The 57671-nt window shown below is 29.9% G+C and carries 53 protein-coding genes and 3 tRNA genes (2 of these 56 running past the window's edge); 21 read left to right on the top strand and 35 right to left on the bottom strand.

What is annotated here, in order from left to right:
• The 13 genes from hisC to AABJ49_RS05320 form a co-directional block, all read right to left on the bottom strand.
• Positions 1-420 carry the 5' end (the start) of a histidinol-phosphate transaminase gene (gene hisC / locus AABJ49_RS05380; RefSeq protein WP_338376728.1) on the bottom strand. 630 nt of this gene lie to the left of the window's left edge, so 420 of the gene's 1050 nt are visible here — the first part of the coding sequence; it begins with the start codon at positions 418-420; its stop codon lies off the left edge, out of view.
• Positions 413-1702, bottom strand: a complete 1290-nt coding sequence (gene hisD / locus AABJ49_RS05375) for a histidinol dehydrogenase (protein WP_338376726.1) — start codon at positions 1700-1702, stop codon at positions 413-415. Before hisD ends, hisC begins: the two co-directional genes overlap by 8 nt.
• A 36-nt stretch (positions 1703-1738) precedes the next feature.
• The gene (hisG, locus tag AABJ49_RS05370; RefSeq protein ID WP_338376724.1) at positions 1739-2596 is read right to left on the bottom strand and encodes an ATP phosphoribosyltransferase; all 858 of its coding nucleotides are present in this window, start codon (positions 2594-2596) and stop codon (positions 1739-1741) included.
• A gap of 253 nt (positions 2597-2849) precedes the next feature.
• Entirely contained in the window at positions 2850-3557 is a 708-nt protein-coding gene (locus AABJ49_RS05365; RefSeq protein ID WP_338376722.1) for a VIT family protein, read from the bottom strand.
• Between the two features lie 3 nt (positions 3558-3560).
• Positions 3561-4676 (bottom strand): efflux RND transporter periplasmic adaptor subunit, encoded by a 1116-nt coding sequence (locus AABJ49_RS05360; protein ID WP_338376721.1) that lies wholly within the window; start codon positions 4674-4676, stop codon positions 3561-3563.
• A 1-nt stretch (position 4677) separates the two neighbouring features.
• Positions 4678-9015 (bottom strand): CusA/CzcA family heavy metal efflux RND transporter, encoded by a 4338-nt coding sequence (locus tag AABJ49_RS05355; protein ID WP_338376719.1) that lies wholly within the window; start codon positions 9013-9015, stop codon positions 4678-4680.
• A gap of 100 nt (positions 9016-9115) precedes the next feature.
• Positions 9116-9493, bottom strand: coding sequence for a hypothetical protein (locus AABJ49_RS05350; protein ID WP_338376717.1), 378 nt, complete (start codon positions 9491-9493; stop codon positions 9116-9118).
• 85 nt (positions 9494-9578) lie between these two features.
• Positions 9579-10976 carry a HAMP domain-containing sensor histidine kinase gene (locus AABJ49_RS05345; RefSeq protein ID WP_338376715.1) on the bottom strand — a complete coding sequence of 466 codons (1398 nt, stop codon included), beginning with the start codon at positions 10974-10976 and terminating at the stop codon, positions 9579-9581.
• Between the two features lie 6 nt (positions 10977-10982).
• Positions 10983-11651 carry a response regulator transcription factor gene (locus AABJ49_RS05340; protein WP_338376711.1) on the bottom strand — a complete coding sequence of 223 codons (669 nt, stop codon included), beginning with the start codon at positions 11649-11651 and terminating at the stop codon, positions 10983-10985.
• A gap of 80 nt (positions 11652-11731) precedes the next feature.
• Positions 11732-13075 (bottom strand): DUF3570 domain-containing protein, encoded by a 1344-nt coding sequence (locus tag AABJ49_RS05335; protein ID WP_338376708.1) that lies wholly within the window; start codon positions 13073-13075, stop codon positions 11732-11734.
• Between the two features lie 6 nt (positions 13076-13081).
• On the bottom strand, positions 13082-13291 hold the full coding sequence (locus AABJ49_RS05330) for a DUF4266 domain-containing protein (RefSeq protein WP_338376707.1): 210 nt from the start codon (positions 13289-13291) through the stop codon (positions 13082-13084).
• On the bottom strand, positions 13292-14275 hold the full coding sequence (locus AABJ49_RS05325) for an FAD:protein FMN transferase (RefSeq protein WP_338376705.1): 984 nt from the start codon (positions 14273-14275) through the stop codon (positions 13292-13294). It lies immediately after the preceding gene.
• Positions 14275-14709, bottom strand: a complete 435-nt coding sequence (locus tag AABJ49_RS05320) for a thioredoxin family protein (protein ID WP_338376703.1) — start codon at positions 14707-14709, stop codon at positions 14275-14277. Before AABJ49_RS05320 ends, AABJ49_RS05325 begins: the two co-directional genes overlap by 1 nt.
• Positions 14710-14935: 226 nt before the next feature.
• On the opposite strand from AABJ49_RS05320, the gene AABJ49_RS05315 reads away from it, so the two are divergent.
• Positions 14936-15196: a hypothetical protein gene (locus AABJ49_RS05315; protein WP_338376701.1), complete on the top strand. Its 261-nt coding sequence runs from the start codon at positions 14936-14938 to the stop codon at positions 15194-15196.
• Between the two features lie 142 nt (positions 15197-15338).
• Here AABJ49_RS05315 and AABJ49_RS05310 read toward each other — a convergent pair whose 3' ends face one another.
• From AABJ49_RS05310 to AABJ49_RS05255, 12 genes are all read right to left on the bottom strand, one after another.
• Entirely contained in the window at positions 15339-17366 is a 2028-nt protein-coding gene (locus tag AABJ49_RS05310) for a hypothetical protein (RefSeq protein ID WP_338376699.1), read from the bottom strand.
• Positions 17367-17414: 48 nt separating this feature from the next.
• Positions 17415-17783: a four helix bundle protein gene (locus AABJ49_RS05305; protein WP_338376697.1), complete on the bottom strand. Its 369-nt coding sequence runs from the start codon at positions 17781-17783 to the stop codon at positions 17415-17417.
• A gap of 65 nt (positions 17784-17848) precedes the next feature.
• Positions 17849-18595, bottom strand: coding sequence for a 3-oxoacyl-[acyl-carrier-protein] reductase (fabG, locus tag AABJ49_RS05300; RefSeq protein WP_338376695.1), 747 nt, complete (start codon positions 18593-18595; stop codon positions 17849-17851).
• A 162-nt stretch (positions 18596-18757) separates the two neighbouring features.
• Entirely contained in the window at positions 18758-19630 is an 873-nt protein-coding gene (sucD, locus tag AABJ49_RS05295) for a succinate--CoA ligase subunit alpha (protein ID WP_338376693.1), read from the bottom strand.
• A 126-nt stretch (positions 19631-19756) separates the two neighbouring features.
• Positions 19757-20119, bottom strand: a complete 363-nt coding sequence (locus AABJ49_RS05290) for a nuclear transport factor 2 family protein (RefSeq protein WP_338376691.1) — start codon at positions 20117-20119, stop codon at positions 19757-19759.
• Positions 20112-21047: a UDP-3-O-(3-hydroxymyristoyl)glucosamine N-acyltransferase gene (locus tag AABJ49_RS05285; RefSeq protein WP_338376689.1), complete on the bottom strand. Its 936-nt coding sequence runs from the start codon at positions 21045-21047 to the stop codon at positions 20112-20114. Before AABJ49_RS05285 ends, AABJ49_RS05290 begins: the two co-directional genes overlap by 8 nt.
• A gap of 12 nt (positions 21048-21059) precedes the next feature.
• Complete coding sequence (gene efp, locus AABJ49_RS05280) at positions 21060-21626, bottom strand: elongation factor P (RefSeq protein WP_338376687.1); 567 nt, start codon at positions 21624-21626, stop codon at positions 21060-21062.
• A gap of 18 nt (positions 21627-21644) precedes the next feature.
• Positions 21645-22805 (bottom strand): toxin-antitoxin system YwqK family antitoxin, encoded by a 1161-nt coding sequence (locus AABJ49_RS05275; RefSeq protein ID WP_338376685.1) that lies wholly within the window; start codon positions 22803-22805, stop codon positions 21645-21647.
• 10 nt (positions 22806-22815) lie between these two features.
• A complete protein-coding gene (gene lpxA, locus AABJ49_RS05270; RefSeq protein WP_338376683.1) occupies positions 22816-23598 on the bottom strand; it encodes an acyl-ACP--UDP-N-acetylglucosamine O-acyltransferase in 783 nt (260 codons plus the stop codon).
• Position 23599: 1 nt separating this feature from the next.
• Positions 23600-24988: a bifunctional UDP-3-O-[3-hydroxymyristoyl] N-acetylglucosamine deacetylase/3-hydroxyacyl-ACP dehydratase gene (locus AABJ49_RS05265; RefSeq protein ID WP_338376681.1), complete on the bottom strand. Its 1389-nt coding sequence runs from the start codon at positions 24986-24988 to the stop codon at positions 23600-23602.
• Positions 24989-25009: 21 nt separating this feature from the next.
• The gene (gene lpxD / locus AABJ49_RS05260; protein WP_338376678.1) at positions 25010-26023 is read right to left on the bottom strand and encodes a UDP-3-O-(3-hydroxymyristoyl)glucosamine N-acyltransferase; all 1014 of its coding nucleotides are present in this window, start codon (positions 26021-26023) and stop codon (positions 25010-25012) included.
• A gap of 112 nt (positions 26024-26135) precedes the next feature.
• Complete coding sequence (locus AABJ49_RS05255) at positions 26136-27371, bottom strand: HD domain-containing protein (protein WP_338376676.1); 1236 nt, start codon at positions 27369-27371, stop codon at positions 26136-26138.
• A gap of 172 nt (positions 27372-27543) precedes the next feature.
• Here AABJ49_RS05255 and AABJ49_RS05250 point away from each other — a divergent pair, with 172 nt between their 5' ends.
• From AABJ49_RS05250 to AABJ49_RS05240, 3 genes are all read left to right on the top strand, one after another.
• Positions 27544-29100, top strand: a complete 1557-nt coding sequence (locus tag AABJ49_RS05250) for a bifunctional response regulator/alkaline phosphatase family protein (RefSeq protein ID WP_338376674.1) — start codon at positions 27544-27546, stop codon at positions 29098-29100.
• 29 nt (positions 29101-29129) lie between these two features.
• The gene (gene tsaE / locus AABJ49_RS05245) at positions 29130-29543 is read left to right on the top strand and encodes a tRNA (adenosine(37)-N6)-threonylcarbamoyltransferase complex ATPase subunit type 1 TsaE (protein WP_338376672.1); all 414 of its coding nucleotides are present in this window, start codon (positions 29130-29132) and stop codon (positions 29541-29543) included.
• Between the two features lie 77 nt (positions 29544-29620).
• The gene (locus tag AABJ49_RS05240; RefSeq protein WP_338376670.1) at positions 29621-30817 is read left to right on the top strand and encodes an alanine dehydrogenase; all 1197 of its coding nucleotides are present in this window, start codon (positions 29621-29623) and stop codon (positions 30815-30817) included.
• A gap of 101 nt (positions 30818-30918) precedes the next feature.
• Here AABJ49_RS05240 and AABJ49_RS05235 read toward each other — a convergent pair.
• The 3 genes from AABJ49_RS05235 to AABJ49_RS05225 form a co-directional block, all read right to left on the bottom strand.
• A tRNA-Arg gene (locus AABJ49_RS05235) sits at positions 30919-30992 on the bottom strand.
• A gap of 14 nt (positions 30993-31006) precedes the next feature.
• Positions 31007-31081 (bottom strand) — tRNA-Pro (locus AABJ49_RS05230).
• A gap of 13 nt (positions 31082-31094) precedes the next feature.
• Positions 31095-31181, bottom strand: a tRNA-Ser gene (locus tag AABJ49_RS05225).
• Between the two features lie 257 nt (positions 31182-31438).
• On the opposite strand from AABJ49_RS05225, the gene AABJ49_RS05220 reads away from it, so the two are divergent.
• Together AABJ49_RS05220 and AABJ49_RS05215 are read left to right on the top strand one after the other, a co-directional pair.
• Positions 31439-32617, top strand: coding sequence for an acetyl-CoA C-acyltransferase (locus AABJ49_RS05220; protein WP_338376668.1), 1179 nt, complete (start codon positions 31439-31441; stop codon positions 32615-32617).
• 73 nt (positions 32618-32690) lie between these two features.
• Positions 32691-33452 carry a C40 family peptidase gene (locus AABJ49_RS05215; protein ID WP_338376666.1) on the top strand — a complete coding sequence of 254 codons (762 nt, stop codon included), beginning with the start codon at positions 32691-32693 and terminating at the stop codon, positions 33450-33452.
• Positions 33453-33484: 32 nt separating this feature from the next.
• On the opposite strand, the gene AABJ49_RS05210 is transcribed toward AABJ49_RS05215, so the two are convergent.
• Both AABJ49_RS05210 and gyrA read right to left on the bottom strand, forming a co-directional pair.
• Positions 33485-34681: a hypothetical protein gene (locus AABJ49_RS05210; protein ID WP_338376664.1), complete on the bottom strand. Its 1197-nt coding sequence runs from the start codon at positions 34679-34681 to the stop codon at positions 33485-33487.
• Between the two features lie 46 nt (positions 34682-34727).
• The gene (gene gyrA / locus AABJ49_RS05205) at positions 34728-37295 is read right to left on the bottom strand and encodes a DNA gyrase subunit A (RefSeq protein ID WP_338376662.1); all 2568 of its coding nucleotides are present in this window, start codon (positions 37293-37295) and stop codon (positions 34728-34730) included.
• A gap of 247 nt (positions 37296-37542) precedes the next feature.
• On the opposite strand from gyrA, the gene AABJ49_RS05200 reads away from it, so the two are divergent.
• The 5 genes from AABJ49_RS05200 to AABJ49_RS05180 all read left to right on the top strand — a co-directional run bounded on the left by AABJ49_RS05200 (position 37543) and on the right by AABJ49_RS05180 (position 42707).
• The gene (locus tag AABJ49_RS05200) at positions 37543-40095 is read left to right on the top strand and encodes an ATP-dependent Clp protease ATP-binding subunit (RefSeq protein WP_338376661.1); all 2553 of its coding nucleotides are present in this window, start codon (positions 37543-37545) and stop codon (positions 40093-40095) included.
• 65 nt (positions 40096-40160) lie between these two features.
• Complete coding sequence (gene rimK / locus AABJ49_RS05195; protein WP_338376659.1) at positions 40161-41528, top strand: 30S ribosomal protein S6--L-glutamate ligase; 1368 nt, start codon at positions 40161-40163, stop codon at positions 41526-41528.
• A 55-nt stretch (positions 41529-41583) separates the two neighbouring features.
• Complete coding sequence (locus AABJ49_RS05190) at positions 41584-41760, top strand: hypothetical protein (protein ID WP_338376657.1); 177 nt, start codon at positions 41584-41586, stop codon at positions 41758-41760.
• Entirely contained in the window at positions 41761-42351 is a 591-nt protein-coding gene (locus tag AABJ49_RS05185) for a TMEM175 family protein (protein WP_338376655.1), read from the top strand. It begins immediately after the preceding gene.
• Positions 42348-42707: a DUF1304 domain-containing protein gene (locus tag AABJ49_RS05180; RefSeq protein ID WP_338376653.1), complete on the top strand. Its 360-nt coding sequence runs from the start codon at positions 42348-42350 to the stop codon at positions 42705-42707. Before AABJ49_RS05185 ends, AABJ49_RS05180 begins: the two co-directional genes overlap by 4 nt.
• 1 nt (position 42708) lies before the next feature.
• Here the strand turns inward: AABJ49_RS05180 and hutH are convergent, their stop codons facing one another.
• A complete protein-coding gene (gene hutH / locus AABJ49_RS05175) occupies positions 42709-44211 on the bottom strand; it encodes a histidine ammonia-lyase (RefSeq protein ID WP_338376652.1) in 1503 nt (500 codons plus the stop codon).
• Positions 44212-44597: 386 nt separating this feature from the next.
• Between hutH and thrA the strand changes: the two genes are divergently transcribed.
• From thrA to AABJ49_RS05140, 7 genes are all read left to right on the top strand, one after another.
• Positions 44598-47045: a bifunctional aspartate kinase/homoserine dehydrogenase I gene (gene thrA / locus AABJ49_RS05170; RefSeq protein ID WP_338376650.1), complete on the top strand. Its 2448-nt coding sequence runs from the start codon at positions 44598-44600 to the stop codon at positions 47043-47045.
• A gap of 57 nt (positions 47046-47102) precedes the next feature.
• A complete protein-coding gene (locus AABJ49_RS05165; RefSeq protein WP_338376648.1) occupies positions 47103-48023 on the top strand; it encodes a homoserine kinase in 921 nt (306 codons plus the stop codon).
• Between the two features lie 97 nt (positions 48024-48120).
• A complete protein-coding gene (gene thrC, locus AABJ49_RS05160; RefSeq protein WP_338376647.1) occupies positions 48121-49410 on the top strand; it encodes a threonine synthase in 1290 nt (429 codons plus the stop codon).
• A gap of 285 nt (positions 49411-49695) precedes the next feature.
• Positions 49696-50778 carry a glycine cleavage system aminomethyltransferase GcvT gene (gene gcvT, locus AABJ49_RS05155; RefSeq protein ID WP_338376645.1) on the top strand — a complete coding sequence of 361 codons (1083 nt, stop codon included), beginning with the start codon at positions 49696-49698 and terminating at the stop codon, positions 50776-50778.
• Positions 50779-50839: 61 nt separating this feature from the next.
• A complete protein-coding gene (locus tag AABJ49_RS05150; RefSeq protein WP_338376643.1) occupies positions 50840-51112 on the top strand; it encodes a TRL-like family protein in 273 nt (90 codons plus the stop codon).
• A gap of 67 nt (positions 51113-51179) precedes the next feature.
• The gene (locus AABJ49_RS05145) at positions 51180-51668 is read left to right on the top strand and encodes a hypothetical protein (protein ID WP_338376641.1); all 489 of its coding nucleotides are present in this window, start codon (positions 51180-51182) and stop codon (positions 51666-51668) included.
• Positions 51634-52179, top strand: a complete 546-nt coding sequence (locus AABJ49_RS05140; protein WP_338376639.1) for a hypothetical protein — start codon at positions 51634-51636, stop codon at positions 52177-52179. Before AABJ49_RS05145 ends, AABJ49_RS05140 begins: the two co-directional genes overlap by 35 nt.
• A gap of 45 nt (positions 52180-52224) precedes the next feature.
• Here the strand turns inward: AABJ49_RS05140 and AABJ49_RS05135 are convergent, their stop codons facing one another.
• Positions 52225-52614 carry a response regulator gene (locus tag AABJ49_RS05135; protein ID WP_338376637.1) on the bottom strand — a complete coding sequence of 130 codons (390 nt, stop codon included), beginning with the start codon at positions 52612-52614 and terminating at the stop codon, positions 52225-52227.
• Positions 52611-54818 (bottom strand): PAS domain S-box protein, encoded by a 2208-nt coding sequence (locus tag AABJ49_RS05130; RefSeq protein WP_338376633.1) that lies wholly within the window; start codon positions 54816-54818, stop codon positions 52611-52613. The genes AABJ49_RS05135 and AABJ49_RS05130 overlap by 4 nt, the downstream gene beginning before the upstream one ends.
• Before the next feature lie 357 nt (positions 54819-55175).
• Between AABJ49_RS05130 and AABJ49_RS05125 the strand changes: the two genes are divergently transcribed.
• Positions 55176-55886, top strand: coding sequence for a YebC/PmpR family DNA-binding transcriptional regulator (locus AABJ49_RS05125; RefSeq protein WP_338376631.1), 711 nt, complete (start codon positions 55176-55178; stop codon positions 55884-55886).
• A gap of 92 nt (positions 55887-55978) precedes the next feature.
• Here the strand turns inward: AABJ49_RS05125 and AABJ49_RS05120 are convergent, their stop codons facing one another.
• Complete coding sequence (locus AABJ49_RS05120; protein ID WP_338376629.1) at positions 55979-56320, bottom strand: tRNA-binding protein; 342 nt, start codon at positions 56318-56320, stop codon at positions 55979-55981.
• 134 nt (positions 56321-56454) lie between these two features.
• On the opposite strand from AABJ49_RS05120, the gene AABJ49_RS05115 reads away from it, so the two are divergent.
• Both AABJ49_RS05115 and AABJ49_RS05110 read left to right on the top strand, forming a co-directional pair.
• Positions 56455-57009, top strand: coding sequence for a thioredoxin family protein (locus AABJ49_RS05115; RefSeq protein ID WP_338376626.1), 555 nt, complete (start codon positions 56455-56457; stop codon positions 57007-57009).
• Between the two features lie 29 nt (positions 57010-57038).
• A complete protein-coding gene (locus AABJ49_RS05110; protein WP_338376624.1) occupies positions 57039-57506 on the top strand; it encodes a hypothetical protein in 468 nt (155 codons plus the stop codon).
• A 15-nt stretch (positions 57507-57521) separates the two neighbouring features.
• Here the strand turns inward: AABJ49_RS05110 and AABJ49_RS05105 are convergent, their stop codons facing one another.
• Positions 57522-57671, bottom strand: the end of a protein-coding gene (locus AABJ49_RS05105; protein ID WP_338376623.1) for a hypothetical protein. The gene runs 348 nt beyond the window's last position; 150 of the gene's 498 nt are visible here — the last part of the coding sequence; the start codon falls outside the window, past its right edge; its stop codon occupies positions 57522-57524.

Here is a 57671-nt window from a genome sequence, read left to right as displayed (position 1 = left end):
CGTTTTACTTAAAATAGCTTCGGCATTGGGTTGAAAATCATCTGTTAAAAAAACAGCTCTATTTTCAACAGCATTTATATTAGCCAAAACATCATACATTCCATAAGTTGGAGGCAACGTGATTACATTGTCTTTATAAGGTTCACAAAAAGCTCTGTATAATAAGTCTAATACTTCATCGCTACCATTTCCTAATAAGATATTTTCTACTTTAACATCTCTTTTTTCGGCAAGAAGTTCTTTTAGCTCTAATTGCTGTGGATCGGGATAGCGATTTACGCTATTTTCAAATGGATTTTCGTTAGCATCTAAATAAATCATTTCGTGCTTGAAATCTTTAAATTCATCTCGAGCTGATGAATAAGGTTTCATGTTCAAAACATTTGTTCTTGTCAGTTTGTTGATATCGAAATTAGTCATTTTTTAAAGTATTTAATCTTAGTGAAACGGCATTTTTGTGAGCTTGTAATCCTTCGGCTTCAGCCATAAGTTCTATAGCTTTACCGATGTTTTGAATTCCCTTTTGTGATATTTTTTGAAAAGTCATAGCTTTTAGAAAACTATCTAAATTCACACCACTATAACTTTTTGAATAACCATTTGTTGGTAACGTATGATTGGTTCCTGATGCATAATCACCAGCACTTTCTGGAGTGAAATTTCCGATGAAAACGGAACCTGCGTTTTCAATATTCTCAAGAAAATAAACTTCATTTTTTGAACATACAATAAAGTGTTCTGGACCATATTCATTAATTAATTTCAAAGCTTTTGCATCTGAATCCATTAAAATTAATTTGGAATTATTTATGGCAACTCGAGCAATTTCTTTTCTTGGCAAATCTTCTAATTGCTTGTAAATTTCTTCTTCAACGTCATTTAACATGTTTTTTGAAGTCGTTACTAAAATAACTTGACTGTCTTTGCCGTGTTCTGCTTGACTCAATAAATCTGAAGCTACGAACGAAGGAACAGCTGATTCATCAGCAAAGACTAACAATTCACTTGGTCCAGCAGGCATATCAATAGCTACTCCGTTTTGAGAAGCAAATTGTTTTGCAATCGTTACAAATTGGTTTCCTGGTCCAAAAATTTTATAAACTTTATCAATTGATTTTGTTCCAAAAGTCATTGCTGCGATTGCTTGAATTCCACCAACTTTATATATTTTAGTCACACCGCAAAGTGAAGCTGCAAACAAGATAGCTGGATTGATATTTCCTTTTTTATCTGGTGGTGTACATAATATAATTTCCTTGCAACCAGCAATTGTAGCTGGAACAGCCAACATTAAAACTGTTGAAAACAAAGGAGCAGAACCACCTGGAATATACAAACCAACTTTTTGAATCGGTCTTTTTTCTTGCCAACATTGAACTCCTTCTGTGGTTTCAATACTTATTTTCTCAGTTTTTTGAGCATTGTGAAAGTTATAAATATTCGATTTAGCTAATTGAATTGCATCTTTTAAATCTTGAGAAATTTCACTTTCTGCTTTTTGAATTTCGTCAGTAGTAACAAGAATTGATTCTAATGCTACACCATCAAAATAAGAAGTATATTTTGCTAAAGCTTTATCTCCTTTTCTCTTAACTTCTTTAAAGATTTGTTTTACTGTTTCTTCAACATCATCATAAGTTTGAGTAGGTCTTTTTAAAATTTCTTCCCAAGTTGACGGTTGTGGATTATATATTTTGTTCATTTTTTAGTCTTTTCTCTTTGTTCTTTTTTCTATTCTTTATAAAACCATTTTTTCGATTGGACAAACCAAAATTCCTTCTGCTCCAGCTTCTTTTAATTGGTCAATAACATCCCAAAAAGTATCTTCTTCAATTACAGAGTGTACACTACTCCAACCTTCTTCCGCTAAAGGCATTACAGTTGGACTTTTTAAAACGGGAAGAATTGAACTGATAATTTCTATTTTGTCATTAGGAACATTCATTAAAATATATTTAGATTTTCTAGAACGTAAAACCGATTGCATTCTGAATTGAAGTTTGCTTAATATAGCTTTTGATTCTTCAGAAATTTGAGGAGAAACAGCTAAAACAGCTTCACTTTTTAAAATGACTTCTACTTCTTTTAATCCGTTTTTGAATAATGTACTTCCACTAGAAACGATATCTACAATGGCATCTGACAAACCAATATTTGGAGCAATTTCAACTGATCCTGAAATTTGGTGAATGTCAACTGAAACTCCTTTTGAAGAAAAATAATCAGTGACCGTTTTTGGATAAGAAGTCGCAACTCTTAAACCATTTAAATCATTTATAGAATTGTATTTAAATGCTTTGGGAACAGCTAAAGAAACTTTACATTTTGAAAATCCTAATTTTTCAGCTACTTGAATATTTTTTCCTTTTTCGACTAAAAGGTTATCACCAACAATGGCAATATCCACTACTCCATCAATCAAATATTGAGGAATATCTGAATTTCTTAAGAAATAAACTTCAAGAGGAAAATTGGAAGCTGTTACTTTTAGTTGATCATTTCCATTGTAAACAGAAATACCTGAATCTTTTAAGAGTTGAATACTTTCGTCGTACAAACGACCTGATTTTTGGATAGCAATTTTTAATATTTTCATTTTAATTTTGAGAAATGTTTGAATATATCAATTGCTATTTCTTGGAAAGAAAAAACCCGTTTGATATACTCAAACGGGTTTATAAATTATTTTAGTGTATTACATAAAACATCATTACCTAGCTTGAGCGTGGTTTAAATGATGATGATGATGTAATTTATTTGTAAACATAATTAGTTGTTGTTTTTTAACACTGCAAATATAAAGGCATAATTTCCGAATAAACAAATTTTTATGAAAATTTATAGTTTGTTTAAGCTAATTGTACTCCAAAAAAGTGTCCAACTAAAGCAGTTAAAACCATAGCTATTGTACCCCAAAAAGTGACTCTTATCACTGCTTTTGATATACTTGAACCACCTGTTTTTGCTGCTAAAGCTCCTAATAAAGCTAAAAATAAAATAGCTGTACCATACAACCAAAATTCCATTGATTTAATAGGTAAAAATAATGTTACTAAAAAAGGCAAAGCTCCACCAATAGTAAATGCAGCTCCTGAAGCTAGTGCTGCTTGCAACGGATTTGCTTGACTTATTTCATTAATTCCTAATTCATCTCTTACATGAGCTGCTAATACATCGTGTTCGGTTAATTCTATAGCAACTTGCATTGCAGTTTCTTTTTTTAAACCTCTTTCTTCGTAGATTTCTGCTAAACGTTGTAATTCGAGTTCAGGCATTTCTTCCAATTCTATTTTTTCACGTTCTATATCGGATTTTTCAACATCCGTTTGAGAACTTACTGAAACGTACTCACCTGCAGCCATTGATAAAGCTCCAGCTACTAATCCAGCTAAAGTTGCTAATATAACTGGTTCACGAAATTCACTTGCTGCTGCAACACCAATAGCAATACTTGAGGTTGAAAGTATTCCGTCATTAGCACCTAAAACAGCTGCTCGTAACCAATTGCTTTTGTGAATGTAATGATTGTCTAAATAGTCATCTGCTTGATTTTCCATAGTTTAAATGCTATCAAATACACCTTTTGTAAGTATTTTTGAATTTTTGTTTACTTTATTACTTTCAATAATTTCTATAGAATCGGTTGACTTCTCTCCTACTTTGACCTCTGTTTTTTCAAAGATATAATCAACTTTTGAATTATTTTTAACTAAAAGTACATAATTTTTATCATTTTCAGTTATTAAGGCATCAATTGGAATAGCTAAACCTTTCTTTGAATCTGTCAAAATTGTTGCTTCTACGAACATTCCAGTTAATAATCGTTGTTTAATAGCATCATCTAAGTGTCCGTGAATCATGATTGTTCTGTCGTTTCCTTCAATAGATTTTCCTACCAAAACTACTTTAGCCTTGAATTCTTCTTTTGAAGCTTGTGGAACCGTAAAAACAATATTTTGATTTTCTTTAACTTGAAGAATGTCTTTTTCAAAAACAGCTAATTCAACATGTAAATGATCTGTATCTACAATTTCTAAAATAATATCTGAAGGAGCCATAAACATCCCCACATTTGCATTCATAACCGTTACATCACCAGCAATTTGTGCATAAATCGTAATAGTTGAAGTCAAATTTCCTTTCTGAACTTGAGCTGGAGAAATGTTTAATACTTGTAGTTTCTTTTTTAAACTTTGGTACATTCCATTAGCTCTTTTATAATCACTTTCTGCTTTTAAATAGTTTTTTTGGGAAGTGATTTTTTCATTATATAAGGTTTTTTGTCTTTCATATTCAGATTTTAAATAACTGATTTGCTCAGCCACTTCTAAATAATCTTTCTGAATGTCAATGAATTCAGTGTTTTCAAGAGTGACTAAAGCTTGTCCTTTTTTAATTTTATCACCAATTAATAAATGGGTTGATTTGATATAACCACCTAAAAATGAAGTGATTTTAACCCTGTTTTCTGGTGGAACATCAATTTTTCCTGTAGCTTTTACACCAACATTAAAGTCTTGTTCAGTTGGAGAACCAATTTCCATTTTCATGGTTTGAAATTGTGCTGCCGAAATTGAAATTTCGTCTTCATTTTTTGCAACAGTTTCTTCTGTGATTTCTTGTTTACAAGCCGTTAAGAGTAATCCTGATAGAAATATATATAGTAGCTTTTTCATTTTAATTTAAGGTTATGTATTGTAAATTTAATTGTGTTAAGTTGTATTGTAAAAGAGTTTCTAAATAATCCATTTGAATGGAAGTTGCATTTTCTAAACTCATTATGTATTGAAAAAAGTCAATTTCTCCATGTTTGTAGCTCATGTCAGCCACTTTTATGATTTCTTCGGATAATTTCTTTCCATATTGATTATAGTAATTGATTCCTTCTTGAAATTTTTCTAAAGTTTGTTTCTGTTGGCTTAAATGTGTTTCGATTTTAAACATTTCATTTTCTTTTTGAGCTTCCCAACTTTGTAATTCAATTTTAGCCACTTTGTTTTTAGCCACATTTCCATTATAGAATAAGGGAATAGAAACTCCTACTTGAAATCCATATAAAGAAGAAGATAAACCTGTGTTTTTTCCTTGAAAATATTCAAAATGCAAATCGGGTAATGCTTGTTGTTTTTGAAAGGATATTTGTTTTTTATAAATATCTGTAACATCCTCATAATATAAACTGTATAGCTCTTTATTATTAGTATTACTTAAATAATATTCTTCTTTTAATTCTGTTGAAGAAATTACTAATTTTTCATCTGTTTGCACCAAAGATTTAAGCTTGTCATAAAACCCAATTTTATCTTTTTTAATTTGATTTAATTTGGTTTTAATTTGACGAAATTTAGCTTGAGCTGTGATTTTTTCCAAGTAATTACTTTCTCCTAATTCGAATCTTCGATCACTTGCTTTTGAAAAATTTTGATATAAACTATCTAAATAATTGTATAATTTTTCTTGATGTTGTACAAAAACGATTTGATTATAAACTGTAGAAATTTCAAGAGTCAATTGACTTTTCTGTAAATTCAAATTTGAGTTTTCTTTCTCATATTCTGCTTGTAATACTTTCTTGTGCGCTCCATAAACCGTTGGAAAAGCAAAACTTTGTTGCACTCCAAAAACCTTTAACGGAATATTGTTTGCAGGTAAATTGTTCTGATCATAACTATAATAAATATTAGTTTTGTCAATAGAATATGCTGTTTTTATGGATGCTTTTGCTTTATCTACTTGTAATTGCATTGCTTTGATATTGTTATTATTCGCAATTCCTTTTGCTACTAAACTATCTAATTCAGGATTATTATTTTGAGCAAATCCGAAACCTGTAAACATGAAAAATAGAATTATATAAGTTCCTGATGTATGTTTTTTGAATTTTGGCTTTTTAAATTCTTTGGTATCCATAATTTTATATAAAACAGGTAAAACTAACATCGTTAATAAAGTAGCTGTGAATAAACCACCAATTACAACCGTTGCTAAAGGTCTTTGTACTTCTGCACCCGCTGATGACGAAATTGCCATTGGTAAAAATCCTAATGCAGCAGCAGCAGCTGTTAATAAAACAGGTCTTAATCTATCTGTTGTACCTTTTAGAATTAATTCATCAATGTTTTTCATGCCTTCATGTTTTAATTCTTTGAAATGTTCTATTAATACAATTCCGTTTAAAACGGCTATTCCGAAAAGGGCGATAAATCCAACTCCAGCTGAAATACTGAAAGGTAAATCGCGAATCCACAAGAAAAGAACTCCACCAACTGCAGATAAAGGAATAGCAGAATACACCATTAAAGCCTCTTTTACAGAACCAAAAGCAAAATATAATAAGATAAATATCAAAAATAAAGCTATTGGAACAGCAATTAATAGACGAGCTTTGGCACTTTGAAGGTTTTCAAATTGTCCACCATAAGTGACTCTGTAACCTGTAGGTAATTTGATTTTAGTATCTACAATATTCTGAATATCATCAACAACACTTTGTAAATCTCGGTTTCTAACGTTAATTCCAACGACAATTCTTCTGTTGGTATTATCTCTTGAAATTTTGGCTGGACCAGTTGTGTATTCAATATTTGCTAATTCTTGCAACGGAATTTGTTGTCCATTTGGAGCCGAAACGTATAAATTTTGAATATCTTGAATTCCAGAACGATTTTCTTTATCTAGACGAATCACCATGTCGAAACGTTTTTCACCTTCAAACACATTTCCAACTGTTTTTCCTGCGAAAGCTAAAGATAAAACATCATTTAAATCTGCTATATTCATCCCAAATTGAGCGATTTTCATTCTATTATACGTTACAGCCATTTGCGGTAAACCTTCTGTTTTTTCGATAATAATATCCGAAGCACCTTCTACATTTTTGATTGCTTTGGCAATTTCGTCTGCTTTTCGGGCTAAGATTTCTAAATCGTCACCAAAAACCTTCACAGCAACATCTGAACGTGTTCCTGAAATTAATTCGTTAAAACGCATTTCTATTGGTTGCGTGAATTCGATTTCCATATTTGGAATCTTCTTTTCGATGGCTTCTTTTATTTTATCAGCTAATTCGTCTTTTGTATCAGCTGAAACCCATTCTGATTTTGGTTTTAATTTGACAATCACATCACTTTCTTCCATACTCATTGGATCTGTTGGAACTTCTGCAGCTCCTATCCTACTGACTACTTGATCAACTTCTGGAAAGTTTTTTAAGATGATTTGTTCGATTTTTGTTGTTGTCTCAATAGTTTTAGTTAAAGAAGTTCCAGTTTTTAAAACCGGTTGAATTACGAAATCACCTTCATCTAAAGTTGGAATAAATTCACCACCCATCGTCATAAATAAAGTTATAGCTAAAGCTAACAAACCTAAAGCACCATATAACACCTTTTTTGTATTGGCTATTGCCCAAGTTATGGAAGGTAAATACCAAGAATTCAATTTATTGATTAATTTATTGGAAAGTGAATTTGGATTTTCTGCAGTTGGTTTTAAGAATAATGATGAAACTACTGGAACATAAGTAAAACAGAATAACATAGCACCAACTAAAGCAAAACTGAAAGTCATTGCCATAGGTTTAAACATTTTTCCTTCAACACCAGAAAGTGATAATATAGGAATAAATACAATTAATATGATTAATTGACCAAAAACAGCCGAATTCATCATTTTTGAAGCACTTTTATACGTTATTTCATCGATTTGAACTTGTCTATCTTCTTTAGATAATCCAACTAAATGTTTCGATTTATGAGCGATTTGGAAAGCTATAAATTCCACTATAATTACAGCTCCATCTATTATAATTCCAAAATCTATCGCACCTAAACTCATTAAGTTGGCATCAATTCCGAAAATATTCATAAAAGAAATTGCAAAAAGCAAACATAATGGAATTACCGAAGCTACAACTAATCCTGAACGCCAATTTCCTAATAATAAAACCACTACAAAAATTACAATCAAACAACCTAAAATAAGGTTTTCAGCTACTGTGAAGGTTGTTTTTCCAACTAATTCACTTCTTTCTAAAAATCCGTTGATATAAACTCCTTTTGGTAATGTTTTTTCAATTTCTAAAACTCTTGCTTTTACATCATCAATAACTTGCTTAGAGTTTCCTCCTTTTAGCATCATTACTTGACCTAAAACTTTTTCACCTTCTCCATTTCCTGTGATGGCTCCAAAACGATTGGCTGAACCATAACGAACATTGGCTACGTTTTTAACATAAATTGGATTTCCATTTCCATTTTTTATGACAATGTTATTGATATCTTCAATAGATTTAACTTTTCCTTCTCCACGAATAAAATAACTTTGATTGGTTTTTTCGATATAAGCTCCACCTGCAATACTGTTATTCTTCTCTAAAGCCGAAAATACATCATTAATTGAAATATCCATCGCTTTAAGAGCTGAAGGTGTTATGGCAACTTCATATTGTTTTAGATATCCACCCCAAGTATTGATTTCCACAACTCCATCTATACCAGATAATTGACGTTTAACTACCCAATCTTGTAAGGTTCTTAAATCGGTTACCGAATATTCATCTTTATATTCTGGTTTTACTTCTAAAGTATATTGATAAATTTCACCTAAACCCGTTGTAATGGGTCCCATTTCTGGAGTACCGAAACCAGCAGGAATTTTTTCTGAAGCTGATTTTATTTTTTCAGCAATTAGTTGTCTTGGTAAATACGTTCCCATTTCTTCATCAAAAACTATTGTTACTACTGATAATCCGAATTTTGAAATAGAACGAATTTCTTCCACACCAGGTAAATTGGCCATTTCTAATTCAACTGGATAGGTAATATATTGCTCAATATCTTGTGTAGAAAGATTTTGAGAGGTTGTAATGACTTGTATTTGATTATTTGTGACATCTGGAACTGCACCAATTGAAATTTGAGTAATAGAATATACTCCAAAACCAACAATTCCTAAAATAAATAATAGGACTATGAATTTATTTTTTAAGCTAAAAGCTATAATTTTTTCTAACATTTAAAGTAAATTGAAATATTAATAAATAGTATTTACCTAATTCACAGATAAATACAATTAATAAAATAGAAATTAATGAAAATTTCTACCAAATAAAATGTTAGGTTATTTTAGGTGGCAACCAAATTGAAGTAAATAAGTTTGATTGAAAGTAATTCTTATAAAAAAAATCTTTTTTTGCTGAAATTATAGTTTTAATAATTTCAAGTTGAAAGCTTAAAACAGGAAAAGTAAATAATACATTCATAGTATTATCAAATGTTTTAAAAGGTAAGTTTTGGTGTTCAGCTTGATTGTTATCTGAGTTTTTTGAATAATGAAATTTTATAAAATCTATAAATGAACTTGAATTTGAAGCAACTTCATTCTTATGTTCATTATAGTGTTCTATTAAATTTGGAATTTTCAAGAATTGCCCTATTGATGTGTTGGCACACAAAAATATTGTTATTAGAAAAATGGCAATTACTTTATTCATCTTGTAAAATTAGTAAAAAAAATACTTTACTATGTAACTTAAATCACACAAATATAAGCTAGTTAACGCTAAGAAAGATTAAGAGTTACTTAATTTCTTCCTCAGGAAAACTTAAGATTATAGTAGTTCCTTTATTTAATTGTGATTTTATGTTTATTGTTATGTTTAATAATTCACAAAGTCTTTTTACTATTGATAATCCTAAACCAGTTCCTTTTATTTCTGGATGATTTAAACTTTCTGATCTAAAAAAAGCATTAAATATTTTATTTTTATCTTTCTTTGAAATTCCTAATCCTTCATCTGTAATACTACATTTTATGATATCATTTTCATTATATAATTTTACTGTAATATTTGAGTTTCCACCAGAGTACTTTAAGGCATTTGAAAAAACGTTACTCAAAATTATAGAAACTAAATTATAATCAGATTGAATATAAAATTCTTTTTCAAATAGATGAATTACTTTACACTTTTTATCTTTTATTTTTTGTGAAAAACGAGCTGAAGTATCTAATAAAAGAGCATTCAACAATAGACTTTCTGATTTAATATTTTGTTTTTCATTTTCGAATCTTGCCAATAATAATAGTTCGTCAACTAATTTATTTACTCTATCAACCTCACTAATACAAAAATTAATTTTATCTTCATATTCTTGTTTTTCACGAGGTTTACGTATTAAAACTTCGAGTGTTCCTTTAATTATAGCCAAAGGCGTTCTCAATTCGTGAGAAGCATCCGATGTGAATTGTTTTTCTCGTTCAATGGCTTTTTCAATTCTATTCAATAAATTATTTATTGTCTCTGATAATTCGTATAATTCGTCTTTATTTTCTGGAAGTGAAATTCTTGTATTTAGATTATCTTTTTTTATTTTATTGGATGTTTCAATAATTGTTTTAACTGGCTCAATGCTTCTTCCAACAATGAATCTTGCTACTAAAAACAATATTCCAAGTACTAAAGGAAAAGTAAATAATAATGTATAACGCAAATTACGAAGTACCAAATTTGCATCTTCTAAAGACATTGCGATTATGATGTAACCAACAACTTTTTCTTTGTATGTTACGTCAATTTGGGATTGTCTTATTGAAATCTGATTCAATTTAGCATCAAAATAAAGTGGCACTCCTTCTTCTGATTTATGAAATAATAGTTGTGAGTTTTTAAGATTTGGAGATTTATCAAACATTTTTCCTTCAGCGTTTGTAAACTGAATAAAAATTGGATTTACATCTAAAGTATTATGCTCTTTTTCTTTCCATTCATGTTGGTCAATTAACGTAAAACCTTTGTCTGAAATGCTTATTTCATCAAATAATTTTGTTCTTTCTAAAGCAATATCATTTTCAATATGTCTGTAAACTGATTCTTTGACACTTACATAAATAACCGTGAAAACAACAGATATCAATAACCCTGTAGTTACTATATAATAAAAAGCAATTCTATTTCGGTAGGAAAATGTTGGCATGGAGAATTAGTTTAAATCATTAGCGATGTATCCAACTCCTCGAATGGTTTTAATTAAATCATTTTCTTTAGTAAGATTTAATTTTTTTCGAATTGCATTCATAAAAACATCAATAACACTAGTGTCATATTCAAAATGTATGTTCCAAACGTCTTCAATGATTTGGTTTCTTGTGCAAACTTTTGCTTTATTTTTTATTAAATAGGTCAAAAGTTCAAACTCTCTTTGTGTCAAAGAAATTTCTTTATGATCAACAAGAACTTGGTATTTTAATAAATTGACTTTGATATTTCCTAAAGTAAGTGTGTCAAGAGCATTATTTTTCCGAAAATATACTTTTATTCGTTCTAATAATTCTTCAAAGCTAAATGGTTTTTTAATATAATCATTTGCACCTGCTTTCAACCCTTCGATTGTTTCCTGAACTGTGTCTTTTGCTGTTAAAAATAAAATAGGAACATCAATATTAGATTTTCTAATTGTTTTACAAACTTCAATTCCCGTGATTTTTGGTAACATCCAATCTAGAAGAATTAAATCAATAGGTATAGTAAGTGCTAAATCTAAACCTAATTGTCCATTAGAAGCCGTTAAAACTTCATATCCTTCTTCTTCTAAACCTTGTTTCAAAAAATTAGCAATACCAATTTCGTCTTCAATAATTAAAATTTTCATATTGAATTTATTAAGGTTTAAATTTACAACTAATCAAATTGTAAAAGAATTAAATATTGAATTTTAATCATAAATTAAGTTTACATGACAAATTTGAAACCAATACTTCCAATATTTGCATTTAAACCATCGCTTCTTGCATAATGATTAAACCTAAAATCGATGTTTTTTAACCCAAATTTCCAAATCTGAAAATTTGTAAATATATCTACATAGTTCACTCCAAAACCATATTGATTAGCATTGAAAGACGATAAATCATAATCTGAAGTATAAAACTCTTCTGTTGAAAGGTGTTTTTCAAAAGCAGCAAAATATTTAGATTGCTGTTGAGTGTAATAACGATACATTGGAAAAACCGTAAACTTATCTGAAATTTTTATAGGCAATTCTATACTTGCTGTATGAGAAGTGATGTCCCAATTGTCCCAATAATATCTGTAATACGTTCTAATAGTTACTCTTTCATTTAAATAATAATTCAAACGTGCTCCTACAGGTATTTTAGTTCTTGAATCAGGCAAACGTTCAATATCATCTGCTAATTTGTAAACTCCTTGATTTTGTATTGTTTCATAAACCGGAATATATTGGGCTTGACCTACATAATAATCTGCTTTATCAGCAAAATGTACTCTATGATAAGGTGTAGAAAGTAATCCTTGTTGTTGAATTACATCAAAAAACAATGAAAACTGCATATTTTTTGTCGCTACTTGAGAGAAACCAAATGAAGCCGAATATGAATTACGATTTACTTTATCTATAGTTGAAAACATGGATGGATTGTAAGAACTTGTTGAAATTCCGTTTTCATCAATTACATCATAAAAGAATCTATTGTCTGCAAAGTCAATTAGTTCTTTTGGATAAATAGGTCTCCATTGATCTAAATATACATTAGCTTTTAATGAAAGTTCTGTGTTTTTATTATTGAAAAGTTTAGCAATTCCACCACCAAAACCAATGGAAGTGTAATCATATTCATTAGAAAACGAAACATCTGCATTCCAGACCAAATTTCTATCATCACTTGAATGACTATAATTTGCAACTAAAGATGTCAAAGCATCAGATTGAGAAGCTCCAGAGGAAGCCTGCCAAGGATTTGTGTTCGTTTTATCGTACGGATTGATATTACTTGACGATGCAGAAGTATAAGCTGAAATTCCAACATCAAAAGTCAGAATGTCATCATCATTCATGGGTAAAGAAACTATAATATTTGAAGCTACATCTGTTAAATCTTCAGAACCCATTCCTCCAGAAACAGCTGAGTGAACACCATCTTGTTTATAATAACTCAATAAAAAGTCAACTTCTGTACTTTCTAAAACTCGTTTCTTGTAAACAATACTGTCATTTTCTTGTGCAAATGATAGGGAAATATTACAAAGGGCAAATAAAATTAATAGCTTTCTCATAATATATTAGTTACAACCGCAACCACCACCTGTTTTTCCACCATTAGCACCTGCAGCAGCTTCACGATACACTTGAAAAGCGGTTTCATATCGTTCAAATGTTTGAGCTGATAATTTCATGGTTGTATCATTAATCTTTTGCATATCATATTCCTTCACTGCTTTACAAGATTGTAAGCTTATGAAACCAACAGCAACAATTATTAGTTTTTTCATCTATTCGTATTTTTTTAAATCTATATTTTTTGAAGCATGAATTGCTCCTTTATCATCCACAATTATACATTCTATACCGTTAATTTGATTGACAAAGTCGAGACCAACTTCAACTCCCATAACAAAAATACCAGTTGCCAAAGCGTCTGCTAATTCTGTTTGTTTTGCAAAAACAGATATACTTACAATTCCTCTTGCTGGATAACCTGTTCGTGGATCAATTATGTGAGAGTATCTTTTTCCTTCAAATCTCACAAATTTTTCATAACTTCCTGATGTTTCTACAGCTGTATCTTCTAAAGGAAAAGTAGCAAATACTTTGTTTTTATTCATTGGATTTATAATACCTATTGTCCAAAGTTTTCCATCAACTTGTTTTCCCCAAGTACTAATATCTCCTGAAACATTCACTATACCAGCTACACATCCATTAGACTGCAATAATTCTTTGATTTTATCAGCAATATAACCTTGTCCTATTCCACCTAAACCCAACTTCATTCCCTTGTTTTTCAAGAAAATAGTCGTGTCCTTTGCATTTAAAATTATATTTTGATATCCTACTTTTGCAACTGATTTTTTTATTTCTTCAGCAGTAGGCATTTTTTTCATGCTTCCATCAAATTTCCAAATTTTATCCATAGAAGCATAGGAAATATCAAAAGCTCCATCTGTTAATTTGGAAATCTTAATCGCTCTTTCTACCAAATTATAGACTTCTAAATCAACTTTTACAGGTTGAATTCCTGCATTTGTGTTAACCATAGAAATTTGTGATGTAGGAATCCAATCTGAAATTAAATTTTCAATTCTTTTTACTTCAGCAATTGCATCTTCTGTATAATTGTTACCTTCTATACTATCTTTTGCAACCACTGTAATATCAAAAGGACTTCCCAAAAGAGATGCCTTTTTCTTGTAAGTAATTTGACCAAAACTTATAAAAGAAACAAGCGACAATATGCTAACAAAGAAAAACTTCACTATTCTTTAAAAGATTTTAATTTTGTAATAAATTCTTTAGCGTCAATCTTTTCATAACCCATAATTCCTAAAACTTTACCTTCATTATTCATTACGATAACTTTAGGAAAACTACCTTCTGGATTATAAATTTCTGCTAATTCTTGATTGGCTTTTGTTTGAGCTTCTGGCAATGCATTAGCTTTCTTTTTTGGAAAATCAGCTTTTAATAAAACCCAATTTTCAGGAGCTTCAGTTTTAAACTCCTCAGATTGCCAAACAGTTCTATCTAATTTAATACAAGGTGCACACCAATCTGAACCTGAAAATACTAAAATAATTTTTTTAGATTCTGAAGTAGCTTCTTCTTTAGCTTTTTCAAAATTGGTTATCCAGTCTTGAGCAGAAATTAGCGAAGTTGTTAAAAAACAAATGATTAATAATACTTTATTCATGATATCAATTTTTATTCAAAATAACGAAATTATTTCTCCAGTAGTATCAAGAGAAAAATAATTTAAGCTAATCTTAAGGTTTATTTAGTCATTATAAAAAGCTTCTGATATATTATTGCATAAAAAATATCAAAAGAATAAATAAACCGTAACTTTTTAACATAAAAACCGTAAAATTTATTTTATCAATGATTTAAATTTGTAACAGCTCCAAATTACAAATAAAATGAAAAGTAAAATAGAAATTTTTAAAACTACTTTTTGTTCTACAACATTAAGTATTTATTTAGGCCTATTGGTCTATAGCGTATTTGAAATTGATTTTTCAAGCTCCATAAGTCTAATTGAATTATTAATAAAATCAATTTCCACAAGTTTTACGTCTGGTTTGATTTTGGGTGTTTTAAATGCTGCTTTTAGCAATACGTTAATCAAACAGAAAGGTTTGTTTCAAAGAATAAATGGAATTTTCACTATTATTTTTTAATTATTAGTGATTGTATGTTAATTTAATTTTAATAGTAAATCAGGGTTGTAGAAAGTAAAATTCTATAGCCCTTTTTTTGTAAATTATTTTCAGAAAATATTTCTTAATTAAAAATTATATTGAAAATAATATAAATTACAAATTACAAAAGTCCATTAAATTTCCTAACAAACCATTCCGTAGCCAAAGCAATTGCTAATAAAACCAATAACCAAACCCAATCAATCAAAGGAGATTTCTTGACGATTTCTTTTTGAATGACTTTGTAGTTATCGTTTGCCAATAAATTATCAACTAAAGCATCAATATTTGTAGAATAAAAAGCTTTTCCGTTGGTGTTTTGAGCCAATTGATCTAAACGGTTAATGTCAGCATTTACGAATTGTTTTTCGATTTCAAAATCCAAAATTTCGAACGAACCTGAATATTTAGTGTTGCTGTTCTTTTCGGTAACAGTGAAACTATAATTTCCAGCTTCTAAATTATCTAAACTTACTTTGTATTCGTTATTTCCTTTTAAGAAATCATAGGTTTTAGAAGTGTTTTTAGTCTTGTTTTGAAGGTTGATAGCCAATTTTGCATTCTCGTCAAATTCGTAGTTTTTATTAAAGAATTGAGCTGTAATTTCGATTGGTTCACCTGAATTATAAAACGATTCATGATTTACAACCAATGATTTATTAGCACTATTTGTAGTCAAAAATTGTACAATTTTGTCCATAAAGGTATCAAATTGCGTAAATTCTTTGGTTTTGACGTGACTTTCAATTCTCCATTTCCAAATGTTTTCACCAAGTAAATATGCATTTCTATTCGCTCCATTTTCAGAAAAACACAACATTGGATTTTCAACCTCAATTCGATTGATTTTTGAACCTAATAAAACAGAAACATTGCTATTTGTTTTCACAGAACCAAATCCGTTTTCCAAAGGTGGAAAATAATCAAAACCAATATTGTCTTGTGCAAAAAGATTAAATTGTTCCTTAAAAGAAGCCACATAATTCTCTTTTTGATTAGCCATTTTAAAGGTTAAATCGGTTTGCGATTGATTCATAACATTAAAATCAGTTGACTTTCCTGTGATGAAAAAAGCATTTAAACCTAGTTTTTTAGCTTGACTAATTACAGAAGAAAATTCATTAGTTGGCTGATAAAATATACAAACATTAAATTTTGTTAAATCGCTAATTTCCTTAGGTTTAAAAATAGTTACTTTACGTTGTTGATTAGCTTCAATACTTCGTTTAATGGCTCCTAAATCTGGATGGTTTATAGAAGAAATTAAGGCAATTTCTTTTCTTTGGTCCAGAACTTCAACCGCAAAATATTTGGTATTATTTGTCTTGTTTTTTTCTGTCAAATTACTAGAAACATTAACTGTATATTTTTTAGTTCCAATAGAATTCGCATTCAATAAAGCAGTAACGGTTTTTACCTTTTGATTGGCTGAAAGCGAAACAGATTCTTTAAAAATCACACTTCCATTTTCAGCAATAGAAACATTGGCAGAAATTGATTTTTGACCGTTATACTGTACAAATACTTCAACCGGAAATTTATTCTTCAAAAACGCATATTTATTCACGTTTACTTGATTGATTTTCAAATCTTCTACTTCTGTCGTATCACCAACAATTACTGGAAACACATTCGCATTCGACTGAAAAGAATAAATATAATCGCTTCCTTGTGTTTGATTTCCATCCGTAACCAAAATCACAGGGAAAATTGGTGCTTTGTACAATTGCTTAATGTCTTTAGCAACTTGATCAATTTTAGACTGTTTTCCTTTGAAATCCAAGGCTTTATCTTGATAAATTTCGTCATCAAACAAATAAGTCTGAGCCTCAAATTTATCTTTCAACTTGCTATTTTCGCTTAAAGCTTTAAAAACATTTGTTGTATTTTCAGAAGCTTCTAATTCATTGATGGATTGTGAATTATCAAAAAATATAGGCAAAGGAGTTTTAGATGTTTCCAATGTTTTTCGAGAAATAATTGGATTAATCAACAACAAAAACACCGTAAAATAAGAAACAAAACGCAAAAAAGTCAAAAACAAATTCAAAGTTGACTTGTTCTTGACTTTATATAAGTATTGATAAAACGACAATAATCCAGCGATTACTACTGAAAGAATTAGAAGGAAGATTGTGGTTTTAGTCATTATTTAGGTTATGAGTTTAAAAGGTTATAAGGTTAAGAGGCTTTGTGGTTACTTAATGTTTGCTTTTTGTGATTTGTATAAACCGTCAATTAGCATATTTACTTCGGTTATTTTTTCTCTTATTTGAAGGTATTCTGATTCTGTAATATATTCAAAATCAAAACTCAAAATCATTTGATTTAATAATTCTAATGAGGAACTAAATGCTATTTCAGTAAAGCGAGCTTTGTCTTTAAAAGAATTTCTTCCTGAACCTTCAGCTAAATTTGAAGAAATGGAAATGGAACAACGTCTCATTTGACTTGTCAATCCAAATAACTCATCCTTAGGAAATTGTTTAGTTGTTTTAAAAATTAGTAAAGCCAATTCTCTGCTTTTTTGCCAAGCAATCAATTTTTCAAAACTAAATACTCTCATATAAAAATATTTTATTTCAACACAATCCCTTTTAACCTTTTAAACTCCTAACCTTTTAACCAAAATTAAGTTAACATTCCTCCATCAACATTAATAACTTGTCCAGTTACGTAAGCACTCATATCACAAGATAAGAACACGCATACATTAGCGATATCTTCTGGTGTTCCACCTCTTTTTAATGGAATAGCTTCTCTCCAACCTTTTACAACGTCTTCGTTTAATTTAGCAGTCATTTCTGTTTCAATAAAACCTGGTGCAATTGCGTTGCAACGAATATTTCTTGAACCTAATTCTAATGCAATAGATTTTGTAAAACCAATCATACCTGCTTTTGATGCTGCGTAGTTTGCTTGTCCAGCGTTACCTTTCACTCCTACTACACTACTCATATTTACAATTGAACCTTTTCTGTTTTTTAACATGATTTTTTGAACCGCTTTTGTCATGTTGAACACAGACTTTAAGTTGATTTCGATTACTTTATCAAAATCTTCTTCAGACATTCTCATTAACAGATTATCTTTAGTGATTCCAGCGTTGTTGATTAATATGTCTATGTTTTCAAATTCAGCCATAACATCATCAACCAATTTTTGAGCTTCATTAAAATCGGCTGCGTTTGATTTATATCCTTTTGCTTTAACACCTAAAGCATTTAATTCATTTTCTAAAGCTAATGCTGATTCAGCAGAAGAACTATAAGTAAAAGCAACATTTGCACCTTGTTCTGCAAAAACTTTAGCGATTCCACTTCCAATTCCACGACTTGCTCCTGTAATAATAGCAACTTTTCCGTCTAATAATTTCATATTATTTATGTTTAAAATATAAAGTTCAAATATACTATTATTTTAATGTTTTAAAAATAGAATAGTACAATTAAATTATAATTTGAATAGTTATTTTTAAAAGAAAAAGCTCCAAATTCAAATTAAATTTAGAGCTTTTTTTTATAATTAGTTTGGAACAAATTATCCCATTACTTCTTTCACTTTTTTACCGATTTCTGCAGGAGAATCAACCACATGAATTCCGTTTTCTCTCATGATTCTTTTCTTAGCTTCAGCAGTATCATCAGATCCACCAACGATTGCACCAGCATGACCCATTGTTCTTCCAGCAGGAGCAGTTTCTCCAGCAATGAATCCAACGATAGGTTTTTTACTTCCACTTTCTTTGTACCATTTAGCAGCATCAGCTTCTAATTGACCTCCAATTTCACCAATCATAACAACACATTCTGTTTCTGGATCATTGATTAACAATTCAACTGCTTCTTTTGTAGTAGTTCCAATGATTGGATCTCCACCAATTCCAATAGCAGTTGTGATTCCCATTCCTTGTTTTACAACTTGGTCAGCAGCTTCATAAGTTAACGTTCCTGATTTAGAAACAATACCAACATTTCCTTTTTTGAATACAAAACCTGGCATAATTCCAACTTTAGCTTCACCTGGAGTGATTACACCTGGACAGTTTGGACCAACTAAACGGCAATCTCTATCTTGAATATAAGCATAAGCTTTAATCATATCAGCAACAGGAATTCCTTCAGTAATACAAATGATTACTTTAATTCCAGCATCAGCAGCTTCCATAATTGCATCAGCAGCAAAAGCTGGTGGAACGAATAATATTGAAGTATCAGCTCCAGCTTGTACTACTGCATCTTGTACAGTATTAAAAACAGGTTTACCTAAATGTGTTTGACCACCTTTTCCAGGAGTCACACCACCTACTAAATTTGTTCCATATTCAATCATTTGCTCGGCATGAAAAGTTCCTTCACTACCTGTAAATCCTTGAACTATTATTTTTGAATCTTTGTTTACTAAAACACTCATGTTGTTATTTTTAATTTATTTTATTAAAAGTGTAGCAAAAGTAATATTTTTTGATTGATTAATAAAGTTTTTAAATGATATTTTATTACTCAAAAAAACCTAGCTTCCTTTCCTGTTTTTTATTTATTATCCAAGATGTGAACATTGATATCCTTTGATGATTTTTCCATCTCTAAATTCCCAAATTACCATAATTTGAGTGATTAATATCATTTCTGTAGGATTTTCAATAGTTGAAGCAAAATAATTATATCGAACTACAACTTCATTACCTTCACCAAAAATAGTTCTTATTTCGACATTTGAAGAAACATAATTTTCATAAAGTTCTTTAGAAAACTTCATTACATCTTCTTTATTATACTTAAAGAAACCGATGGTACTATTCCATTCAATAACGACATCTTCGTGAAATAACACATCAACTAATTTCAAATTTCTGAAATTCTCAGAAGCATAAAAGTTTTGAATTTGTTCTACATTAGTCATTTTGAATCTTTTTTAAAATTTCTGGTATTCTTTTAATATTTGCTAATTGCTTTAATTTCTCTCTAGATTCTTCAATAGGTGTTCCAAAGTAAACTTTTGAACCTTCAATAGACTTAGTTACACCAGTTTGTCCCATTACTATAGCTTTTGAACCAATTGTAATTCCACTAGTGGTACCAACTTGTCCCCAAAGTGTTACTTCATCTTCTACTATGACACAACCAGCGATTCCAGTTTGTGCTGCAATCAAACATTTTTTACCAATAACCGTATCATGACCAACATGTACTTGATTATCAATTTTTGTTCCTTCACCAATTGTTGTGTCTCCAGTAACCCCTTTGTCTATTGTACACAACGCTCCTATTCCAACATTATCTTTTATAACAACTCTTCCTCCAGAAAGTAATTGATCAAAACCTTCTGCACGTTTTTTATAATAAAATGCATCAGCTCCGATTATTGTTCCTGCATGAATTATTACATTATCGCCAATAACAGAATTATCATAAATGGAAACATTAGAATGAATAATACAGTTTTTACCTATAGTTACATGATTTCCAATAAAACAGTTAGGTTGGATATATGTGTTTTCTCCAACAGTAGAACTGTCAGAAATTGGAATATTAATTGGTTGAAAAGGTTTAAAATGTTTTGTTAACTTATTGAAATCCCGAAAAGGGTCATCTGAAATTAATAGAGCTTTACCTTCTGGACAATCTACTTTTTTGTTAATTAAAACAATTGTTGCTGCTGATTGTAAAGCTTTATCATAATATTTTGGGTGATCCACAAAAACAATATCTCCAGGTTCAACAACATGAATTTCATTCATTCCTTGAATAGGAAAATTTGCATCACCTACGAATTCCGTATTAATAATAGTAGCTATTTCGCTTAAAGTATATGTTTTTGGAAATTTCATAAAGAAAATAAATTACTCTTTTATACGCTCCATGTAGTTACCAGAAGCTGTGTCGATTTTGATTTTGTCACCTTCGTTGATAAATAAAGGCACATTCACAGTTGCTCCTGTTTCAACAGTTGCAGGTTTTGTAGCATTTGTTGCCGTATTTCCTTTAACTCCTGGTTCAGTATAAGTTACTTCAAGGATTACAGAAGCTGGCATATCTACAGATAGAGGTAAATCTGTTTCTGTGTTAATTTGCAACATAACATTTGTTCCTTCTTTCAATAAATCTGGAGCATCTAATACGTCTCTTTGTAATGTAATTTGTTCGTAATTTTCTACATTCATAAAATGAAACGTGTTTCCTTCTGCATATAAAAATTGATAAGTGTGTGTTTCTACACGAACTACATCTATTTTATGACCTGCAGAAAATGTATTATCTAATACTTTTCCGTTACTTACTGATTTTAATTTTGTTCTTACAAACGCTGGGCCTTTTCCTGGTTTAACGTGTAAAAATTCGATAATTTTATAAATATCGTGATTGTATTTGATGCATAATCCGTTTCTAATATCTGATGTACTTGCCATTTTAAATGTATTTAATTTTTAATGTATTTGTGTTTTTTTTATTTCTTTCCCAGCTTTGTAATTTATTATTTGATAGAGTTTTTCATTTTCATCATAATATTTTACGTCACCATCTAATTTTGAATCTTTAAAATTGTATTTAATTTTTAATTTTCCTGTTTCATAATATTCATAGCTTTCACCTTGAACAAAATCATTTTTATAGGTATCTATTATTTTAACTTTCCCTGATGGATAATAGTATTTAAAAGTTCCTTCTTTTACTGACTTTTTATTTTTATATGTAAACGTTTCTTCTGTCTTTATAACTCCGTTATGATCATAATATTTCCACAACCCTACTTTGGAGTTTTTATTGAATTTTCCTTCAGCTTCAATTTTTCCGTTTTCATAATAAAAGATTGCATCACCATCTAAAAGACCTTTACTCCATTCTGCAATGGTTTTTATGGTTCCGTTATCATAAAAATCTGTACATTTTCCATATTGAAGATTGTTAACTTGATAACATTTTGTAGTTGATATAAATTTATTTGCTAATTTAACGTAATTTTCAAACAATTGAGGTTTTAATTTGGTTTCAATTAATTGTCCGTTTTGTTCAATATTTATTTCTCTACTTTCTCTATTTCTGGCATCAAAATTATAAAAATAGCTTTGGTAAATTGGGGTTGAACCCATATAATATCCATAACCATTGTAATAATTAGTTCTTCCTGTTTCAACAGAATAACTTCCTGTTCCAACAAAATCGATGTCACACATTATGTAATACTTTCCAGGTTTCATTTTAGGAAAAGTAAAATTACCATATTCATCCGTTAAAACTTCCAAATGATATTTAAAGGATTCTTCAGACATCACTATATTAGTATTTGGCATCTCTCCTTTAGATTTATAGAGTTTTAGCCATTCTTCTAAATAATCAGTCATCGGAAAAAGAAATACTAAGGTTTTATTAGCTAATTGTTTCTTAGCATACATATTTCCTCTGTCTTGTCTAGTAAATGCAACTCCTTTAATAGTAGAAGTTCCAATCTCTAATTTTTTAGAAGCATCTTTTTTATCAAAAAAAACTTGAGGAAAATAAACCGTATTTTGAGCTATACCATTTAATGTAAAAAACAAAAATAGCAGACAAAAAACTTTAAAACTAGTATGTAAACTATTAGTTTTCATTATAAAATAATTATACTCCTGTGTAACCTTTCATAATTCCTCTTGATGAACTTCTTATAAATTGAATGATTTCATCTCTTTCTGGAGTTGCTTCCATTTCAGCTTCAATGATTGCAACTGCTTGAGAAGTATTGTAATTTTTTTGATAAAGAATTCTATAAATATCTTGAATCTCTCTAATTTTTTCAGTTGTAAATCCTCTTCTTCTTAATCCGACAGAGTTTATCCCAACATATGATAATGGTTCTTTTGCTGCTTTTGTGTAAGGAGGAACATCTTTTCTAACTAAAGATCCACCAGAAACCATAGCATGTTCTCCAATTGAAATAAATTGATGAATAGCTGCTAAACCTCCGATGATAGCATGATTTCCAATAGTTACATGTCCGGCTAATGCTACTCCGTTTACAATAATGGCATTATCTCCAATGTGGCAATCATGAGCTATGTGAGCTGTTGCCATGATAAGACAATTGTTTCCAATTTTAGTCTGACCTGAAGCAATTGTACCTCTATTAATTGTAACACATTCTCTAACAGTTGTATTATCTCCAATTATGGCTAGAGAATCTTCTCCTCCAAATTTTAAATCTTGAGGAACGGCTGAAATAACGGCTCCTGGAAAAATATTACAATTCTTTCCAATTCGAGCACCTTCCATAATGGTTACGTTTGAGCCAATCCATGTTCCTTCTCCTATTATTACATTATTATGAATTGTAGTAAAAGGATCAATTACTACATTTCGAGCTATTTTTGCTCCTGGATGTACATATGCTAATGGTTGATTCATGTTATTGTTTTTTAGCTATTTGTGCCATTAATTCTGCTTGAGCTACTAATTTTCCATTAGCATAAGCATTGGCTTGCATGTGACAAATTCCACGTCTAATTGGTGTTATTAAATCACATTTGAATATTAATGTATCACCAGGTAATACTTTTTGTTTGAATTTAACATTATCGATTTTCATAAAAAATGTTAGGTAATTCTCTGGATCAGGAACAGTACTTAACACTAAAATACCTCCTGTTTGAGCCATCGCTTCTACAATTAGAACTCCTGGCATTACTGGAGCATCTGGAAAATGTCCAACAAAGAAATTTTCATTCATAGTTACATTTTTCAATCCAACTACATGAGAATCTGACATTTCTAATATTCGATCAATCAACAAAAATGGTGGTCTGTGAGGTAACATAGCCATAATTTGATGAATATCCATCAACGGCTCTTTATTCAAATCATAAACTGGTACTTGATTTCTTTCTTCAATTTTAATGATTTTTGAAAGTTTCTTAGCAAATTGTGTATTTACAAAGTGACCTGGTTTATTAGCAATAACTTTACCTTGAATTCTACAACCAACTAAAGCTAAATCTCCAATAACATCAAGTAATTTATGACGAGCAGCCTCATTAGGTTGGTGTAATTCTAAATTATCTAAAATTCCATTTGGTTTAACCGTTATTTTGTCTTTTCCAAAAGCTTTTTTTAGGTTAGTCATAGTGTCTTCAGAAATTTCTTTATCGACATAAACAATAGCATTGTTTAAATCACCTCCTTTTATTAAACCATTGTTCAATAAAGCTTCTAATTCATGTAAAAAGCTAAAGGTTCTACTTTCAGAAATTTCATCTTTAAATTCACTGATGTTTTTCATAGTAGCATTTTGAGTGCCTAATACTTTAGTACCAAAATCTACCATAGCAGTTACACAGTATGTATCATGAGGGATTACTGTAATTTCACTGCCGGTTGCTTCATCTGTATAAGAAATAACTTCTTTAACAACATATACTTTTCGTTCTGCATCTTGCTCAACAACTCCAACTTTTTCAATTGCTTCTACAAAATATTTTGATGATCCGTCCATAATTGGAGGTTCAGAAGCATTTAATTCAATAATAACATTGTCAACATCACAGCCAACAAATGCAGCTAAAACATGTTCAGATGTTTGAATAAAGACACCTCTTTTTTCAAGATTTGTCCCACGCTGTGTGTTCATTACATAATTAGCATCAGCCTCTATCATTGGCTCACCTTCTAAATCAACTCTAATAAATGTAAATCCATTATTTACTGGTGCTGGTTTAAATGTCATTGTTACTTCCTGTCCTGTGTGAAGTCCAACACCTTTTAAGGTAATTTCTCCTGCAATGGTTGTTTGTTTAACCATAAAATATCTAATTTAAACTTGTTATTTCTTTTTTAATTCTTCTAAATCACTAACTATATTGGGTAAATTTTTAAAATGCACATATGATTTTGCAAAATCACCATAATTAAAAGCTGGTGAACCTTGAACGACTTCATTGTCACCAATACTTTTTCCAATTCCAGCTTGTGCTTGAATTTTTACATTATTCCCTATTACTAAATGACCTGCAATACCTACTTGGCCACCAATCATACAATTTTTACCAATTTTGGTTGAACCTGCAATTCCGGTTTGAGCAGCAATCACTGTGTTTTCGTCAATTTCTACATTATGAGCTACTTGAATATGATTATCTAATTTAACACCTTTTCGTATAATTGTAGAGCCTAATGTTGCTCTATCAATAGTTGTATTTGCTCCTACTTCTACATTATCTTCAACAATTACATTTCCTATCTGAGGAATTTTTGAAAAAGTACCATCTTCAAGTGGTACAAATCCAAAACCATCAGAACCTATAATACTTCCTGAATGAAAAGTGCAGTTATTTCCAATTTCCGTTTCAGAATATACTCTTACACCCGCAAAAAATATACAATCATCACCAATAACTACGTTATCACCAATGAATGTATTTGGATAAATTTTTGCGTTTTTACCGATAGTTACATTTTTTCCAATGTAGCAAAAACTACCTAAATATAAACCTTCACCATAAGTTACATTTTCAGAAATCATTGAAGGTTGTTCAATACCAGATTTCATTAGTTTCACTTGGTTGTAGTATTCTAAAAGAGTTGAAAATGATTTGTAAGCATCTTCTACTCTAATTAACGTAGTAGTTATTTCTTGTTCAGCTACAAAATCATGATTCACAATTGTTATAGTAGCTAATGTTGTATATATATAATTGCTGTATTTTTTATTTGCTAAAAATGTAAGAGAACCTTCTGATCCTTCTTCAATTTTTGCTAATTTATAGACTTCAGCATTAGGATTTCCTACTACTTCACCATTTAATATACCTGCAATTTGTTCTGCTGTAAACTTCATTTAAAATTTTTAAGTTACCGTCAATTGAGACGGAATTCACTTTTTTAATTATAAGTTGAAAAAACCTTAATTATATTTCAATCTCACAAAAATATAAAATTAAATCAAATAGCTATGCAACAATCAATTCTTTTGGATAACAAATAAAATATTTTGTAACAGGTTTTGATAATGCTTTAAGACTTAATTGATCAGAAGCTTGTGCAACATCTTCAATACTTCCATCTTTTTTTAAGATACGAATGGGCTCACTTTCTTTGTTATAAGCTTGATTTTTTATTTTTCCTTTAAAAACAAAATATTCGGTTTCCAAAGCTGTTGTTTTATGAATTGAAATAAATTTATTTTTATACGATAACAAACTCTCTTTGTTTGGTTTATCATCCATCATTTGAATCTTTAGTAAATCTCTATTGATAATCATTTTTGAAAGAGAACTTAACACAAAATCATCATGAAATTGCCAATTTTTAATAGCACTCATGACATCAAAATCATCTAAATAAGAAAATGTTTGAAGAATTTTTGCATCAAAATTTTCAAAAGAAATTTTATGATTTAAAAAGAATTGCAAAGGTTCGCTACAGTTTAAAACAATTCCACTTTGGGTCAACTCTTTGGCTCTTTTTAAAATATTCATCAAGATAATTTCAGAAACCACACTTGTTTTATGCAAATAAGCTTGCCAATACATCAGTCGTCTTGCCATCAAGAATTTTTCAACAGAATAAATTCCTTTTTCTTCAATAACTAATACATCATCTTGCACATTCATCATTTGAATTAAACGTTCGCTATTAATGTTTCCTTCAGCTACACCACTGTAAAAGCTATCTCTTCGCAAATAGTCCATTCGATCCATATCTAATTGACTTGAAACCAATTGCAACATAAATTTTCTATGGTATTGCTCTTTGAATATTTGAATAGCTAATGATAATTTTCCGTCAAATTCCTTATTCAATTGTTCCATAAATAACAATGACAACTGTTCATGATGTACTTCATCAACAATACTTTGTTCCATAGCATGACTAAATGGCCCATGACCAATATCATGTAATAGAATCGCAATTAATAAAGCATTTTCTTCGTCTTCAGAAATCTCAACAGCTTTAAAACGAAGGGTTTGTATGGCTTTTTGCATCAAATGCATACATCCTAAAGCATGATGAAAACGAGTATGATGTGCTCCTGGATAAACTAAATATGTCAAGCCCATTTGCGAAATTCTACGCAAACGCTGAAAATAAGGATGCTGAATTAAATCGTAAATTAACGTATTAGGAATGGTGATAAAACCATAAATAGGATCGTTAAAAATCTTGAGTTTATTGATTTGGCTCACAAAATATATTTTTGGTAAAAGTAAGGATTTTTGAGGTTATTGTAAAAGATTTATTTGCAACTAGAAATTCTATAAAATTTTATACAAATTTTAATATATTCATCGTTGTATTAATACTAACTTGCATTCATTAATAATGTAGAAAGAAGGAAAACAGAAAACACTTAATAACATGAATAAGATAAAAATTCTTTGGGTAGATGACGAAATAGATTTATTAAAACCACATATATTATTTCTAGAAAAGAAAAATTATGATGTTACAACTAGTAACAACGGACAAGATGCTATAGATTTATTTGAAGAAACCAATTTTGATATTGTTTTTTTAGATGAAAACATGCCTGGTTTAAGTGGGTTAGAAACACTTGCTGAAATGAAAGAAAAAAAATCTTCAGTTCCTGTAATTATGATTACTAAAAGTGAAGAGGAATATATCATGGAAGAAGCTATTGGTTCCAAAATAGCTGATTACTTAATAAAACCAGTAAATCCAAATCAAATATTATTAAGTTTAAAAAAGAACTTAGATCATTCAAGATTGGTTTCAGATAAAACAACTCTAGATTACCAGAAAGAATTTCGTAAAATAGCAATGGATATGGCTATGGTCAATTCTTTTGAAGATTGGGTTGAAATGTACAAAAGACTAATTTTTTGGGAATTAGAACTTGAAAATATTGAATCACAAAGTATGATTGAAATATTGGAAAGTCAAAAAGTTGAAGCCAATACTCAGTTTGGTAAATTCATAGAGCGTAATTATGAAGACTGGTTTACCAATACAAAAGACAAACCTGTTTTATCTCATGAAATATTTGGAGAATTAGTAGCTCCAGAATTAAGAAAAAAAGAAAAACCAATTCTTTTTATTGTAATTGATAATCTACGTTATGACCAATGGAAAGCGTTTGAAAGTATTGTAAACAATCATTACAAGTTGGAAAAAGAAGTTAGCTACTTTTCTATTCTACCAACAGCAACTCAATATGCTCGTAATGCTATTTTTAGTGGTTTAACTCCATTAGATATGGAAAAAAAATATCCTCAATACTGGAAAAATGATGTAGATGATGGTGGAAAAAACCTTTATGAAGGTGAATTCTTGACAGAGCAATTGAAACGTTTGGGATTAAATATCAAGCAAGAATATTATAAAATAACCAATTTCAAAGATGGTAAAAAATTAGCTGAGAATTTCAAGGGATTAAAAAACAACGACTTAACTACAATCGTTTATAACTTTGTGGATATGCTTTCTCACTCAAAAACAGAAATGGATGTTGTTAAAGAACTTGCTTCTAATGATAAGGCATATCGCTCTTTAACACTTAGTTGGTTTAAAAATTCTCCTTTGTTAGAAATGATTCAACAAGCTCAACAATTAGGCTTCAAATTAATTTTAACTACCGATCATGGAACCATAAACTGTAAAAATCCTTCAAAAGTTATTGGAGATAAAAACACTAGCTTAAATTTACGTTATAAAACAGGAAGAAGTCTAACTTATGAAGACAGGGATGTTTATGCAATTAAAGATCCTAAAAAAGTAGGATTACCTGCAATTAATATGAGTAGTTCGTTCATTTTTGCAAAGAATGACTTATTTTTGGCTTATGTGAATAATTTCAACCATTATGTAAGTTATTATAGAAATACGTATCAACATGGTGGAATTTCATTAGAAGAAATGATTATACCCTTTTTGGTATTTGAACCAAGAAATTAATACTTATTCTAACAATAAAAACTCAATAAATGGAAATTACTTTTTCATTAGACGAAATACATGATGTTGCAAAAAAAATTCTTGCCCTTCCTGGTTTAAAGAAAATAATCACTTTTGATGCCTCAATGGGTGTTGGAAAAACAACTTTAATCAAAGCTTTAGTAAAGGAATTAGATGTGTCAGATAATGGTAGTAGTCCCACTTTTTCATTAGTTAACGAATATAGAACAACAGAACTAGAACCTATTTATCATTTTGATTTATATCGGTTAAATAATGAAATTGAAGGCTACGACATGGGATTAGATGAATATTTTTATTCTGGAAATTGGTGTTTTATTGAATGGCCAGAAAAGACTCCAAATTTGATACCTATTGATCATGCAAGAATTATTATGAAAGAAGTAGAAAATGGAAAAAGACAATTAATTTTAATTAACTGAGACTATTATTTTATTTAAAAACATTGTTTTAAATATTAAAAAAAATAAGTAACTTGGCTCAACTTAACTAAAAAACTATGGCATCCTTTTCCCCTTTTTCTAAAATGCAATTAATGCCTCAAGAAGAAAAACTTGAAGTAGCTCGTCATAAAAGTGAATTGTTTATCGGTATTCCCAAAGAAATCTCTTATCAAGAAAGACGTATTTGCCTTACACCAGATGCCGTGAGTTCATTAGTACATCAAGGCCATAGAGTTATGATTGAATCTGGTGCTGGTGAAAGTTCTAGTTTTACCGACATTGAATATTCAAATGCTGGGGCTGAAGTTACAAAAGACACTAAAAAAGTGTTCAGTTGTCCAATGATACTTAAAGTTGAACCACCAACAATTGATGAAATAGATTTAATCAATCCACAAACAATTGTCCTTTCGGCCATTCAATTAAAAACACAAAAAAAAGCTTATTTTGAGGCTTTAGCACATAAAAGAATTACTGCATTAGCTTATGAATTTATAAAAGATGAAGATGGTTCTTATCCTGCAGTTAAATCATTATCTGAAATTGCAGGAACAGCATCCATTTTAATTGCTGCTGAATTAATGATTAATCAAAACATTGGAAAAGGTCTGTTATTTGGTAATATTACAGGTGTTCCTCCTACAGAAATTGTAATTCTTGGAGCTGGAACAGTTGCTGAATTTGCTGCAAGAACTGCTTTAGGACTTGGTGCAAGTGTTAAAGTTTTTGATAATTCCATTACCAAATTAAGAAGACTTCAAAATTTATTAAATCAACGAATTTTCACATCAACTATTCAAGAAAAAGCATTAGTAAAAGCCCTAAGAAGATGTGATGTTGCTATTGGTGCAATGAGAGGTAAAAACAGAACTCCTATTGTTGTAACTGAAACAATGGTAGAACACATGAAAAAAGGAGCTGTTATTGTAGATGTAAGTATCGATTCTGGTGGGAGTTTTGAAACTTCGGAAGTAACAACACACGAAAAACCAACATTCATTAAAAACAACGTTATTCATTATTGCGTTCCAAATATTCCCTCGCGATATTCTAAAACTGCCTCCTTATCCATAAGTAACATTATTACTCCATTTCTATTGCAAATAGCTGAAGATGGAGGTTTAGAAAGCGCTATTAGATGTAATAGAGGTTTAAAAAACGGTGTATATTTTTATCATGGCTTACTAACCAACAAATCAATAGCAGATTGGTTTAATATAGAATACAGAGATATTAATTTGATTGTTTTTTAATTTAAAAATATTAACGCAATTTTAGCTCTTTCCAAAATCTACTAAATAATTTATTCCATTAATTAAAACAAAAAAGCCTTGCAATTGCAAGGCTTTTCTTGTGATCGCGCCAGGATTCGAACCTGGGACCTACTCATTAGAAGTGAGTTGCTCTATCCAGCTGAGCTACGCAACCAAAATTTCATTTTGTCGGGGTGGCAGGATTCGAACCTGCGACCTCCTGCTCCCAAAGCAGGCGCGATGACCGGGCTACGCTACACCCCGAAAAAAAAATAAGCGGAGAGTAAGGGATTCGAACCCTTGGTACAGTTTCCCATACGCTTGTTTAGCAAACAAGTCCTTTCGGCCACTCAGGCAACTCTCCAATCTTTTTATAAAGAACTTATCTTTTTAGCGGTTGCAAATGTAGGATTTACATCTTATTCTTGCAACAATTTTATACTTTTTTTTGAGTTATATTTGAAAAAAAAATAAAATTAATTAAGAATCAAGTATATAGAAATTATAAAATTATTGGAAAACTAAATTATTCTATAAATAGAGTTAATTTTTCATAGATTTTAATTTTAATTTTAGAGATAATAAGTATAAATTTATTAAATTCGCAAAAAATAAATATATATGAGTACAAAAGTAGTTATAGTTTCAGCTGTTAGAACTCCAATTGGAAGTTTTATGGGTGCTTTATCAAGTGTTCCTGCCACACAATTAGGTGCAACAGCTATTAAAGGAGCTTTAAATAAAATAAATTTAGACGTTAATCTTGTAGATGAAGTTATTATGGGTAATGTGGTTCAGGCTGGTAATGGTCAAGCACCAGCTAGACAAGCAGCATTAGCCGCAGGATTATCAAATAATGTACCTTGTACAACCATCAATAAAGTTTGTGCTAGTGGAATGAAAGCCGTAATGCAAGGTGCGCAAGCTATTATGGCCGGTGACGCAGAAGTTGTGGTAGCTGGTGGAATGGAAAACATGAGTTTAATTCCACATTATGTGCACATGAGAAATGGTGTTAAATTTGGTCCAACTACTCTAGTTGATGGAATGCAAAGAGATGGTTTAGTGGATGCCTATGATAATAATGCTATGGGAACTTGTGCAGATTTATGTGCAACTGAATATAAAATTTCTAGAGAAGAACAAGATAATTTTGCCATACAATCATACGAACGTTCTGCAAAAGCATGGGAAGCAAGAAAATTTGATTCTGAAATTGTTCCTGTTGAGGTGCCACAAAGACGTGGAGATGCTTTAATTGTATCTAAAGACGAAGAATATACTAATGTTAAGTTAGACAAAATCCCTGCTTTAAATCCTGTATTTACAAAGGACGGAACTGTAACAGCTGCCAACGCTTCTACAATCAATGATGGTGCTGCCGCTTTAGTTTTAATGAGTGAAGAAAAAGCTAAATCTTTAGGTTTAACTCCTTTGGCTTATATAAAATCATATGCAGATGCAGCTCACGAACCAAAATGGTTTACAACTGCTCCTGCTAAAGCTTTACCTAAAGCGTTAGACAAAGCTGGAATTTCAATTGGCGATGTTGATTATTTTGAATTCAATGAAGCTTTTGCTGTTGTTGGATTAGCTAATGCTAAAATTTTAGGATTAAGTGAAGATAAAGTAAACGTAAATGGTGGTGCCGTTTCATTAGGTCATCCGCTTGGATGTTCAGGTGCTAGAATTATTGTAACTTTAATTAATGTTTTATCACAAAATAATGCAAAAATTGGAGCAGCTGCTATTTGCAATGGTGGTGGTGGTGCTTCAGCAATTGTAATTGAAAGAGCTTAAATTTAATTATGAATTATGAGTTATGAAATGTAAATTTGTTCTAACTCATAATTTTACTATTTGCATTATTTAAATGTTTGGAATTTGTAACCTTGCCATTGTTCCTTTACGATTTGAACCTTCTGACAGAAGTGAACAAGTTTCACAATTGCTTTTTGGTGAGCATTTTAAAATTATTGAACAAAATCCTAAATGGGTTTATATTGAATTAGCTTATGATGGCTACAAAGGTTGGATTGATAATAAACAATATCAAACTATATCTGAAGAACATTATAATACATTAAATGATATTCCAATTGTATTGAGTGCAGATTTAATTGAGTATATCTCTACTCCTGCTAATCAATTGATACCAATTTCTTTAGGAAGTAGTTTATCTTTTTTAGACAATGATGAGATTAATGAATCTAAATTTTCTTTTGATGGACTAAAAGTTTGTGGTACAAAAGATAAAACCCAGTTGATCAAAACAGCCTTTATGTATTTGAATACTCCTTATCTTTGGGGTGGAAAATCTCCTTTTGGTATTGATTGTTCTGGTTTTACGCAAATGGTTTATAAATTAAATGGTTATCAATTATTAAGAGATGCCTCTGAACAAGCGAATCAAGGTGAACCCTTAAGTTTTATTGAAGAAAGTGAACCAGGTGACTTAGCTTTTTTTGACAACGATGAAGGCAATATAACTCACGTTGGAATTATGATGAATGACAATTATATTATTCACGCTTCAGGAAAAGTTAGAATTGACAGATTAGATCATTTAGGAATTTATAATGTTGATAACGGAAGGCATACACATAAACTTAGAGTTATTAAAAAAATTGTATAAAAAAATCCCGCTGAAAAACGGGATTCTTTATTTTATAATTTATCTGCTTTGTCTTTCATACCAAGAACTTCGTATGAAGTTTTAAGAAGTTCTTTAGTATTGCCTGAATTAGGATCTAATTGATAAGATTTTTCAAAATATGGAAGTGCTTTTTTAAACATTTCTTTTCTCTTAGTATTCAACTCATCAAATACTTTACTGTTGTCTAGATTTTTATTCATTTCATCTACTAGTTTAGCGTCATCAGTTAAAGAATAATATCCTACATTAAAATGCAATGAGGCATTTTGAGGATCAACTTCTATCATTTCTTTTAATAGAGTAATGTATGTATCTAAATCCCCATCTTGATATAATCTAGACTCACTAATTAACAAATCAATATCTGACTTATTGATTTTTTTTGCTTCTTTATAAGCTTTTTTTGCATTTTCAACATCTCCATTTTGAGCATATAAAATAGCTACAATTTTATAAACTTCAGGCTTAGATTCTGACACCTTTTGATCCCTAGGTTTTTCATGAGAACCTAATTTCAATTTTGCGGCTCTATCCTCTCTGGAATACATTTGTTCTTCTTGATCTGTTAATTTATTGGTAGCAAAATAAAGTGTACCGTTTTCTAAATAATCACTGTTTTTATATTCTACATAATATTTTTGTGCCAACATATAATCTTTTGATTGCATGGCTAAAATAGCTGCATTCTCTAAATTAAGACCTTCTTCTTTATTAAGATTATATAACAAGTAAAAATAATTTGATGCGTCTTTTAACTTACCTTGTTCGTTTAACGAATATGCTTTTTGAGAAACCAATTGTTTAACAATTGGAACTATATCTTTATTGATATCATCAGTATGTATTTTCTTTACTGTCTTTTTCTCATAATCTCTAACTTTATTAAAATAATCAGCGGCAGAAATTAATTTTTCAAAAGAAAGTGCATTACTAATTAACTGTTTGTCATTTGGGTTTTTCATAGCTACAACAAAAATATCCATTAAAGGTTGTATTCCTTTAAAAAAATTATAATCATTCTTCTCTTCTGGAGTTAAATTATTTTCCATAGCATCCAAAGAAGTTAAAGCTAAATTAACTTTATCTATATCTTTTTGAGAAGGAGGCGAACTCATATCATAGGTTTTCTCTAAGGTTTTCAACTCCTCTTTTTGAGCAAAAATTGACATACCTACTAATAAAGTTATTATTAATGTGATTTTTTTCATTTTTTAATTAATTTAAAAAAAGCCCAAAACTAATTGGGCTATGTTATTATTCTTGTGTCTCAGTTTCTTCAGATGAATCAATATCTGTGCCGTTTTCTACATCATTTATTTCTTCTCCTTCAATAACCTCTCTTTCTATCAATTCTTCTTCATCTTCACGAAGTACTTTAGTAACAGCTGCAATAGAGTCTTTTCCTTTAATATTAATTAGTCGAACACCTTGCGTAGCTCTACCCATAGTTCTTAAGTCAGAAACATTCATTCTAATGGTTAATCCAGATTTATTGATAATCATTAAATCATCAGCATCAGATACAATATTGATAGAAACTAAAGCTCCTGTTTTTTCAGTAACATTTAATGCTTTTACTCCTTTTCCACCTCTATTAGTAATTCTGTAGATTGCTTCACCATCTTCTTCAAGTTTGGTACGCTTTCCATAACCATTTTCTGTTACAACTAATAATTGTGTTTCATTAACATCATTTGCATCTACAGAAACCATTCCAATCAATTCATCCGTTTCGTCTTTTAAAGTAATTCCTCTAACACCAGATGCAGTTCTACCCATTGGTCTAGTTTTTTCTTCTTCAAAACGAACAATTTTACCTGAACGAACAGCTAATAAAACTTGACTGTTTCCTGTTGTTAATTTTGCTTCTATCAATTCGTCATCTTCTTTAATGGTAATGGCTGCAACACCATTTACTCTTGGACGAGAATATTTTTCTAAAGAAGTTTTCTTTACCTGACCTTGTTTAGTAGCCATAATTACATAATGACTGTTTATGTATTCTTCGTCTTTAAGGTCTTGAGTACAAATAAATGCTTTTACTTTATCGTCATTCTCTATGTTTATAAGGTTTTGAAGTGCTCTACCTTTACTGGCTTTAGTTCCTTCTGGAATTTCGAAAACCCTCATCCAGAAACATTTTCCCTTTTGTGTAAAGAACATCAAATATTGATGGTTTGTGGCTACAAATAAATGTTCTAAGAAATCTTCATCTCTAGTAGCTGCACTTTTTTGACCAACTCCTCCTCTATTTTGCGTTTTATATTCTGATAAAGAAGTACGTTTAATATAACCTGCATGAGAAATTGTGACTACAACTTGTTCGTCTGCAATTAAATCTTCAATACTAACATCACCTCCTGCATATTCAATTACCGAACGTCTTTCGTCTCCGTATTTATCTTTAACTTCAGCTAATTCGTCTTTAATTACTTGAGATCTCATTTCCTTACTTGCTAATAACTCTTTTAAATGAGCAATCAACTTCATAAGATCCTCATATTCAGCACGTAATTTATCTTGTTCAAGACCTGTTAATTGTCTTAAACGCATTTCAACAATAGCTTTAGCTTGAATTTCAGATAATTTGAAACGCTCAATTAAGTTATTTCTAGCTTCTTCACCATCATTTGAAGCTCTAATGATTTTAATTACTTCATCAATATTGTCTGATGCAATAATTAAACCTTCTAATATATGAGCTCTTTCTTCAGCTTTTCTTAATTCATATTTTGTTCTTCTAACAACTACATCATGCCTGTGCTCTACAAAATAATGAATCAAATCTTTTAGATTCAACATTTGAGGCCTTCCTTTTACTAATGCAATATTATTTACACTGAAAGAAGATTGTAATTGAGTATATTTATATAAAGTATTTAAAACTACGTTTGGAACTGCATCACGCTTCAATTCATAAACGATTCTCATTCCATTTCTATCTGACTCATCACGAATGTTAGAAATACCTTCAATTTTTTTATCATTAACTAAATCGGCAGTATGCTTAATCATATTTGCCTTATTAACTTGATATGGAATTTCAGTTACGATTATAGCTTCTTTATTGTTTGACTCTTCAAAAGTTGCTTTTGCACGCATAACAATACGTCCACGACCTGTTTTGAAAGCTTCTCTTACACCATCATAACCATAAATTGTTCCACCAGTCGGAAAATCTGGAGCTTTAATATAGTTAATTAATTCATCTACTTCAATTTCTGGATTGTCAATATATGCTAGTGTACCATCTATAACTTCACTTAAATTATGAGGAGGCATATTGGTTGCCATACCTACTGCAATTCCAGAAGCACCATTAATCAATAAGGTAGGAATTTTTGTTGGTAAAACAGTTGGTTCTTCTAGCGTATCATCAAAATTTAATTGAAAATCAACAGTTTCTTTCTCCAAATCAGCCAACATATCTTCAGAAATTTTACGCATACGTGCTTCTGTATAACGCATAGCTGCAGGACTATCACCATCAACCGAACCAAAGTTACCCTGTCCATCAACCATCATATAACGCAAACTCCACTCTTGAGCCATACGCACCATGGCATCATATACAGATGTATCTCCATGTGGATGATACTTTCCTAATACTTCTCCAACTATTCTCGCTGATTTTTTGTGAGCACTATTGGATCTAACTCCTAATTCGTGCATTCCATATAATACTCTTCGATGTACAGGCTTTAAACCATCTCTAACATCAGGAAGCGCTCTAGATACAATAACTGACATTGAATAATCAATGTAAGCTGATTTCATTTCATCTTCAATGTTAATAGGAATTAACTTTTCTCCTTCAGACATAGGTATTTTATATTAATTTATTTTTAAATCTTTAACGTGCCAATTTACTGCTTTTTAATTTTTTTACCACTCTTTTTTTTCAATAAATATAAAAGATTTATTAACAAAAAGTTGTTGTTTTTTGATGATAACTAGATTATATTTAACTTTTATAATTGATTTTTTTTTTGTCAATTAGCGTTACAATATAAAATACACTTTTTAGTATTCTATATATTTAGTATATTTACTTGATTAAAAAAACAAAATGGACGATAATTTTTCACCAAGAGTTAAAGATGTAATTACTTATAGTAAAGAAGAAGCTTTACGACTAGGTCACGATTTCATTGGAACAGAACATTTAATTCTTGGAATTTTAAGAGATGGTAGTGGAAAAGCAATGACTATTTTAAACAGCCTAGCTATTGACTTTAATCATTTACGTAAAAAAGTTGAAGTTTTAAGTCCTGCCAATTCGACAGGAATACAAAATAATGATAAAAAAAATCTTCATCTAACAAGACAAGCCGAACGAGCAATTAAAACCACTTTTCTTGAAGCTAAGTTATACAATAGTTCAGCAGTGAGTACGGCACATTTATTGTTGTGTATCTTACGAAATGAAAATGATCCAACTACCAAGTTGATGAAAAAATTAAAAATCGATTACGAAACCGTTAAAGAAAATTATATTGCTATGATAAATAACGAAGAAGATTTTATAGAAAACCTACCAAAAGCTGAATCCTACAATGACGATTCAGGGCAAGATGATGGAATTAAAGACAGTGCTTTCAACAATCCAACATCAGGAAACAAAACAACTAAAAAATCAAAAACTCCTGTTTTAGATAATTTTGGTAGAGATTTAACCGAAATGGCTGAAGAAGGAAAATTAGATCCGGTTGTTGGTAGAGAAAAAGAAATCGAAAGAGTTTCTCAAATTTTGAGCCGTAGAAAGAAAAATAACCCATTATTAATTGGTGAACCTGGAGTTGGAAAATCTGCTATTGCTGAAGGCTTAGCACTTATGATTATCAAGAAAAAAGTATCACGTGTTTTGTTTAACAAACGTGTAGTTACACTTGATCTAGCAAGTTTAGTAGCTGGAACAAAATATAGAGGACAGTTTGAAGAACGAATGAAAGCTGTCATGAATGAATTAGAAAAAAATGACGATATTATTCTTTTCATTGATGAAATTCACACCATTGTTGGTGCTGGTGGAGCAACAGGATCACTTGATGCCTCAAACATGTTTAAACCTGCTCTAGCGCGTGGAGAAATTCAATGTGTTGGTGCAACTACTTTAGATGAATACCGTCAATATATTGAAAAAGATGGAGCTCTTGAAAGACGTTTCCAAAAAGTTATTATTGAACCCACTTCTGTTGATGAAACGATTACTATCTTACACAATATCAAAGGAAAATATGAAGATCATCACAGTGTAACATATACTGACGAAGCCATTGAAGCTTGTGTGAAATTGACGAATCGCTATATGACAGATCGATTTTTACCAGACAAAGCTATTGATGCATTAGACGAAGCTGGTTCTCGTGTTCATATTACCAATATTGATGTTCCAAAGCAAATTTTAGATTTAGAACGTCAATTGGAAGAAGTTAGAGATTTGAAAAATTCTGTAGTTAAAAAACAGAAATATGAAGAAGCTGCAAAACTTCGTGATGATGAGAAAAGAATTGAAAAAGATTTAGCCATTGCTCAAGAAAAATGGGAAGAAGATGCTAAAAACAATAGAATTGAAGTTTCTGAAGATAATGTTGCTGATGTAGTATCCATGATGACTGGAATTCCAGTGAACCGAATTGCACAAACTGAAAGCAATAAATTGGCTCATTTACCTGAATTAATTCAAGGAAAAGTAATTGGTCAGAATGATGCTGTTTCTAAAATTGCGAAGTCTATACAAAGAAATAGAGCTGGTTTAAAAGATCCAAATAAACCAATTGGTTCATTTATATTTTTAGGTCAAACAGGTGTTGGTAAAACACAGTTAGCCAAAGTGTTAGCAAAAGAATTATTTGACTCAGAAGACGCTCTTGTTCGTATCGATATGAGTGAATATATGGAGAAATTTGCGATTTCTAGATTAGTTGGGGCACCTCCAGGTTATGTAGGTTATGAAGAAGGTGGACAATTGACTGAAAAAGTAAGAAGAAAACCATATAGTGTTGTTCTTTTGGACGAAATAGAAAAAGCACATCCAGATGTTTTCAATATGATGCTTCAAGTATTAGATGATGGACATCTTACAGATAGTTTAGGTCGTAAAATTGATTTTAGAAATACAATTATCATTATGACTTCTAATGTTGGTGCTCGTCAGTTAAAAGACTTTGGACAAGGTGTCGGCTTTGGTACAGCTTCTAAAGTAGCTCAAGCTGATGATCATTCAAAAGGAATTATTGAAAATGCTCTTAAAAAAGCTTTTGCACCCGAATTTTTAAACAGAATTGATGATGTCGTTGTATTTAATGCTTTAGAAAAAGAGGATATTGATAAAATTATCGATATTGAAATGGATAAATTATATTTGAGAATAAAAGATTTAGGATATACTTTAAATTTATCTGAAAAAGCTAAAGATTATATTGCTGACAAAGGGTTTGATAAGCAATTTGGAGCTAGACCTTTGAAAAGAGCTATTCAAAAATATGTGGAAGATGCTTTAGCGGAAGAAATTATTACATCGAAAATACATGAAGGAGACGAAATATTTATGGATTTAGATGAAGATAAGCAAGAGCTTACTGTAACCATTAAAAAATCTGAAAAACCTGCTGAAAAGTAGGTTTTTTTTTCTCTTTGATTTATCAAAAAAAATAGTACTTTAGATTAAAATTAACAATATATAAAATGCAACAAAAAGTCATTGTAGGTAGCGAAGAATGGTGTTCTTTGCCAACAATTGGAATTCCTACCATTAAAGCAAGAGTTGACTCTGGAGCCAAAACTTCTGCACTACACGCTATCAATATAAAAACCTATACAAAAGATAATCAAGAATGGGTTAAATTTGATATAAATCCTATTCAAAATAATGCAAAAGCGTTAATCCATTGTGATGCCAAATTAATCGACCAAAGAATTGTTAAAAGTTCTAGTGGGTTTCGCGAAAAACGTTACGTAATTCAAACTCAAGTTTCTCTAGGTGGTAAAACTTGGGAAATTGAAGTTACGTTAACCAATCGTGACTCAATGGGTTACAGAATGCTTTTAGGAAGAGAGGCCATGTCTGGAAGAGTTATGGTAGATCCTGAACAAAAATTCGTTTTAGGCCAACCTACCAATGAAAAATTAAAAGAATACTATTATACAGAATCTTCCGAGAAAAAGGGACTTCGTATTGGTGTTTTAGCTAGTAATCCTGAACTATATAGCAATAAACGAATTATGGAAGCCGGTGAAATGCGAGGACACGAAATGCATTTCCTTAATTTGAAATATTGTTATATGAAATTGGATGCTGATAATCCTGAAATTCATTATAGAGGTGGGAAAATTTTAAATGATTTTGATGCTGTTATACCAAGAATTCGTCCAAGTATGACTTATTATGGGTGTGCTCTTACTAGACAATTTGAAGCCTTAAAAGTTTTTGCTTTAAACAATGCAGCAGCTATTACACAATCTCGTGATAAATTATTTTCGTTACAATTATTACTAAATAATGGGGTTGACATTCCTACAACGGGTTTTGCTAATTCTCCTCTTGATACAGATGATTTGATCAAAATGGTTGGTGGTTCTCCTTTAATTGTTAAATTATTAGAAGGAACACAAGGAAAAGGAGTTGTTTTAGCAGAAACTAAAAAAGCGGCTGAGTCAGTTATTAATGCTTTTAAAAGTTTGAATGCTAATATATTGGTTCAAGAATTTATTAAAGAAGCTAACGGAAAAGATTTACGACTATTTGTGGTGGATGGTAAAGTAGTTGCTGCCATGCAAAGAGAAGCTGCTCCTGGAGAATTTAGAGCTAATATTCATATGGGAGGGTCTGCTTCTGTAGTTAAAGTTACAGCAGAAGAAAAGAAAATTGCTATTAAAGCTGCAAAAGCCATGGATTTAAAAGTAGCTGGTGTTGATATCATTCGTTCTTCAAAAGGCCCTTTATTACTTGAAGTAAACTCTTCTCCTGGTTTAGAAGGTATCGAAGGAGCAACAAATAAAGATATAGCTGGTGAAATGATCAAAGCGATTGAGAAAAATTTTAAATGGAAATAATTTCAGTTAGCAGTATTAAGTAGTTAGTTTGCAGTCTGACATTAAAACATAAAAAATGATTAAACAATACAAAATACCATTGGTGCTGTTTTTATTGGGAATGGCAGGCACTATTTTAGGTGCACTTTTTAAAATAATGCACTGGGCACTTGCTCCTGAATTGTTAATTATTGGAATGACTTTACAGGTTATAGCCATTTTTATTTTGATTGCAATAATTCTCAAGAAATAAATGAAGAAAAACAGACTTGAAGCTTTTAGTGATGGAGTTTTAGCCATAATTATTACTATAATGGTTTTAGAATTTAATGTGCCTGAAGGTCACACTTTTAAAGATTTAAAACCTCTATTACCAAAAGTTTTAGGTTATATTTTGAGTTTTATTTATATCGCTATTTATTGGAACAATCACCATCATTTAATGCATACCGTTGAAAAAGTAAACGGAAAAATTCTTTGGGCAAACATGCATTTACTGTTTTGGTTATCTTTAATTCCGTTTACAACTGCTTGGATTGGTGAAAGCGAATTTGCTCCATATCCAATGTTTTTGTATGGTATCGTTCTATTAGGATGTGCTATTGCCTATTATCTACTTCAAAAATTAATCATTAAATTTGAAGGGAAAGATTCATTAATTTATAGCTCTGTTGGAAAAGATAACAAAGGAAAACTATCTAACTTACTTTATATTATTGCAATTGCATTTGCTTTATACATTCCAATTATTTCTGGAGTAATTTATATAATAGTCGCTTTTATTTGGCTTGTTCCTGATAAAAGAATTGAAGATAATTTCACGGATAAAAAACAGAATAAATGAATTTACTATCACAAATTATTATCGGTTTTGTAGCTTTTATGCATCTTTATTTTTTGTATTTAGAAATGTTTGCATGGACTACAAAAGCACCAAAGGTTTTTACCAACTTTCCTAAAGATTTATTTTCAAAAACCAAAGCTATGGCTGCAAACCAAGGATTATACAATGGTTTTTTAGCTGCTGGTTTAATTTGGACATTCTTTATTTCTGATGAAGTTTGGTCTAGAAATATTGCTCTCTTCTTCTTAAACTGTGTATTAGTAGCAGCTATTTATGGAGCTTATTCTGTATCTAAAAAAATATTCTTTGTACAAGGACTTCCAGCTATTCTTGGGATTTTGAGTTTGTTTATATAAATTAATCCTCCAACTCTATCTGAAAACTTTGTAAAAAAGCAATTGTTTTTTCAATATCATAATGCAAAATTCGATCTTCTTTTACAAAAGAAACTTCATCTCTGTAGGATTTGATAAACATTTCAATAAATTCACTTGATTTTAGAGGTCTTCTAAATTCTAATGCTTGAGAAGCATTCAATAATTCAATCGCTAAAATACGTTCCAAATTATCAACAATTCGCAATGTTTTTGTAGCAGCATTTGCTCCCATGGAAACGTGATCTTCTTGTCCGTTGCTCGAAACAATACTATCAATACTTGCTGGAGTTGCTAATTGTTTATTCTGACTTGCAATACTAGCAGCTGTATATTGTGGAATCATAAATCCTGAATTTAATCCAGGATTATCTACTAAAAATGCCGGTAATTCACGTAAACCTGAAATTAATTGATAGGTTCTTCTTTCCGAAATACTTCCTAATTCAGCTAAAGCTATTCCTAAAAAGTCAAATGCTAAAGCCAATGGTTGTCCGTGAAAATTACCACCAGAAATTATCTCATCTTCACCTACAAACACATTTGGATTATCCGTTACTGAATTAATTTCTGTTCTAAAAACTTTCTTTACATATTCAATTGTGTCTTTACTAGCACCATGCACTTGTGGCATACATCTAAAAGAATATGGATCTTGAACATGTTTCTTTGGTTGTGCTATAATTTCACTGTCTTCTAAAAATTCGGTTAATCTTCTAGCCGTTTGAATTTGCCCTTTGTGAGGTCTAATTAAATGAATTAAATCGTTAAATGGTTCTATTCGACCATCAAATCCTTCTAAAGAAATAGCTCCAATTAAATCAGCTAAATAGGATAGTTTACACGATTTTAATAAAATATAAACCCCGTAAGCACTCATAAATTGCGTTCCGTTCAGTAAGGCTAAACCTTCTTTAGATTGCATTTCAATTGGTTGCCAATTCATTTTTTCAAGAACCTTACTTGCTGGTTGTCTAAAACCATGATAATAAACTTCTCCTTCACCTAACAAAGGCAAAGATAAATGGGCCAAAGGAGCTAAATCTCCACTTGCTCCTAAGGAACCTTGTGTATAAATTACAGGTAAAATATCGTGGTTATAAAATTCAATCAAACGCTCAACTGTGGCTAATTGAACACCTGAATGTCCATAGCTTAAAGATTGAATTTTCAACAATAACATTATCTTCACAATCTCACTTGGAACTTCTTCACCTGTTCCACAAGCATGAGATTTTATTAAGTTTTCTTGAAGCTTCGTTAAATTTTCATTGGAAATTTTCACATTGCATAAAGAGCCGAATCCTGTATTAATTCCATAAATCGGTTCACCATGTAATTTCATTTTATCATCTAAATATTTTCTACATTTCTCAATGTTTACAATAGCTTCTTCTGATAAGGCTAGTTTTTTATTTTCAATTAAAATTGCTTGAATTGTATCAATAGATAATAAATCTGAACTTATATAATAGGTAGTTTCCATTCTTTGTTTTTAATATGCCACAAAATTCCACAAACGAATGCTAAAAAGCAACAATTTTACAAATATTTTATTATCAAATTATCATTTTACGACATCTATTACTATTAATATTTTGATTTGAAGTAATTAAACCTCTATAAAATAAAATATTCGTAAAAATTTTTTTATTTTTTTTATCTGATTATAAAAGTTTTATATTTGAAATATGTTGATACGCAATAAAATAAAAGTTTGTTCTACTTCAACCCAAACTGTGGTTGAAAATTTTATTAGCTCGACAACTACAACAACTACTACCCCATTTGGGGTTTAATTTCAACATATAATCCATATCTATATGTTCTTTCGTGAGAAGGAAAATTTCTTTATTCAAAAAATTCAATAAAATGATAGTATTAAAATTTGGTGGAACTTCAGTTGCCAATGCACAAAATATAAAATTAGTTCTAAATATTGTTTCCAAAAAAGCTCAAAATAATAAATTGGCTGTTGTGGTTTCGGCATTTAGTGGTGTAACCGATTTACTCTTAAAAGCTTCCAATCAAGCAGCTACAAAAGACAATTTGTATAAAACTACGCTAGAAGAAATCAAACAAAAGCATGTCGAAACGATTAGAAATTTAGTTTCAGAAAAGAATCAAAAAGCTTTATTTGAAACTATTGAAACAGAAATTAAACAACTAAAAACATTACTTGATGGATGCTTTTTATTAGGAGAATTATCCCCAAGAACTTCAGATGCAATTGCTAGTTTTGGGGAACTTTTGTCTTCTCAAATTATAGCTATTGCTTTACAAGAAAAAGTTTCTGAAACTGTTTTTAAAGATAGTCGAGAACTGTTAAAAACAAATTCTAATTTCGGAAAAGCAACAATTAACTATAAAGTAACCTATTCATTAATAAGTGATTATTTTGGCTCATTTAAACAAAAAATTACATTACTTCCTGGATTTATTGCTGCTGATGAAAAAGGAAATACAACAACATTAGGTCGTGGTGGTTCTGATTTTACAGCTTCTATTATAGCGAATGGTTGTAAAGCATCTTCTTTAGAAATATGGACAGATGTCAACGGAATGTTTACGGCAAATCCGAAAATTGTAAAACAAGCGCAACCCATTGAAACGATTTCCTATGAAGAAGCTATGGAATTGTCTCATTTTGGAGCAAAAGTATTATATCCACCAACTATTCAACCGGTTTTAAGTGCTAACATTCCCATTTGGATAAAAAATACTTTCGATGCTGAAGCAAACGGAACTTTAGTTTCAAATAATCCAGAAACCAACGGAAATCCTGTAAAAGGAATTTCTCATATTGAAGATATTGCCTTACTGACTCTTGAAGGTTCAGGAATGATTGGTGTTGCTGGTTCTTCAAAACGTTTGTTTGAGGTTTTGTCTAAAGAAAATATCAATGTCGTATTCATTACTCAAGCATCTTCTGAGCATTCAATTTGTATTGGAATTCTAAATACTGATGCTGATAAAGCTAAAAACGCCATTGATGAAACCTTTGAATTGGAAATTTCGCAAAACAAAGTCAATCCTTGTATAGTCGAAAAAGACTTGTGTATTATAGCACTCGTTGGAGAAAGTATGAAGAATCATCAAGGTTTGAGTGGAAAGAAGTTTAGTACTTTAGGAAAAAACAACGTTAATATTAGAGCTATTGCACAAGGAGCTTCTGAAAGGAATATTTCGACAGTAATTAATAAAAACGACGTCAAAAAGGCTTTAAATACGCTTCACGAACGTTTCTTTGAAGAAAATACCAAGCAAATTAACCTGTTTGTAATGGGTGTTGGAAATGTGGGTGAAAAATTCATGGATCAAATTAACCAACAAAAGAAGTTTTTAAAAGAAAATTTAAAGATTAATGTTAGAGTTATTGCAATTTCCAACTCAAGAAAAATGCATTTCAATGAAGACGGAATTGCCTTAAAAGATTGGAAAGAACTTATTGAAAACGGTGAAAAAGCTGATTTGAATGCATTTATTTCAAAATCAAAAAGTTTAAATTTACGTAACAGTATTTTTGTTGATATCACTGCAAATGATGTAGTTGCTTCAATATATGATCAATTTTTAAAGGAAAATATTGCTGTTGTGACTTGTAACAAAATTGCTTGTTCATCTAAATATGATAAGTATAAAAACCTGAAAAATTTAAGTCGAAAATTCAACGCTCCTTTCCTCTTTGAAACGAATGTTGGTGCAGGTTTACCAATTATTGATACTTTAAAACATTTGATTGCTTCTGGAGATAAAGTCAATAAAATTCAAGCGGTTTTATCAGGAAGTTTGAACTTTATTTTTAATAACTTTAGCGACACGTATAGTTTTCATGATGTTGTAAAAGAAGCTGGAGTTCAAGGTTTCACAGAACCTGATCCAAAAATTGACTTGAGCGGAATTGATGTAGCAAGAAAGATTTTGATTCTAATCAGAGAAAGTGGTTATCAAATGGAAATTGAAGATATTGAAAACAAATCGTTTCTTCCTGCTGAATGTATGAATACAACTGACAACGAATCGTTTTTTTCATCTTTAATAAAGAATGCATCTCATTTTGATAATTTATTGAAAGAAGCTAATGCAAAAAATAGTCGTTTAAAATTCGTTGCGACATTCGAAAACGGAAAAGCAAATGTAGGATTAGAATTTATTCCACAAGAAAGTCCATTTTATAACCTAGAAGGAAAAGATAATATCGTGCAATTTTACACTGACAGATATGTAGATCAACCTTTATTAATCAAAGGTGCTGGTGCTGGTGCAGCTGTTACAGCTTCTGGAATTTTTGCAGATGTGGTTAGAATTGGAAATGTTTAAAAAAAGTAGCTAAGAAGCTTAGTAACTGAGCTACTTAGTCACTTAGAAACTAAAAAAATGAATGAAATAAAAATATTTTGCCCAGCAACAATAGCCAATCTCAATTGTGGCTTTGATATTTTAGGTTTATGCCTAGAAACAATTGGTGATGAAATGATTATTAGAAAATCTCTAAATAAAGGAATCAAAATCACAAAAATTGTTGGTGCTGATTTACCATTGGAAACTGAAAAAAACGTTGCTGGTGTAGCTGCTTTATCATTAATAGAAAATCTAGATTTAGATTTCGGATTTGAAATAGAAATTTATAAAAATATAAAAGCAGGAAGTGGCATTGGAAGTTCTTCTGCAAGTGCTGCTGGTGCTGTTTACGGAATTAATGAATTGCTTGGAAAACCATTTTCATCGGTTGAATTGGTAAATTTTGCCATGAAAGGTGAAGTTGTTGCTAGTGGTTCTGAACATGCTGATAACGTTGCTCCTTGCCTATTGGGTGGATTTACATTAATTCGTGGTTATGAACCTTTAGATATTATCCAAATTGCAAGTCCAAGTGAACTGTATGCTGTTGTTTTGCATCCACATATTGAAGTAAAAACATCAGATTCTAGAGCAGTTATTCAGCCAATGATACCTATAAAATCTGCGATTACTCAAACAGGAAATTTAGGTGGACTTATTGCTGGTTTATATACGAATGATTATGAATTAATTGGTCGTTCATTAAAAGACGTAATAGTCGAACCGTTTAGAAAGCATTTGATTCCGAATTTTGATGAAGTTAAGAATACTGCTTTGCAAAACGGTGCTTTAGGTGCTGGAATTTCTGGTGCTGGACCATCTATTTTTGCTTTGTGTAAAGGAAAAGATAGTGCAGAAAATGTAGCAAATGCTATGAAAGAAAGTTATTCGTCAACTGGAATTGAGTTTGATATTCTTGTTTCTAAAGTGAATTCTAAAGGAACTGAAATAATATAATTTAGCAACACAGATTTAAGAAATTAGAGAAATTTACACTGATAAAATTTTAAAGATTTCTTAAATTTATTAAATCTGTGTTCCAAAAAAATGAACAATGAAATACTACAGTCTAAACAATAAAAATCACCAAGTTTCTTTTGAAGAATCAGTAATCAATGGATTAGCTCCAGATAAAGGATTGTATTTTCCTGAAAGTTTATCCAAATTATCAAATGAATTTTATGAAAATATTGAAAACTTATCTAATGTCGAAATTGCTTTTCAAGTCATTCAACAATTTATTGGTGATGAAATTCCAGAAACAGAATTGAAACGAATTGTTGATGAAACTTTATCTTTTGATTTTCCTTTAGTGAAGATTGAAGAAAATGTTTATTCGTTAGAATTATTTCATGGACCAACCATGGCTTTTAAAGATGTTGGTGCACGATTTATGTCGAGATGTTTGGCTTATTTTAATCGAGGTAAAAATCAAGAAAACACTGTTTTGGTTGCGACTTCTGGTGATACTGGTGGAGCTGTTGCTAGTGGTTTTTTGGGTGTGAAAGGTGTAAAAGTAATTATCCTTTATCCTTCTGGAAAAGTAAGTGCTATTCAAGAAAAACAATTAACAACGTTAGGACAAAATATTACAGCTCTTGAAGTTGATGGTGTTTTTGATGATTGCCAAGATATGGTTAAAAAAGCTTTTTTAGACGAAGATTTGAAATCTTTTAATCTTACATCAGCAAATTCTATAAATATTGCTCGTTGGTTGCCACAAATGTTCTATTTTTTCTTTGCTTATAAGGAATTGAAAAAACATAATAAATCATTAATTGCCTCTTGTCCAAGTGGAAATTTCGGAAATATTTGTGCTGGAATTTTGGCTAAAAAATTAGGTTTGCCCCTCACCCATTTTGTGGCTTCTACAAATTCTAATGATACAGTTCCAAGATTTTTGAAAGATGGAAACTATAAACCAAAGCCTTCTGTAGCAACAATTTCAAATGCAATGGACGTTGGAAATCCTAGTAATTTTGTTCGTATTCAGGAAATGTATGGAAACGATTTGAGTGAATTTAAAAAGGATTTTTCCTCATATTCTTTTACAGATGAGGAAACAAAAGTTGCCATAAAATCGATTTATAATTCATTAGGATATGTAGCTGAACCTCATGGTGCTATTGGTTATTTGGGTTTAAAAAAAGAAATGCAAAACAAACCAGAAAGTATAGGTTTGTTACTAGAAACGGCTCATCCTATTAAGTTTTTGGATGAAGTTGAACCACTTTTAAACATTAAACTTCCAATTCCTAAACAAATTGAAAGTGTTTTAAATAAAGAAAAAGTAAGTATTAAAATTTCAACTTATGAAGACTTTAAAAGTTTTTTGAATCATTAATTTTTTTGAACCATTAAGATATTTAGTTTCATTAATTTTTACTTAATTTTCTTAATTTCTTAATGGTTGATATTTTATGAATTTGTTATAAAAAACGAGATACCCTAGCCCTGATTACTTCACTTTATATTTATTTACATATGTGTTCAGTGAACTTCGTTTGAAATGAAAATCCTTTTTATTTTTTTTTAAAAATAAAAAGATTGCAATGGATAGCAGGAAATAGCTTCAAATTAATAATTTTTCAATAAATTCGCAGCTGATTATTAAACATACACTAAAAAGATGAAAAATACAGCTTTATCGCACATTCACGAAAGTCTTGGAGCAAAAATGGTTCCGTTTGCAGGTTACAACATGCCTGTGCAATATGAAGGAGTTAATGCAGAACATGAAACAGTTAGAACGGCTGTTGGAGTTTTTGATGTTTCGCATATGGGTGAGTTTTTGTTAAGTGGTGAAAATGCATTGGCTTTGATTCAGAAAGTGTCTTCTAACGATGCTTCTACGCTTGAAGTTGGAAAAGCACAATATTCTTGCTTGCCAAATAATGATGGTGGAATTGTAGATGATTTAATCATTTATAAAATTAAGGAAGAGCAATATTTATTGGTTGTAAATGCTTCAAACATTGAAAAAGACTGGAATTGGATTTCGTCACACAATGATTTAGGTGTTGATATGAAGGATTTATCGGAAGATTATTCTTTGTTGGCTATTCAAGGACCAAAAGCTGTTGAAGCTATGCAATCACTGACTTCTGTTGATTTATCACAAATAAAATATTATCATTTTGAAGTTTCAGATTTTGCTGGAATTGAGCATGTAATTATTTCTGCAACAGGTTATACGGGTTCTGGTGGATTTGAGATTTATTGCAAGAACTCTGAAGTTGAACAAATTTGGACTAAAGTTTTTGAAGCCGGTGCAGCATTCGGAATTAAGCCAATTGGTTTAGCTGCTAGAGATACATTGCGATTAGAAATGGGATTCTGTTTGTATGGAAATGATATTAACGATACAACTTCTCCTTTAGAAGCTGGTTTGGGTTGGATTACGAAATTCACTAAAGATTTTGTAAATTCTGAAAACCTAAAAGCTCAGAAAGAAGCTGGTGTGACTCGAAAATTAGTTGGTTTTGAAATGGTTGACAGAGGAATTCCTCGTCACGATTACGAAATTGTTGATGCTGATGGAAACGTAATTGGAATCGTAACTTCTGGTACACAAGCTCCTTCATTGGGAATTGCTATTGGAATGGGTTATGTAACTGTACCGTTTTCGATAGTAGATTCTGAAATTTATATTAGAATTAGAAATAAAGATATTAAGGCTAAAGTGGTTAAAATGCCTTTTTATAAAAAATAGAAAAAAAAATTTATTAGTAAGAAAAATAACTATATATTTGTTTATAATCTAAACATAAATTATGAAAAAATTATTTTTTACAGCAGCTTTAGCATTGTCTTTAGCATCTTGTTCAGTAACTGTTCCAGTTAATGCTACAAGTAATCCTGTTGGATCTAAAGTTGGATCTGCAGCAACTACTTCTATTTTTGGTTTGTTTTTTGACGGTGGAGACGCTTCAATTAAAACAGCTGCAAAAAAAGGTGGAATTACTAAAATTTCTACAGTAGATTTCAAAGCTACTAACTATTTATTTATAGTTGGTATGTACGAAACTATCGTAACTGGAGAATAAATAATTTTTCCAAATCAATTTTATATAAGAGGAAGAAATTCCTCTTATTTTTTTAACTAAATTTAATATGAATAAAATAATATATATTGTACTTATTTTAGTATTTATATCCTGTAAAACTTCTACGGATTCTTCTAATCTAAGATTTGCTTATACTGAAAATTATAAAATTGAAGAAGGTGAAAAAAGTGTTTCTTTGAATAAAGAAATAGTTGATGAATATGAAAAAATTAATGGTGATTTAGCAATAAATATTCCGTTGAATAGATATGTTTACTCAACAGATTATAAAGTTTACATAGGTGTTTCGATTGATAATACTATTAAAGAAGTTGCAGAAGCTTATAGTAATGATGAGGATCTTAAATTAATAGATAGTAAAAAAGTAAAAGAATATTATAATCTTTTTTGTAAGAAGGACAATCAATATATGGTTAAAACTTTATACAATGAAAAAAAAGAAAAATTACCAATTGTATTAACACTAGTAGGAAAAGATTCAATTTTAATAAGAAAAATATATGATGAAAATAAACTCATTAAAAAAGTTGAATAGATTATTAGTAATAGCACTAATATTTCTTGTTGTTTCATGTGGTGTTGGTCCAAAATCTAATTCAAACTCACAATTAAGTGGAGTTTCTGAAAAATTTTACACTTCATTTTATAAAGAAGAGGGAAGTACTGTTTATTATATAAAACCTATCGATTTTGAATCTGATAAAGAAGAATTGATTGCTGATATTACTTTTATGCAGAATTCAAATGGAATTGAAAATGTAATTATAAATTTTTCTGTTTTCACACAAGATAAAATTTCAACCTCTGAGATATATTCACTCAAAATTAATGAAACTATAATTGAAGATTTTAAAATTCTTTATAATGAACCAAAATCTTCGAAATTATTTGAAATGCGTTATAGTGTTAATTATCCTAGCAAAGAATTTATAAAAAATTATAGTAATTTGAATTTTACAATTGCAACAAATACAACAACTAAGACCTATTTACCTAAAAAAAAGACTTCAAAAATATTGCAAAATATTGGTTTGTTATTCAATTAGTTTCATATGTTAACTAATAATAAAGTTCATAACTTTATACCTTTTTTAGCTTATTTTAATTAAATTATCTAATGCTATTGGTTTAGTTAAAAAACCTTTAATATAAGGGTTTTTATCAGCTTTTATTTGATCTTCTTGAGCAATTGAAGAGCTAGAAATATATATACTTATATTTTGATTTTCAAACTTTTGTTTGTTAACATCAATCTCTGCCATAAAAGTCCAACCATCCATTATTGGCATTTCAATATCTAAAAGTATAACATCTGGTAATCTTTCATTTTTATCTATAATATTATTTAATGACAAAAGCGCTTCTTCTCCATTAGAAAAAGTTTCAACATTATCAAATTTTTCAGACTTTTGAATTAATTTTTTTATAATGATTTTAAAAATAGCATCATCATCCACTATCCATATTGATTTTTTTTTCATACAATATAAATTTTAAAAGTAGTTCCGATATTTGGTTCACTTTCTACTGTTATATTTCCACCAATTGCATCAACTTGATTTTTGGTAATAAATAATCCAATCCCTTTAGAATCTTTATCATTACTAAATGTTTTATACATTCCAAAAATTTTATTTTTATTCTTTTCTAAATCAATACCAATTCCATTATCAGATATTTCTAAAACTTTAAATTCGTTTTCTTGATAAAAATTTAGAGTTACATAAGAGTTTCTTTCTTTATGACTATATCTAATTGCATTTGAAATGATGTTATAAAGAATACTTTCCATGTAAGCAGGATTATAATTAATTTCTATATCCTTGCTTATATTTATATTTACGGTTATTTTGTTTTCATTTATTTGTTTTGATAAAACTTTTAGAGTGTTTGAAATATAATTATGTAAATTGATTTTTTCAATACTCAACGTAATATTAGTTTGAATATTAACAACTTCATTTAAATTTGTCATAGTATCATTTAAAGAATTTGATACAGATTTCAGCAAACCAATCAATTCTTCTTTTTCATCATTGTCTTTAGCGTTTTCAATTAAATCAATCAACGAACTGATGTTACTTGTATGCGATCTTAGATTATGAGAAACAATATAAGAAAAATTCAACAAACGTTTATTTTGCTCTAAAACCAAATTAAAAGAAGTATCTAAATCTCTCTGAATTTCTTTATTTTTGGTTATATTAATCATAACACCTCTTAAGCTAGTAGCCTTATTATTTTCAGAAACAACATTAACAATATCTCTCAACCAAACAATTGATCCGTCTTTAGCTATCATTCTATATTCAAAATCATGATCACTATTAGTTTCCGTTTTTTCAGAACAAAAATTAATTACGCTTTCTTTGTCGTCTTGATAAATATGATCTTTCCAAAATGTTTTATTGGACAACCATTCTTCTGCTGTATATCCTAAAATATTCTCTACCTTTTTACTAATAAAGGTAAATTCAAATGTTTTAGCGTCACATTCCCAAACAATTCCATCTATAGTGTTTATTAATGACTCTATTTTGTGATTTGAATTTAATAAAAGTTGTTCATTCTTTTTTCGCTCTGTAATATCTTCTACAATTGATATAAATGAAAATTCATCAAAATTATTGTTTTTAAACATTGGCTTAACTGTTAAGTTTACCCAAATAATACGACCATCTTTAGTAAAATATCTTTTTTCTAAAGAGTATTGTTCAATTTTACCGTCCTTTATATTTTTAACATTTTCTAAATCTTTCTCTAAATCATCTGGATGTGTAATGTCTTGAAAGTTTTTTTCTTTCATTTCACTTTCAGAATAACCTAGAAGTTCGCAAAATTTTTGATTAATTTCAATAAAGTTACCAGTGCTACTATCAATATTTGCTATACCTAAAGCGGCTTGCTCAAAAATAGTTTTAAATTTAATTTCACTTGCAATCAGTTTATTGGCTTGTTCATGTATTAATAATTGTAATTGCTCTGGTTTTTTTAGTAACAAAAAAGTAAAAACTGCAAAAGTAAGGGCTAAAACCAAGCCTAATGTCATATTAAATAGAAAATTTTTAAATAAAACATTTGAGTTTTTATCAATTAAATATAATTTCCAATCACCATCAGGAATATAACTGCTTACATAGTTAGTATTTGTAAGTTCAGTTTCTTTTGGCAAAAAATAATCTTCTTTTTTTGTAATTTGATTAATCTTAGATAACTGAAAACTAAACTTTTTCTTATCTAGAGAATTAACTCCTGATGCATTCAAAAGTCGTTCTGTGCGAATAATTACTGCTGAAAATCCCCAGAATTTATTTTTCAAATAAACGGGAAGTCTACCAACAATGCCTTGTCCACCTTGAGTTAGATTAAAAGGCCCTGCAAAATACATTTTTTGATTTTGAATTGATTGATATGCTTCTTTTTGAAATAACTTTGATTCTAAAATATTCAAATCCATTGCTGCTTCATTACCTTCCAGCGGATAAATATATTTAATGATGCCATTTGGCACCATCTGAACAGCATTTATACTATTATTTGATTCTAGAAGTTTTTTACTAATGTTATTAAAATCTTGTGGTATACCTTCATTGTCAATCGTTAATGCAAGTGTTAATGTTGTTGTATAGCAATTTTTAAGTGTTTGATCAATATTTCGAGTAATAATATTTAAGGTATTTCTCATTTCTACCCTTTTGTGCTCACTATCTATTTTATACTTTTGAAATGCAATATAAATAAACAGTAAACTAAAGCCTACAAAAACTATAATGGTAGAAGTTTTTGGTTTATTAAAAAACCAATTTACTAATTTATGTATATTGTTAATCATAATTAATTATACTAAATGAAAATTCTATATTTACTCATCAATATACTAAAAAGGTTTAATAAATAGAAATTTTAATAAAACTAATTTAATATGGAAATATGTTAGTTAAATAAAATTTAAGTTGAGTTGCAAAATTAAGGTTTATTGTTTAACAAATTTTGATATTGAATCTAAAAAAATTATTTTTGCTACGTTTAAAACAATATAGAAATGGGAAGAGCATTCGAATTTAGAAAAGCACGAAAAATGAAACGTTGGTCTGCAATGGCTAAAACGTTTACACGTATAGGAAAAGATATTGTAATGGCCGTTAAAGAAGGTGGTCCAAATCCGGAAACCAATTCTCGATTACGTGCTGTTATTCAAAATGCTAAGTCTGCTAATATGCCAAAAGATAACGTGGAACGCGCTATCAAAAAAGCATCAGATAAAGACACAGCTAACTTCAAAGAAGTATTGTTTGAAGGTTATGCTCCTCATGGAATTGCTGTATTAATTGAAACTGCAACTGATAATAACAATAGAACTGTAGCCAATATTAGAAGTTATTTCAATAAATGTAATGGTACATTTGGAACTCAAGGTTCTGTTGAGTTTATGTTTGATCATACTTGTAATTTCAGAATTCCAGCTGAAGGAATCGATGTAGAAGAAATGGAATTAGAAATGATTGACTTTGGTGTAGAAGAAATTTTTGAAGATGAAGATGGAATTGTTATGTATGCTCCTTTTGAAAGTTTTGGTGCTATTCAAAAAGAATTAGAATCAAGAGATTTAGAAATTTTATCTTCTGGTTTTGAGAGAATTCCTCAAGTAACCAAAGAACTTTCTCCAGAAGAAGCTGCTGATGTTGAAAAACTATTAGAAAAGATTGAAGAAGATGATGATGTGATGAATGTTTATCACAGTATGCAGGAATAGTTTTTTTAGATAATAGAATATAGAAAAAAGAGAAAAGACTAGAATTATAGGATTTAACCATCTATGTTCTATTCTCTTTTCTCTTTTCTTTTTTATCCAACTCTCCATCCATTTTCAACAGGTTTATCGGAAGATAATAAAACAACTTCTTTATTTTCACCTATTGAGCCTAACAACAAACATTCACTCATAAAGGTTCCAATTTGCTTTCTCGGAAAATTTACAACAGCAACAACTTGTTTCCCAATTAATTCTTCCTTGTTATATTTTTGCGTGATTTGTGCCGAAGTCTTCTTGACTCCCAATTCTTTACCAAAGTCAATATAAATTTTATAAGCTGGATTTCTAGCTTCAGGAAAATCATTTACTTCTATAATTGTTCCTATACGCATTTCGACTTTTTCGAAATCTGACCAAGTTAATTCGTTTTCCATGTGTTCTGAACTTGTTGCAGAATCTTTTCAATAATGACTCTTTATTAATTCATTCAAAAATAAGAATTTCTTGTAACCTTTTATCGATCTTTCCGTATAACCATAAACTATCAACCAAAAACCACAAACCAAAAATGTCACTAACTCCTTCGAACATGCTTCCATTAGGAACAAAAGCTCCATATTTTTTATTACCAGCCACAAATTTTAATAGAAATATATCTTTTCATGAAATAAAAGGTAAAAAAGGAACACTAGTTATTTTCATGTGTAATCATTGTCCTTTTGTGCTTCATGTTATTGAAGAAATTGTAATGATTGCAAACGATTACAGAGTTCAAGGCATCGGAATTGTGGCAATTTCAAGTAATGATATTGAAAAATATCCGCAAGATAGTCCTGAAAAAATGGCTGATTTTGCTTTAAATAACAAAATTGAATTTCCTTATTTGTTTGATGAATCTCAAGAGGTTGCAAAAGCTTATGATGCTGCTTGTACACCCGATTTTTACTTATTTGATAATCAAGATAAACTGATTTACAGAGGACAACTAGATGATTCAAGACCTTCTAATGGAATTCCAGTAAGTGGTAGTGATTTGAGAAATGCTATTGATAGTATAGTCTATAATAGACATTTAAACGAAGTTCAAAAACCAAGTATGGGTTGTAATATTAAGTGGAAATAGTTTGAGTGTCTAATTTTAATTTTTAATTTATGAAAATATTTCCAACTAAAGAAATAAAATTTAGATTAATTGATAATGAAGAAGCTACATTAGAAAGATTAAAGAGAAGAACAGAATATTCTAAAAATTTAACCTCAAGTTATACTGATAAATCTTTTCGCGGAATTATAAAAGATAATACTTTTAAAATAATTTCCTCTGAAATTGGAAAAGGTGCATTGTGTGTAATGTCTGGAAAAATTGAAAATGAAAACGGTTTTGTATATCTGGAAGTTAATAAACCGTTTAAGGTTTTATTTAGTATCTTATTCATTTTACCTGTTGTTGCAATTATTTTTCAAACTTTAACAAATCCAAAAGATATTATTATCTATATTTTGGTAGCAATTGGACAATTATTTATTATCAGATTTATTTTTTTAACTATATTCTTTTCAAAAATGTACAAACATAGTATTAATAGATTAAGAGATGTTTTGGATATTCAATACTATTAAAATGGAGTAATAATACTACTCCATCACAACCTCAATAGGACTATTGCTTCTTGGTCCAAATTTTCGAGCTTGTTTTTCGTTTTCACTTGAACATAAAATATATAAATTGAAACTATTCAATTCAATGATTTGAGTTCTGAATTTCTTATTCAAATCTTCAACTTT

The sequence above is a fragment of the uncultured Flavobacterium sp. genome (assembly GCF_963922255.1).
GTDB lineage: Bacteria > Bacteroidota > Bacteroidia > Flavobacteriales > Flavobacteriaceae > Flavobacterium.
This window is presented reverse-complemented; position numbering and strand designations above follow the sequence as displayed.

Excerpts from the sequence above, each read along its gene's own strand:
- hisD (WP_338376726.1), bottom strand. The coding sequence starts at position 1,702 with ATGAACAAAATATATAATCCACAACCGTCAACTTGGGAAGAAATTTTA.
- hisG (WP_338376724.1), bottom strand. The coding sequence starts at position 2,596 with ATGAAAATATTAAAAATTGCTATCCAAAAATCAGGTCGTTTGTACGAC.
- AABJ49_RS05365 (WP_338376722.1), bottom strand. The coding sequence starts at position 3,557 with ATGGAAAATCAAGCAGATGACTATTTAGACAATCATTACATTCACAAA.
- AABJ49_RS05360 (WP_338376721.1), bottom strand. The coding sequence starts at position 4,676 with ATGAAAAAGCTACTATATATATTTCTATCAGGATTACTCTTAACGGCT.
- AABJ49_RS05355 (WP_338376719.1), bottom strand. The coding sequence starts at position 9,015 with ATGTTAGAAAAAATTATAGCTTTTAGCTTAAAAAATAAATTCATAGTC.
- AABJ49_RS05350 (WP_338376717.1), bottom strand. The coding sequence starts at position 9,493 with ATGAATAAAGTAATTGCCATTTTTCTAATAACAATATTTTTGTGTGCC.
- AABJ49_RS05345 (WP_338376715.1), bottom strand. The coding sequence starts at position 10,976 with ATGCCAACATTTTCCTACCGAAATAGAATTGCTTTTTATTATATAGTA.
- AABJ49_RS05340 (WP_338376711.1), bottom strand. The coding sequence starts at position 11,651 with ATGAAAATTTTAATTATTGAAGACGAAATTGGTATTGCTAATTTTTTG.
- AABJ49_RS05335 (WP_338376708.1), bottom strand. The coding sequence starts at position 13,075 with ATGAGAAAGCTATTAATTTTATTTGCCCTTTGTAATATTTCCCTATCA.
- AABJ49_RS05330 (WP_338376707.1), bottom strand. The coding sequence starts at position 13,291 with ATGAAAAAACTAATAATTGTTGCTGTTGGTTTCATAAGCTTACAATCT.
- AABJ49_RS05320 (WP_338376703.1), bottom strand. The coding sequence starts at position 14,709 with ATGAATAAAGTATTATTAATCATTTGTTTTTTAACAACTTCGCTAATT.
- AABJ49_RS05315 (WP_338376701.1), top strand. The coding sequence starts at position 14,936 with ATGAAAAGTAAAATAGAAATTTTTAAAACTACTTTTTGTTCTACAACA.
- AABJ49_RS05310 (WP_338376699.1), bottom strand. The coding sequence starts at position 17,366 with ATGACTAAAACCACAATCTTCCTTCTAATTCTTTCAGTAGTAATCGCT.
- AABJ49_RS05305 (WP_338376697.1), bottom strand. The coding sequence starts at position 17,783 with ATGAGAGTATTTAGTTTTGAAAAATTGATTGCTTGGCAAAAAAGCAGA.
- fabG (WP_338376695.1), bottom strand. The coding sequence starts at position 18,595 with ATGAAATTATTAGACGGAAAAGTTGCTATTATTACAGGAGCAAGTCGT.
- sucD (WP_338376693.1), bottom strand. The coding sequence starts at position 19,630 with ATGAGTGTTTTAGTAAACAAAGATTCAAAAATAATAGTTCAAGGATTT.
- AABJ49_RS05290 (WP_338376691.1), bottom strand. The coding sequence starts at position 20,119 with ATGACTAATGTAGAACAAATTCAAAACTTTTATGCTTCTGAGAATTTC.
- AABJ49_RS05285 (WP_338376689.1), bottom strand. The coding sequence starts at position 21,047 with ATGAAATTTCCAAAAACATATACTTTAAGCGAAATAGCTACTATTATT.
- efp (WP_338376687.1), bottom strand. The coding sequence starts at position 21,626 with ATGGCAAGTACATCAGATATTAGAAACGGATTATGCATCAAATACAAT.
- AABJ49_RS05275 (WP_338376685.1), bottom strand. The coding sequence starts at position 22,805 with ATGAAAACTAATAGTTTACATACTAGTTTTAAAGTTTTTTGTCTGCTA.
- lpxA (WP_338376683.1), bottom strand. The coding sequence starts at position 23,598 with ATGAATCAACCATTAGCATATGTACATCCAGGAGCAAAAATAGCTCGA.
- AABJ49_RS05265 (WP_338376681.1), bottom strand. The coding sequence starts at position 24,988 with ATGGTTAAACAAACAACCATTGCAGGAGAAATTACCTTAAAAGGTGTT.
- lpxD (WP_338376678.1), bottom strand. The coding sequence starts at position 26,023 with ATGAAGTTTACAGCAGAACAAATTGCAGGTATATTAAATGGTGAAGTA.
- AABJ49_RS05250 (WP_338376674.1), top strand. The coding sequence starts at position 27,544 with ATGAATAAGATAAAAATTCTTTGGGTAGATGACGAAATAGATTTATTA.
- tsaE (WP_338376672.1), top strand. The coding sequence starts at position 29,130 with ATGGAAATTACTTTTTCATTAGACGAAATACATGATGTTGCAAAAAAA.
- AABJ49_RS05240 (WP_338376670.1), top strand. The coding sequence starts at position 29,621 with ATGGCATCCTTTTCCCCTTTTTCTAAAATGCAATTAATGCCTCAAGAA.
- AABJ49_RS05220 (WP_338376668.1), top strand. The coding sequence starts at position 31,439 with ATGAGTACAAAAGTAGTTATAGTTTCAGCTGTTAGAACTCCAATTGGA.
- AABJ49_RS05215 (WP_338376666.1), top strand. The coding sequence starts at position 32,691 with ATGTTTGGAATTTGTAACCTTGCCATTGTTCCTTTACGATTTGAACCT.
- AABJ49_RS05210 (WP_338376664.1), bottom strand. The coding sequence starts at position 34,681 with ATGAAAAAAATCACATTAATAATAACTTTATTAGTAGGTATGTCAATT.
- gyrA (WP_338376662.1), bottom strand. The coding sequence starts at position 37,295 with ATGTCTGAAGGAGAAAAGTTAATTCCTATTAACATTGAAGATGAAATG.
- AABJ49_RS05200 (WP_338376661.1), top strand. The coding sequence starts at position 37,543 with ATGGACGATAATTTTTCACCAAGAGTTAAAGATGTAATTACTTATAGT.
- rimK (WP_338376659.1), top strand. The coding sequence starts at position 40,161 with ATGCAACAAAAAGTCATTGTAGGTAGCGAAGAATGGTGTTCTTTGCCA.
- AABJ49_RS05190 (WP_338376657.1), top strand. The coding sequence starts at position 41,584 with ATGATTAAACAATACAAAATACCATTGGTGCTGTTTTTATTGGGAATG.
- AABJ49_RS05185 (WP_338376655.1), top strand. The coding sequence starts at position 41,761 with ATGAAGAAAAACAGACTTGAAGCTTTTAGTGATGGAGTTTTAGCCATA.
- AABJ49_RS05180 (WP_338376653.1), top strand. The coding sequence starts at position 42,348 with ATGAATTTACTATCACAAATTATTATCGGTTTTGTAGCTTTTATGCAT.
- hutH (WP_338376652.1), bottom strand. The coding sequence starts at position 44,211 with ATGGAAACTACCTATTATATAAGTTCAGATTTATTATCTATTGATACA.
- thrA (WP_338376650.1), top strand. The coding sequence starts at position 44,598 with ATGATAGTATTAAAATTTGGTGGAACTTCAGTTGCCAATGCACAAAAT.
- AABJ49_RS05165 (WP_338376648.1), top strand. The coding sequence starts at position 47,103 with ATGAATGAAATAAAAATATTTTGCCCAGCAACAATAGCCAATCTCAAT.
- thrC (WP_338376647.1), top strand. The coding sequence starts at position 48,121 with ATGAAATACTACAGTCTAAACAATAAAAATCACCAAGTTTCTTTTGAA.
- gcvT (WP_338376645.1), top strand. The coding sequence starts at position 49,696 with ATGAAAAATACAGCTTTATCGCACATTCACGAAAGTCTTGGAGCAAAA.
- AABJ49_RS05150 (WP_338376643.1), top strand. The coding sequence starts at position 50,840 with ATGAAAAAATTATTTTTTACAGCAGCTTTAGCATTGTCTTTAGCATCT.
- AABJ49_RS05145 (WP_338376641.1), top strand. The coding sequence starts at position 51,180 with ATGAATAAAATAATATATATTGTACTTATTTTAGTATTTATATCCTGT.
- AABJ49_RS05140 (WP_338376639.1), top strand. The coding sequence starts at position 51,634 with ATGATGAAAATAAACTCATTAAAAAAGTTGAATAGATTATTAGTAATA.
- AABJ49_RS05135 (WP_338376637.1), bottom strand. The coding sequence starts at position 52,614 with ATGAAAAAAAAATCAATATGGATAGTGGATGATGATGCTATTTTTAAA.
- AABJ49_RS05130 (WP_338376633.1), bottom strand. The coding sequence starts at position 54,818 with ATGAGAAATACCTTAAATATTATTACTCGAAATATTGATCAAACACTT.
- AABJ49_RS05125 (WP_338376631.1), top strand. The coding sequence starts at position 55,176 with ATGGGAAGAGCATTCGAATTTAGAAAAGCACGAAAAATGAAACGTTGG.
- AABJ49_RS05120 (WP_338376629.1), bottom strand. The coding sequence starts at position 56,320 with ATGGAAAACGAATTAACTTGGTCAGATTTCGAAAAAGTCGAAATGCGT.
- AABJ49_RS05115 (WP_338376626.1), top strand. The coding sequence starts at position 56,455 with ATGTCACTAACTCCTTCGAACATGCTTCCATTAGGAACAAAAGCTCCA.
- AABJ49_RS05110 (WP_338376624.1), top strand. The coding sequence starts at position 57,039 with ATGAAAATATTTCCAACTAAAGAAATAAAATTTAGATTAATTGATAAT.